General features: G+C 34.9%; 46 protein-coding genes (1 of these 46 running past the window's edge). 24 read left to right on the top strand and 22 right to left on the bottom strand.

Annotated features, from left to right (window positions below):
- From PL77_RS21025 to PL77_RS20965, 13 genes are all read right to left on the bottom strand, one after another.
- Window positions 1-559 carry the 5' portion of a carboxylesterase gene (locus PL77_RS21025; RefSeq protein WP_216595930.1) on the bottom strand. The gene continues 320 nt to the left of window position 1, outside the view, so the window shows 559 of its 879 coding nt (coding positions 1-559); the start codon lies at window positions 557-559; its stop codon lies off the left edge, out of view.
- A 220-nt stretch (window positions 560-779) separates the two neighbouring features.
- Window positions 780-1,025 carry a DUF2798 domain-containing protein gene (locus PL77_RS21020; protein WP_044209875.1) on the bottom strand — a complete coding sequence of 82 codons (246 nt, stop codon included), beginning with the start codon at window positions 1,023-1,025 and terminating at the stop codon, window positions 780-782.
- 9 nt (window positions 1,026-1,034) lie between these two features.
- Window positions 1,035-2,414, bottom strand: a complete 1,380-nt coding sequence (locus PL77_RS21015) for an aldehyde dehydrogenase (protein ID WP_044209873.1) — start codon at window positions 2,412-2,414, stop codon at window positions 1,035-1,037.
- Between the two features lie 52 nt (window positions 2,415-2,466).
- A complete protein-coding gene (locus PL77_RS21010; protein WP_044209871.1) occupies window positions 2,467-3,249 on the bottom strand; it encodes an SDR family oxidoreductase in 783 nt (260 codons plus the stop codon).
- A gap of 658 nt (window positions 3,250-3,907) precedes the next feature.
- Complete coding sequence (locus PL77_RS21005; protein WP_052444607.1) at window positions 3,908-4,468, bottom strand: Crp/Fnr family transcriptional regulator; 561 nt, start codon at window positions 4,466-4,468, stop codon at window positions 3,908-3,910.
- 120 nt (window positions 4,469-4,588) lie between these two features.
- The gene (locus PL77_RS21000) at window positions 4,589-5,044 is read right to left on the bottom strand and encodes a RidA family protein (RefSeq protein WP_044209868.1); all 456 of its coding nucleotides are present in this window, start codon (window positions 5,042-5,044) and stop codon (window positions 4,589-4,591) included.
- A gap of 405 nt (window positions 5,045-5,449) precedes the next feature.
- Entirely contained in the window at window positions 5,450-6,496 is a 1,047-nt protein-coding gene (locus PL77_RS20995; RefSeq protein ID WP_044209865.1) for a DUF4405 domain-containing protein, read from the bottom strand.
- Window positions 6,497-6,679: 183 nt separating this feature from the next.
- The gene (locus PL77_RS20990) at window positions 6,680-7,957 is read right to left on the bottom strand and encodes a S41 family peptidase (protein ID WP_156152465.1); all 1,278 of its coding nucleotides are present in this window, start codon (window positions 7,955-7,957) and stop codon (window positions 6,680-6,682) included.
- Between the two features lie 10 nt (window positions 7,958-7,967).
- Complete coding sequence (locus PL77_RS20985) at window positions 7,968-8,435, bottom strand: hypothetical protein (RefSeq protein WP_044209862.1); 468 nt, start codon at window positions 8,433-8,435, stop codon at window positions 7,968-7,970.
- Between the two features lie 178 nt (window positions 8,436-8,613).
- On the bottom strand, window positions 8,614-9,213 hold the full coding sequence (locus PL77_RS20980; protein WP_044209859.1) for a DUF4303 domain-containing protein: 600 nt from the start codon (window positions 9,211-9,213) through the stop codon (window positions 8,614-8,616).
- 15 nt (window positions 9,214-9,228) lie between these two features.
- Window positions 9,229-9,672 carry an SRPBCC domain-containing protein gene (locus tag PL77_RS20975; RefSeq protein WP_052444610.1) on the bottom strand — a complete coding sequence of 148 codons (444 nt, stop codon included), beginning with the start codon at window positions 9,670-9,672 and terminating at the stop codon, window positions 9,229-9,231.
- Between the two features lie 113 nt (window positions 9,673-9,785).
- Window positions 9,786-10,361, bottom strand: coding sequence for a Crp/Fnr family transcriptional regulator (locus tag PL77_RS20970; protein WP_044209854.1), 576 nt, complete (start codon window positions 10,359-10,361; stop codon window positions 9,786-9,788).
- Between the two features lie 11 nt (window positions 10,362-10,372).
- Window positions 10,373-10,810, bottom strand: coding sequence for a DUF4274 domain-containing protein (locus PL77_RS20965; RefSeq protein ID WP_052444606.1), 438 nt, complete (start codon window positions 10,808-10,810; stop codon window positions 10,373-10,375).
- Between the two features lie 353 nt (window positions 10,811-11,163).
- On the opposite strand from PL77_RS20965, the gene PL77_RS20960 reads away from it, so the two are divergent.
- From PL77_RS20960 to PL77_RS20940, 5 genes are all read left to right on the top strand, one after another.
- The gene (locus PL77_RS20960) at window positions 11,164-13,230 is read left to right on the top strand and encodes a sugar-binding domain-containing protein (RefSeq protein ID WP_156152464.1); all 2,067 of its coding nucleotides are present in this window, start codon (window positions 11,164-11,166) and stop codon (window positions 13,228-13,230) included.
- A gap of 138 nt (window positions 13,231-13,368) precedes the next feature.
- Window positions 13,369-14,655, top strand: coding sequence for a family 43 glycosylhydrolase (locus PL77_RS20955; protein WP_044209851.1), 1,287 nt, complete (start codon window positions 13,369-13,371; stop codon window positions 14,653-14,655).
- A gap of 50 nt (window positions 14,656-14,705) precedes the next feature.
- Window positions 14,706-16,904, top strand: coding sequence for a glycoside hydrolase family 3 C-terminal domain-containing protein (locus PL77_RS20950; RefSeq protein ID WP_082026666.1), 2,199 nt, complete (start codon window positions 14,706-14,708; stop codon window positions 16,902-16,904).
- 149 nt (window positions 16,905-17,053) lie between these two features.
- Window positions 17,054-20,875, top strand: coding sequence for an ATP-binding protein (locus PL77_RS20945; RefSeq protein WP_044209849.1), 3,822 nt, complete (start codon window positions 17,054-17,056; stop codon window positions 20,873-20,875).
- 93 nt (window positions 20,876-20,968) lie between these two features.
- Complete coding sequence (locus PL77_RS20940) at window positions 20,969-21,538, top strand: hypothetical protein (protein WP_044209846.1); 570 nt, start codon at window positions 20,969-20,971, stop codon at window positions 21,536-21,538.
- A 187-nt stretch (window positions 21,539-21,725) separates the two neighbouring features.
- On the opposite strand, the gene PL77_RS20935 is transcribed toward PL77_RS20940, so the two are convergent.
- Window positions 21,726-23,807, bottom strand: coding sequence for a hypothetical protein (locus PL77_RS20935; protein WP_052444604.1), 2,082 nt, complete (start codon window positions 23,805-23,807; stop codon window positions 21,726-21,728).
- Between the two features lie 1,329 nt (window positions 23,808-25,136).
- Here PL77_RS20935 and PL77_RS20930 point away from each other — a divergent pair.
- Window positions 25,137-27,341 (top strand): SulP family inorganic anion transporter, encoded by a 2,205-nt coding sequence (locus tag PL77_RS20930; RefSeq protein WP_063769040.1) that lies wholly within the window; start codon window positions 25,137-25,139, stop codon window positions 27,339-27,341.
- A gap of 82 nt (window positions 27,342-27,423) precedes the next feature.
- On the opposite strand, the gene PL77_RS20925 is transcribed toward PL77_RS20930, so the two are convergent.
- The gene (locus tag PL77_RS20925; protein ID WP_044209917.1) at window positions 27,424-28,149 is read right to left on the bottom strand and encodes an SDR family oxidoreductase; all 726 of its coding nucleotides are present in this window, start codon (window positions 28,147-28,149) and stop codon (window positions 27,424-27,426) included.
- A gap of 201 nt (window positions 28,150-28,350) precedes the next feature.
- Window positions 28,351-29,352: a LacI family DNA-binding transcriptional regulator gene (locus PL77_RS20920; RefSeq protein ID WP_044209844.1), complete on the bottom strand. Its 1,002-nt coding sequence runs from the start codon at window positions 29,350-29,352 to the stop codon at window positions 28,351-28,353.
- A 489-nt stretch (window positions 29,353-29,841) separates the two neighbouring features.
- Here PL77_RS20920 and PL77_RS20915 point away from each other — a divergent pair, with 489 nt between their 5' ends.
- From PL77_RS20915 to PL77_RS20850, 14 genes are all read left to right on the top strand, one after another.
- The gene (locus tag PL77_RS20915) at window positions 29,842-30,687 is read left to right on the top strand and encodes an amidohydrolase (protein WP_044209842.1); all 846 of its coding nucleotides are present in this window, start codon (window positions 29,842-29,844) and stop codon (window positions 30,685-30,687) included.
- 88 nt (window positions 30,688-30,775) lie between these two features.
- Window positions 30,776-31,726, top strand: coding sequence for an aldo/keto reductase (locus tag PL77_RS20910; RefSeq protein ID WP_082026664.1), 951 nt, complete (start codon window positions 30,776-30,778; stop codon window positions 31,724-31,726).
- A gap of 5 nt (window positions 31,727-31,731) precedes the next feature.
- A complete protein-coding gene (locus PL77_RS20905; protein WP_044209836.1) occupies window positions 31,732-32,763 on the top strand; it encodes a zinc-binding alcohol dehydrogenase family protein in 1,032 nt (343 codons plus the stop codon).
- A gap of 94 nt (window positions 32,764-32,857) precedes the next feature.
- On the top strand, window positions 32,858-34,216 hold the full coding sequence (fucP, locus tag PL77_RS20900) for an L-fucose:H+ symporter permease (protein ID WP_082026663.1): 1,359 nt from the start codon (window positions 32,858-32,860) through the stop codon (window positions 34,214-34,216).
- A gap of 9 nt (window positions 34,217-34,225) precedes the next feature.
- Window positions 34,226-34,642: an L-rhamnose mutarotase gene (locus PL77_RS20895; protein WP_044209834.1), complete on the top strand. Its 417-nt coding sequence runs from the start codon at window positions 34,226-34,228 to the stop codon at window positions 34,640-34,642.
- Window positions 34,643-34,644: 2 nt separating this feature from the next.
- Window positions 34,645-35,328 (top strand): bifunctional 4-hydroxy-2-oxoglutarate aldolase/2-dehydro-3-deoxy-phosphogluconate aldolase, encoded by a 684-nt coding sequence (locus PL77_RS20890; protein WP_044209831.1) that lies wholly within the window; start codon window positions 34,645-34,647, stop codon window positions 35,326-35,328.
- Window positions 35,329-35,593: 265 nt separating this feature from the next.
- The gene (locus tag PL77_RS20885) at window positions 35,594-37,243 is read left to right on the top strand and encodes a UxaA family hydrolase (protein ID WP_044209827.1); all 1,650 of its coding nucleotides are present in this window, start codon (window positions 35,594-35,596) and stop codon (window positions 37,241-37,243) included.
- Window positions 37,244-37,499: 256 nt separating this feature from the next.
- Window positions 37,500-38,936: a tagaturonate reductase gene (locus PL77_RS20880; RefSeq protein WP_044209825.1), complete on the top strand. Its 1,437-nt coding sequence runs from the start codon at window positions 37,500-37,502 to the stop codon at window positions 38,934-38,936.
- 93 nt (window positions 38,937-39,029) lie between these two features.
- Complete coding sequence (locus PL77_RS20875) at window positions 39,030-40,037, top strand: sugar kinase (protein WP_044209824.1); 1,008 nt, start codon at window positions 39,030-39,032, stop codon at window positions 40,035-40,037.
- A 368-nt stretch (window positions 40,038-40,405) separates the two neighbouring features.
- A complete protein-coding gene (locus tag PL77_RS20870; protein ID WP_044209821.1) occupies window positions 40,406-41,818 on the top strand; it encodes a sulfatase in 1,413 nt (470 codons plus the stop codon).
- 196 nt (window positions 41,819-42,014) lie between these two features.
- Entirely contained in the window at window positions 42,015-42,449 is a 435-nt protein-coding gene (locus tag PL77_RS20865) for a hypothetical protein (protein ID WP_044209819.1), read from the top strand.
- A gap of 136 nt (window positions 42,450-42,585) precedes the next feature.
- A complete protein-coding gene (locus PL77_RS20860) occupies window positions 42,586-43,068 on the top strand; it encodes a GNAT family N-acetyltransferase (RefSeq protein WP_044209817.1) in 483 nt (160 codons plus the stop codon).
- Window positions 43,069-43,197: 129 nt separating this feature from the next.
- Window positions 43,198-43,482, top strand: coding sequence for a hypothetical protein (locus PL77_RS20855; RefSeq protein WP_044209816.1), 285 nt, complete (start codon window positions 43,198-43,200; stop codon window positions 43,480-43,482).
- A gap of 1,271 nt (window positions 43,483-44,753) precedes the next feature.
- Window positions 44,754-46,007 (top strand): cystathionine gamma-synthase family protein, encoded by a 1,254-nt coding sequence (locus tag PL77_RS20850; RefSeq protein WP_044209814.1) that lies wholly within the window; start codon window positions 44,754-44,756, stop codon window positions 46,005-46,007.
- A gap of 133 nt (window positions 46,008-46,140) precedes the next feature.
- Here PL77_RS20850 and PL77_RS20845 read toward each other — a convergent pair whose 3' ends face one another.
- Together PL77_RS20845 and PL77_RS20840 are read right to left on the bottom strand one after the other, a co-directional pair.
- On the bottom strand, window positions 46,141-46,353 hold the full coding sequence (locus PL77_RS20845; RefSeq protein WP_156152463.1) for a hypothetical protein: 213 nt from the start codon (window positions 46,351-46,353) through the stop codon (window positions 46,141-46,143).
- 123 nt (window positions 46,354-46,476) lie between these two features.
- Complete coding sequence (locus PL77_RS20840) at window positions 46,477-46,776, bottom strand: T9SS type A sorting domain-containing protein (protein ID WP_044209811.1); 300 nt, start codon at window positions 46,774-46,776, stop codon at window positions 46,477-46,479.
- A 498-nt stretch (window positions 46,777-47,274) separates the two neighbouring features.
- Between PL77_RS20840 and PL77_RS20835 the strand changes: the two genes are divergently transcribed.
- Both PL77_RS20835 and PL77_RS20830 read left to right on the top strand, forming a co-directional pair.
- Entirely contained in the window at window positions 47,275-48,165 is an 891-nt protein-coding gene (locus tag PL77_RS20835) for a family 16 glycosylhydrolase (protein WP_044209809.1), read from the top strand.
- 133 nt (window positions 48,166-48,298) lie between these two features.
- On the top strand, window positions 48,299-50,068 hold the full coding sequence (locus PL77_RS20830; protein ID WP_044209913.1) for a DUF5060 domain-containing protein: 1,770 nt from the start codon (window positions 48,299-48,301) through the stop codon (window positions 50,066-50,068).
- An 83-nt stretch (window positions 50,069-50,151) separates the two neighbouring features.
- Here PL77_RS20830 and PL77_RS20825 read toward each other — a convergent pair whose 3' ends face one another.
- The 4 genes from PL77_RS20825 to PL77_RS20815 form a co-directional block, all read right to left on the bottom strand.
- Window positions 50,152-51,693, bottom strand: a complete 1,542-nt coding sequence (locus PL77_RS20825) for an SDR family oxidoreductase (RefSeq protein WP_044209807.1) — start codon at window positions 51,691-51,693, stop codon at window positions 50,152-50,154.
- A 125-nt stretch (window positions 51,694-51,818) separates the two neighbouring features.
- The gene (locus PL77_RS20820) at window positions 51,819-52,412 is read right to left on the bottom strand and encodes a GNAT family N-acetyltransferase (protein WP_044209804.1); all 594 of its coding nucleotides are present in this window, start codon (window positions 52,410-52,412) and stop codon (window positions 51,819-51,821) included.
- 147 nt (window positions 52,413-52,559) lie between these two features.
- Window positions 52,560-52,730: a hypothetical protein gene (locus PL77_RS31855; RefSeq protein ID WP_156152462.1), complete on the bottom strand. Its 171-nt coding sequence runs from the start codon at window positions 52,728-52,730 to the stop codon at window positions 52,560-52,562.
- Window positions 52,731-53,421: 691 nt separating this feature from the next.
- Window positions 53,422-53,856, bottom strand: a complete 435-nt coding sequence (locus tag PL77_RS20815; protein ID WP_044209801.1) for a hypothetical protein — start codon at window positions 53,854-53,856, stop codon at window positions 53,422-53,424.
- A gap of 185 nt (window positions 53,857-54,041) precedes the next feature.
- Here PL77_RS20815 and sbcB point away from each other — a divergent pair, with 185 nt between their 5' ends.
- Together sbcB and PL77_RS20805 are read left to right on the top strand one after the other, a co-directional pair.
- Window positions 54,042-55,505 carry an exodeoxyribonuclease I gene (gene sbcB, locus PL77_RS20810; protein WP_044209797.1) on the top strand — a complete coding sequence of 488 codons (1,464 nt, stop codon included), beginning with the start codon at window positions 54,042-54,044 and terminating at the stop codon, window positions 55,503-55,505.
- On the top strand, window positions 55,505-57,298 hold the full coding sequence (locus PL77_RS20805; RefSeq protein ID WP_044209794.1) for a hypothetical protein: 1,794 nt from the start codon (window positions 55,505-55,507) through the stop codon (window positions 57,296-57,298). Before sbcB ends, PL77_RS20805 begins: the two co-directional genes overlap by 1 nt.
- Window positions 57,299-57,671: the final 373 nt, after the last annotated feature.

Here is a 57,671-nt window from a genome sequence, read left to right as displayed (position 1 = left end):
TGGCATAATGGAACCACTCTTTGTATTCTTGATCAGCAGGATTGAAAACCGTATTTCCTTTCGATCTCGCGATGACCTTATTGTTGGCTTTTAGAAAACTAAGTTTGAACGTTATATTTCCTTTTGGAGGAACACTGCTGATCAAGATTGCGGCTTCCGCTTTACCTGCTTCTACTAATTTTTGAGCGGTTAATCCCCCAAAAGAATGACCGATCAAAATAGGTTTTTCTGGGAGGCTGTCAATTAGCGTTTCCAATTCAGTAATCCAATCTTGGAATTGAACATTTTCAAGTCCTTGTGGAGGGTGCTCTCTTAATGAAGCGGGGTTCCCTTCGTGTTTAGGGTGGGCAGGAGTATAGCAAGTATATCCTTCTTTTTCAAAAAGCGTTTTCCACTGATTCCATGTTTGATTGTTCATAAACAAACCATGAATGAAGACGACAGTTTTCGATTGGAGTTGTTTTGTTTTCATGTCTTTGTCGTTAGAGTGATGCGAAAAAAGAGCTGCACTGTTCATTAAAAGGAGTGCGATAATCAGAATTGTTTTTTGAATTTTCATCTTATTTGGATGTTGATTTATACAAATTTCAGCATGCTCAGCCACTTATTTTTTACCCTATGGTAAAAACGAAAAAGAAGTAAAATGAAACTATATTTTTTAATTATGATAGAAATGTTTGTTCATTATTGGTTGATTCTTAAAGCCTTGAACATAAAAAAGCTGAAGTCGATAAGAACTTCAGCTATTGATAAAACACTATTATTGATGGGTTGATTTATTAATCGAATAAACGGTCAATCACCTTTTGAACCGGTGGAGCTATAAATAAAATAGTAGGGATGACAATGATATAGCCCATTATCCAAGACCGTATCCAAACTTTGAAAAATAAGTCATTAAAACCGATGTTATAGGATACAATCGTCAGAGAAATAATGAAGGTTGTGATGAATCCCATTAGAAAAGCAAATGCAACTTTCTTTCTGATTTTACTCAATGGATTTTCTTGTTTTAAAGTTTGCATATCCAAGAATTAAAGCATTTTAAAAACCTTCATTTTCTTTTCAGAGTAACCATAGTATTTCAAGTTGGTTTCTATGGCTGTAGGCTTATCGAGTACAGCTTTGAAGTGAGAAAAACACTCAAAACTATATTTGCCATGATACCTTCCCATGCCACTTTGGCCAACACCACCAAATGGGAGGTTAGGGTTGGTATTTTGCATTACACAATCGTTGATACACCCTCCTCCAAATGGAATTTCATGTAGGAAACGATCTTTGTTTTCTGCACTGTCAGAGAATAAATAAGCAGCTAGTGGTTTCTCAAAAGTTTTAATGATCTCAAAAGCTTCCTCCATCGTTTCATATTCAATAACGGGAAGAATAGGACCAAAAATCTCGTCTTGCATCACAGGGTCATCCAAATTAACATCGGTCATAATGGTTGGGTAGACCACACGCATATCTCGGTCTACTTTTCCACCATAATAGACTTTATCTGGATCAATCAGTTTGGCTAATCGTTCTAAGTTAGCGTGATTGATGATTTTTACGTAATTAGCTCTTTCTTTAGAGAAGTGGTGTTTTTTGATTTCCTCTACTGCAATTTTTAAAAATTCATTTTTAATATCTTTATGGACTAAAGCATAATCAGCTGTAATACAGAGTTGACCGGAGTTTACAAACTTCGCCCAGATCATTCTTTTTACACTTGTTTTTAAAGCACAATCTTTGGCAAAAATCACTGGGTTTTTACCTCCTAGTTCCAGCGTAACGTTGGTGAGGTGTTCTGCTGCTGCTTTGTGTACAATTTTACCAACTTTTGGACTGCCTGTAAAGAAAATCTTATCATAACGCTGTGCTAAAATGGCAGTAGTTTCAGGAATATCTCCTTCCACTACACAGATGTAAGCGGGGTCAAAATTCTCATTGATGATCTTTGCCATGATTTTGCTTGTTTCAACAGGAAGTTCGCTTGGTTTTACGATAGTTGTATTTCCTGCGGCCATAGAACCTACAAGTGGTGTGAGTGACAAATTATAAGGGAAATTCCATGCTCCAATCACCAAAGTAACACCTAATGGTTCTGGTACTAGATAACTTTTTGCAGGGAAGTTGATCAAATTAGTTGATACTTTACGGTGTTTCACCCATTTCCTTAGGTTTTTAACGGCAATATTAATTTCGTCAATCAAAGGGAAAAACTCTGTTAGTTGATTTTCATATTTAGATTTTCCAAAGTCTTTGAAGATGGCCTCATGCATTTCATCCTCATACTCTAATAATAATTCTTTTAGCTTTAAAAGTTGAGCTATTCTAAATTCTACAGGTCTTGTGGCATTACTTTTAAAATAACTTCTTTGATTGTCAACTAATTCTTTGATTTCGGCTTCAAATGTTGTGATTTCCATGGTGTTTATAAATTGAGATTGAGGAATATGTATAGATTAAAATGGGTGTCGATTAATTAATTTCTTGTTGTTTTCGAACTCTCTCTACAACCATCTTTTTAGGAAGGAGAGGAGTAATTGACAATTGCATTTTCTGCGACCATGGAAGACCAGAGATTACTTCTAATTCTCCTTTGATCATGGCTTCATATCCATCAAAAGCAACATCACTTGCACTGGCAGGTTTTTTATAAATACTAGTTTTGTCCATACCCGAACTTGCTCCAAATCCTGTTTGTGTTGCTCCAGGAAGAAGAGCAGTAGCACTGACGCCTGTTCCCATGAGTTCCCCTGAAATAGAGTTGGTGAATGAAGTCACAAAAGCCTTACTGGCAAAATAAACGGCTTGCATTGGTCCTGGTAAAAGACTAACGGTAGAGGAAACATTAAGTATTTTTCCTGTATTTCTTTCTATAAAATCCGGTAAGAAAAATCGAGTGAGTGATGTGAGGGCTAAGATATTAACCTGAATCATGGCGAGGTCTTTTTCCCATGCCCTTTCATGAAATTTACCTACACCACCAAATCCGGCATTATTGATAAGGTATTCCACTTGTATACCTTGTGCTTTTACCTCTTCATAAATTTCACGTGTTGCATCGGGATGAGTAAGGTTTTTAGCAATGGTGTAAATACGAGTATTATTTTTACCACCTCCCAATTCTTTTTTCAATTGTAAAAGGCCTTCGGTATTGAGATCTACAGCCACTACATCACCACCTCTTGATGTGTGTATTTTAACGAATTCTTTTCCGATTCCTCCTGCTGCTCCTGTGATTAATGCTACTTTTTTCATTGTGATATGTGATTGAGTTTAACGATATCACAAAGGTGGGCCAATGGAGGGAGGAAAAATTTAACCTATGGTAAAAAAGTAAAAGACTACGATTTTTTTAGAGCAGAAAGGAGTTGATTGTCTTCCATCAATTTACTATCTGTATTGCTCCTCGTTCATCATGAAAGAAATATCAAATGTACTGTAAACTAAATTATCGTTAACTTTTAATAGATTTTTCTATAAGCGTTTATAGGGCCTACTTTCAAGCTTCCTTCTTCTTCATTTTTGTCTTAACACAAAAACGAAGCAAAAAAGTCAAGGCTTTGAAGTCAAAAGCTAAATTCCATTCCTCTTGCCTAAATGATTTTAAACTCGCTGCGCTCAAACAGCAAAATCATTTTTAACGGCTCGATACATGAAATTCTTTACGCTTTTCCCTTCAAGGCCGGGGAAAATACTACAAAATGATTGTCTGATTATGGATCAAAAGACAAAGTTTTTTATAATAATCTTCTAAAAAGCAGTTCTGTAGGGCCGTTGCATTGCAACGGCCTCACGAACCACAAATTTCCATTTATGCTTTTTAAAAGGAATTAAATAAATTAACGAAAACTTAGTTCACAATAAAGTCGATAACTATGAAAATAAAACTTACAGTTTAAGTGGTAGAATTATCTTATAGGTTTTTCCGAATTCTACTTAAACTTTGTTGGGTAATCCCGAGAAAGGAAGCAATCTGAGATAATTTAGCTTTTTGAAAAAGTAGAGGATGTTGTTCCATTAGGTTTAAGTATCGTTCTTCAGCAGTTTGGGTGTGAATACTCATTATTCTTCTACTCAAGATCATGGCAAATTCGGCATTCATTTGTCTCATACCTTCACCAAGTTCAGGAACATGCTGAATGAGGGTATTTAATTGAGGAGCACTAATTAAGACCAGTTCAGTATCTTCCATAGCTTCAAAATAAAGGATGTTTCTTTCTCCTTTAACATAGCTAAAAGGGGAAGTGATTATAGCATCATCCGCACAAAACCAATGTGTAATTTGATTTCCTTCTAGATCAAGGTAATATACTCTTACAAACCCTTTAAGAATATAATATTGATGTTTACAAGGCTGTCCTTCTTTCAAAAAGACATCTCCTTTTTTTACTGATTTATTAGTGAGACCTAAGTCAAATTCAAGATTCCATTTGACAAGTTTATTGATGTCTAGATAGGGTTTTGAGCTGAACATTTATTTGGAAGTACCTTATTTGAGCAGAATATTTAAAAATCGAAATATAATTTAAACTTTGATAGTGTACCAAAAAAGCATCCATTTTTTAGATGAAATAATTAAAACGCCTTCATACTTTTATTTCAGAGTGAATGATGCAGTAAGTCCAACACTAAAGTTTCTAGGTAGTTTATCAACACCAAAAATGGCCCTAGAGTGTTCTCCTTTTTGATCAAGAACTTTCACGAAAAGGTCAGAGGCACCATTGACAACAATAGGGGAGTCGTCCCAATCTTCTCCTGATTGAAAATAAGCATCAATATGATTGAGTCCAACCACTTGATCAATCCCTACTTTTTCTTCTATTTGAGCAATTACGTTTAACGCACACATTTCCATGGCTTTGTAGCCTTCTTCTGTAGAAATATCTTCCCCTAACCTACCTTGGTATTGAAAGGCCTCATTCCAAATCGGAAATTGTATAGCAATGTAGGCTATATTTCCTCTAATATTAACGGATTTATAGCTTCCTCCTGGGGTAGAAGCGTTAGGAAGTTCATACCCGAGTTCTAGTAGTTTTTCTTGAAGAGTCATTGAGATAAAGCTTGTTTTGTTGTGAAATAATTTTGAGAAAGTTAATAAAATATTGATCCCAAATCCTAGCTTTTTACTTCATTTATTAGGTGCATTATAAACTACATTATTATAAAGTTTAGGTTTTAGAAATCAAGAGATTTCTGATAATCCGTAAGACACGAATGCCGCTATCACTTAACATTCGCGCCAGTGGAATGACTATGCTTATAGTTTGGTAGTGCTATCCCAGCCTTGAAGGGAAAAGCGTTAAGAATTTTATGTATTGAGCCGTTAATTAAAAATGATTTTGTTGTTTGAGTGCAGCGAGTTTAAAATCATTTAGGCTCAAGGAATGAAATTTAGCTTTTACGTTCAAAGCCTTGTGAAATCTAGTAGAAAGATGGATTGAAAGTAGATATAAACTTAGTTTATATTCTTATCGATACTTAAGATAATTCTATCCGCAATTTCTTTTGCCGTTGTAATGTTAGACATATCAGTATACAATTCACCATTTTTTCCAGAATGATGCCCGTGTCCAATCAACTCCATAATTTTATGGGTTTTTGACTGTAAATCATGAGGTTGAATCTCGGAGGCGAAAATCATAGATGGCTGCCCAACAGCACCAGATCCAGAGTAGATCTTATCATCAGGGAAACGGTCTTTAGAGTAATATTCATTCCAATCAAAAGATTGATTGAATTCAATTATGATTTTAAAGGGAGCGTGTTGCTTTAAACTCGTTTTGGACGAAATGATAAAATTATTTAGAGGTGTGGCTCCTGTAACCCCGTCTAAATCTGGAGCACTATCCAAAGGAATATAAAGACCATCAGAGGCTTTAATCCCCCTTTTATGCGACCAATAAGGAAGTGCTTCAGGTCTTCTAACAGTTGCAGGTGCATAGCCGTCACCAACTTTTTTACCTATTTGAAAAGTACTTGAAGAAATGGATTGGGAAATATATAACGTCTCAATATAATGACCTGAAGTATCTTCTAACCAAATGGCGATCAAAGGATGTCGAAACGATTTTCCTTTCTTAAATTCTACACTTATCTGATGATCACCAATAGTTTTATCAAGGTCAATAATTTCATAATCAAAAGTTTTTTCCTCTTTACCCATTTGTTGGTTTCTAAATGCATTTCCCCAATCATACAAGGTATTAAATGTAGGTATTTGATAGATGATTCCTATGGAAAGAAATAAAACGACCATAAAGATTAGAGGAGCATGAAAAGGCCTGAATTTTGATTTTCCTTTCCCTTTTCCTTTCAGGTAATTTTTTATGGGTACTTTATTGTTGGCAATATGGAAAATCACACTGCCAAGAAAGACAAGCCCAAATACTGTGTGAATGGAAGCTACACTTTTTTGATGTGGTGTAAAATATAGAAACAGTCCAGAAATAGACAAAACGATAACTACAGAAAGTAATACATTCCCTAATATTCTTCTATTCACTTTGATTTTTTGATAAGGGTAGATAAAAATAAAATTGACCTAATGTGTAAAAGTAATCATATAACATAGTACACAAAAAACGAATCTAATAGTTATTATTAGTTATTCATTACTTTTTAAGAGTTTTAAGATTTCTATTTATAAACGTTTATGGAGCATTCTCTATTTAAGCAAATGATATTTTTAATTCATTTTCCTTTGCTGTTTTATATCCTCCAAAATCCATGTTAAATCAAGATCCACTTTATTCTTTAAGGCATCCCATGTAGGTTGTATAGGTACATCAGGAAGGATACCATTGGAAACACTATCTTGAAACTGATAATGTCTTTTCGAATATTGTACCCAAATTTTGGAATGAGGTAATTGAAAGCCATCTGCATCTTGAAAATCATTTGGGTTTGAGCCTGTAGGTTCGCCAACAATTTTAGCGTTGAGTAATTCCTTACATTGGGCTGTATTACTCATTCCAGCAGAGTAAGTAGTTCTGCTTGTCATTGCATAAACGCCGTTTTTCCAATTCACTTGATCCAAAAAAGATAAAGATTTGAGAAGTTCTATACCAATAAAAAAATTACCACCACCATTATCTCTTAAGTCAATGATGATATTTTCAATTCCCTTTTTCATGAGCTCTCGTGATAGGGCAATGGCAAAACGTCTCATCTGTAGCAGTTCAGGATAGCCTGCAAAATAGATGTAAGCAGTATGCAGTTCTTCCATGGGTTGATACCATAAATATGGTGTTCCGATCACCGCTTTATCAAAACTAAAAGGGCGCTTAACGGTCATCGGTGGAGTCATTGATGAGTGGTACTCTGTATTAGGAATGGCATGGAGTGTGACTGTTTTCTTATTATTGTCTTCCAATGAAAACTCAAAACTTGCAGCATCTTCTTGCTTCGTGATGCCTAACCCTTTTAATACTTTGGAGTATTTGAGGTAAGAAACGAACCTTTCGCTTTCAGAATACCAATTATCTGTGCATTGTGCAACCGAAGAAACTTCTTTGATGACTTTTTGTAAAGGGGTATTTTCAATACCTAAGAGTTGAGCACCTATCAATTCAGGGTGTTCTTTTGGAGCTCTAATTACCCTTACTTCATGATCATTAAATACAAAAAACTCTATGGGTAAAGCATCATAAAAGGAGGAGGATTTCCAAATTCCGGTATGACTGTCGTCTAAAGATTTTACAATTTTTGAAAGTCGTAAAAAGATTTCATCATCAGATAGTTTAGTAAGGTCATTGAGTAATGCCTTAACTTGTTTTTGAACACTATCTTTGGAGATACTATGATAAGGATGAATATGTTTTTGTTCTAATGTTGAAATAAGGTTTTCGATATCATTTTTCCATTTTTCAGGAGTCATCTCAGACGTTTCAACAGTTGTTTCTTCACAACTTATCAGACAAAATACAATCAGTAGGATCGAATGGGTGTAGCGTAGCATTTTCATAAACTATTTTTTAAAAGTAGAACGTTATAAGTGCATTGGGTAAATAAACCAATGTGATGGAAAGCAGAATACTTAAAAAAATACCACTTAGTTTGAGTCGTTGAACTTTCAATAAATTTATTGTTGCTACTAGTAACCCAATGACGGCAAGTAGACCTAAAATAAAAATTTGGTAGTCTTCAAGACTCTTGATGATATAGTAATTTTCATTGACATAAATCTCCAATAATGATGTTAGACTAAAAATCAGTAAGAATAGGTTTGTACTTTTAGATTGGAAAAAAGCGGCCAAACCAGCCAAAGAGAGCAAGAAATAAATGCTCCATCGACTGATAAACAATAAGATAGAGTAGTCAATAAAACGTTGGCTGCTTTCAGGTGCTAAAACGGTATTGTAATCTATCAAAGCTAGAACGATGGAAAACAATAGAAGTATTCCACCAAAAAGACTTTGTAGGTGATTCCTTTTGAATTGCATATTTTTTTTAGTGTTAGGTCAGTATTGCTAATCATCGATTTAAAAATAACTTTCGATAACTTCTATGGATCTTAAACCTGCTTGATGTAGCAGTAATCAATAGAAAGAAGAGACTTTAAATGTACTATTGGGGTTTTGAATTTCAAAAAAAAATTATTATATTTTGTATTGCAAATTACTACTCTGGGTAGGCTTTTAAACTTTCTAGTAATTTATTATGCCAATAATCTGAGTTTAATTGACTTGAAACTTCTAATAACATTTTCTGATCTTCCTCTCCAATATCACCAAATTGAACTCCTAAAAAGACATCTTCAGTAAAAGCATCATTTTGAAATACTTTTTCTTTCTTTAATTGAGATAATGTATTAATGATCACTTCAGAAAAGAAGCTTAAAATAAGGTTCCATAATTGATCTTCTTCTAATTCTTCTAAATCTACATCATCTAATTCACCCTCATAGAACACATCATAAATGTTATCGATACATTCATCAACTTGATCAAAAACAGCATAATGCTCGTTGACATATTTCCATTCTGAAGCATAAAGTTCAAAAGTGGTAATGTCAGAATCTGCAGGAAGGTGACCGACTTGTTGACTTAAACTTTCAAGAGTTGAAACGGCTCCCCCCATACTTCTACAACCGGAGTCACAATAGACGGCAACAGCATAGATTTTCTCATCCGAAAGTTGTTGTAATTGTAACTTTAAATATCTTTGAAGTGCATCGTAAAGTAGTTGTTGGAGCTCTTCACTTAATTGTTTGATAGTCATATTTATTCCTTTTGCTTACTGTATTGCTACAGTGTTTAATTTTTCAGAGAGTTCCTTTAATTTTTGATTCATTTCTTTAAAACCTTCCGTTGTCTCTGAGTCTAATTTCTTTTTAAAAAGTCCCACTAACAGGCCATTAAATTTCTCCTCTTGTTTAAAAGTAGATGTTCCATCTTTATTATCAATGATTTCAAAAAGGTGTTCTCCATCAAAAAGTCCTTTGACTATCAGTTTTCCAATCCATCGTATTTCTTTATGCTGCTCAAAGACCAATACTTTAGGTTTGAATGTCATACCACCTGCATTAATTTTTACTTTTTGGCCTTCAATAAAATCACCTTCCACGGATTTTATAAAAGGGTTCCAATTTGCATATTCTGGAAAATTGGAGAGAACTTGCCAAACAGTTTGAGGTGTTGCATTGATGTGAATTGCTGTTTTGATTTCTTTTTGTGCCATACATTTGATAGAAAAAAGTGCCAGAAAAACGATTAAACTTAACTTTTGCATATCGTTGTTTTTGAATGATATACAAATAAAAGTGGTTTTTACAGACCTTCTCTTGACATAAGTCAAGAAATCATTTTTCTTCTCACTCTACTTAGAGTTTCGGGAGTCATGCCCAGCATGGAGGCAATATATTGCAAGGGTACATTCAAAAATATTGAAGGATTAGTGTCTAATAAATGTTTTACTTTTTCTTCTGCAGTCATGGATAGTTGTCCAAAAACTCTATTCTCAAGTGTGATAAAACATTTTGTAATGAATAACTTTTCTAGTTTCCCCCAATCTTCCACATATTGTTCAATAGAGTGAAAATCATCTTTTGTAATGGTGAAGAGTTCACAGTGAGATAAAGCTTGAATGTTCCACCTCGATGGTGTTTGAAACATAAAACTAGAAAGGTCCGCAACGAACATTCCTTGACTGGAGATCCATTGCGTTATTTCTTTATCTCCATTTTCATTGTAAGCAAACATTCTCAGGTAACCCGATTTTACAAAGTGAATTGTGTTTGAATATTGCCCAAGTTTAAGAAGATAATCATTCTTATTGATCTCAGAAAATGTAAATAAATCACTGACCGAAGCCAAGCTTTTTCCACCAATCCCAAAGTATTCTTTTATGTAAGATTCTATCTCTTGCATTTTGAATGAACTCAAATGATCGTTTTTCCATTAAATGGAGTGTAAAGTACAGTAGGAATACCTCTCTTCTTGTATTTAAAAGTAGTGACTTTACTAATTGGAGGTTTAAAGCTGATAGGACCCATTTTATAGAATTGGTTGAGGATACGTTTTTCAATCAATTCACAAAAAGCAACCCACTCTCTGTTTTCTTCATTACGGATATTTTCTTCGGTGTGCAACGCTATTCCGGCAGAAAGCCAATGCAAGTTGAGTGCTATTCCTTGATCACAAAAGGGGTTGTTGGCAATTGCAATAGGGAGTTCATACCCATCGTTCCAGTTGTATAGTGTAGCACTTTCTTGTAGAAAATAAGGATTGGTCGATTTTTGGACCTGAAAAATCCATTCTTTTAAATTAAAGTTTCCTTCAAAAGATTCGAGTAGTGTTTTTTCGTTGTGGTTTAGCATTTTAAAATAGCTTTTGTTTAGGATTTAGACTTACCTCTATTAAGAAATTTATTAAAGTTCTTCTAGTTAGTTTCTCATTGATGAAAAAGAGCGTTAAGACATAACTTTCTTTTAAGTGTCAATCTAATCAATTCTTTGTTTGATTCAAATTACGATGGATTACATCTATTTTAAGTTTCTATGAGCAGGGGGATTTTTATTCGAAAGGTAGGGGTAAAATAAATTAAAAGTGGCGAATTGCCTTCTACGATAAGGATTCGAACATATTTAAAGAAAGATGGTCAAATTCAAAAGTAATTGTGATCAATAATCCATTGATTTGGCCCATTAGTTTACAAAAGCAAAGCACTGAGATGAAATATTTTTTACTACTTATAGGACTTATCCATTTTACATTTGTTCGAGCACAAGTTCCTTCTCTTAAGCATAGGAAACCTATTGCGGTTACGGATTGGAAATTTTCCAAAGGAGTGATTTATAACGCTCAATCCACCGACTTTGATGATGGATTATGGAAAGATGTAAAAGTTCCACATACCTATTCTATGGATGCCATTGAAGATGTGGGTTATTACAGAGGTATGGCTTGGTACAGAAATCAAATGGTCATCCCAAAATCTATGGAAGGAGAACGTGTTTTTATTCGTTTTGAAGGAGTGGGACAAGAGGCTACAGTGTTTGTCAATGGTCAAAAAGTAGGAAAACATGTTGGAGGTTATTCTGCTTTTTGTTTTGAAATTACGAATGCTGTTCAATTGGGGGAAAAGAATACAATAGTGGTGAAGGTGTCCAATGCACCCAACTTTCTTCGTATTCCGGTGGATGACGCTTTGTTTAATCATTATGGAGGTATTTACCGAGCAGTACATATTTTCTCTACTCCATCATGTAATATTGCTCCTACATTCTTTGCTTCTTCTGGAGTGTTTGTCACTTTAAAAGCATTAGAAAGGGATAAAGCAAATTTAGAGGTCCGAACTCATCTTTCTTCAATAAAAAGTACTGATAATACCGTTTTGGATATTAAAGTTTCGGACAAAACAAAGAAGATCGTTTTTCAAAAAGAAGTAATCATTGATAAGCTTTCTTCAGGTGATTCTATTTTGACAACTGAGATTGAAATTAGAAATCCAATTTTATGGAATGCTCGAAAAAATCCACATTTATATACGGTGGAAGTAAATCTAATAAATGACCAACAATCAGATAAGGTAGTTGAAACTTTTGGTGTCAAAACGTTTGAAGTAGATGCAGAAAAAGGAGTAGTATTGAATGGTGCACCGTACCGCATTTATGGTGTAGCCATGCATCAGGAATGGAAAGAAAGAGGGCCAGCACTATTGCCGGAACATCATAAAGTGGATATGGAAATGGTGGAGGAGATTGGAGCAACCGGATTACGTTTGTCTCATTATCAGCATTCAGATATCACCTATCAAAAGGCCGATGAAATGGGCTTGATGGTGTGGACTGAAATTCCTTTTGTACATAATTATAGCGGTCGTGAAGGTCAAAATGCTATCCAACAATTGAAAGAACTTATTTATCAAAACTACAACCATCCAAGTATTTATGCTTGGGGATTATGGAATGAAGTGCGTGCTTGGAAAAGTAAAGATGAACCTCCTGTGCTACTCACCAAAAAACTCAATGAATTGGCCCATCAAATTGATCCCTCAAGGCTAACCGTTTCAGCAAGTGACAGAGGAATGGAATCGAATATGGGAAATCTTACAGACTTGCAGGCTTGGAATAAATACTATGGTTGGTATTATGGAGAATATGCCGATATGGGAAAATGGCTTGATGATGCACGAAAAGATTACCCTCATATTGCATTGGGCATTAGTGAGTATGGAGTGGGCGGTAATATTTATCAACAAGATAGAACAAAATTGGAAAAACCCATCGGTAATTATTTTCCTGAACCTGTACAGACCAATTACCATGAAATCACTTGGAAGATCATCAAAGACCGCCCGTATGTATGGAGTTCTTTTGTATGGAATATGTTTGATTTTTCAGTGGCAGGATGGAACAGAGGGGGTATCAAAAATTTGAATCATAAAGGGTTAGTCACTTTTGATAGAAAGGTAAAAAAAGATGCATTCTATTTTTACAAGGCCAATTGGAGTGATGCTCCTGTTTTACATATTGCGGAAGCAAGAAACAGTCAAAGGACAGAAGCCATTACAACGGTCAAAGTATTTACCAATTTGGAGAAAGTGACTTTAAAGTTGAATGGAAAAGTCATTCAAAAGCAAAAGTTGAAAAGTGATATGCATACTATTGTTTTTGAAAATATCCATCTGCAGAAAGGAGAAAATAAAATTGAAGTCATGAGCGAAAAAGGAAAGGAATCCTTTACGCATAAAGCAGATTGGTTTCTTGTGATGGACGAAAACAACACAGTAAATTAAGATAATACATACCGATTTACTGGGGCTGTCTCAAAACCTTACGATGTTTCAAGTGTTAAGCGACAGCGTCACTTGTGATATAAGAATAAAAAAGGTTTTGCGACGGCCCCCATCTTTTATAAAATAGTAATCATTGAAATGAAAAAAATATTCTACCTAAGTATCATCGCTTTAGGCTTGATGAACTGTGCTCAAAAACAGCAATTCCCAGATGCCGCCTTTCCTTTAAAAGTGGCTGATGTGGCTCCGGACCGACCTATGAGTTCCGCCATGAAACGAGCATTTCAACATTATGAAGCTCCTCGTTTATTGGACAATGAACTCTATACCAATTTTAAATATACGGAGCTAAAAGGCTTTAATTATAACAATGGAGATGGAACCATCAGCCGTAGAGACCCTTCCAAAATCATTTTTGAAAATGGGCAATATTATGTTTGGTATACCCACCGAGAGACGCCTTTACCACCTCAAGGAAAAGGGAATGCCAATGATACTTTACCTTCTACCGATTGGGATTTGGCAGAGATATGGTACGCTACAAGTAAGGATGGTTTTACCTGGGAAGAACAAGGTGTAGCTGTAACGAGGCCTCCAAAGCCACAACCGGGATGGCGTTCAGTGGCAACTGCCGATATTCTGAAATTTAAAGGGAAATACTACCTCTATTATCAAGCTTTTAATGCTCCAAGTGGAACTTATGATGAGGCTAAAGATGCATATGATATCTGTCCCGTTGCGCTATCTGTAGCGGATTCACCTGATGGACCTTGGAAACCTATCAATAAAATCGTTATCCCATTTGGAGAAAGTAATGAATGGGACTGGAGAGTGATTCATGATCCTATGCCTTTGGTACATGACGGAAAAATTTATCTCTATTATAAATCTGGGATGGATCAGAGAGATGCTAATCGTAAACATTGGGATTGTTGGGGTTTGGCAATAGCAGAACATCCTGAAGGTCCTTTTAAGAAACATCCACTCAGTCCGGTGATGAATTCTGGACATGAAACGATGTTATTCCCTTTCAGGGAAGGTGTAGCTGCAATTGTGGGAACCGATGGAATTGAGCACAATACGATTCAGTACGCTGAAGATTGGGTCAATTTTGAAATTGCTTCAGTAACGCAACTATTGCCAACAGCAGGAGGTCTATTTTCTCCTGATGCATTTACAGACAGTAAAAATGCAGATGGGATAACTTGGGGACTGTCTCACTTTATTAATGCTGGAAAGAATTGGAAAAAGCAATACAGCAAATTAGGTCGATTTGATTGTGATTTGAGTCAAAGTGTAAATGATCCAACCATGAAAAGATCCAATGTTTTAATGCCAAATGATCTCTACTTTAGGTATGGCCTTTCTAAAAAACAAAGAGAACGAATTGAAAAAGAAAATAACCAAAGAATTTTAAACCAATAGTCATTCTCTAGCCTAGTATTGAATGAATAGGGGAGAAATAGTTACAGATAATGAAAAGATTAGAAAATATACTTTTGCTTTTACTCACACTTTGTTTTGTGGTGAAAGCAGCCGTAGCACAAGATGTCGATTTGTCTTTTTTCAATAAGAGTTTATCAATTGAGGAACGAGCTGAAATTTTGGTATCTCAAATGACTTTACAAGAAAAAATAAGTCAGTTAACCAACAGTGCTGATGCCATTCCTCGTTTACAGGTTCCCGATTATAATTGGTGGAACGAAGCCTTACATGGAGTGGCCCGAAATGGAGAGGCGACTGTTTTTATGCAAGGCATTGGTTTGGGGGCTACTTTTGATCCTGATCTGGCACGACGAGTCGCTTCTGCAATTTCTACTGAGGCAAGAGCAAAATACACGATCGCTCAAAAGATTGGTAACCATAGTAAGTTTGCGGGGCTTACATTTTGGTCTCCAAATGTCAATATTTTTAGAGACCCACGTTGGGGGCGAGGTCAAGAAACGTTTGGGGAAGATCCTTATCTGATGTCAAGAATTGGCGTCGCTTTTGTCCAAGGAATGCAAGGAGACGACCCTAATTATTTAAAAACAGCTGCTTGTGCTAAACACTTTGCTGTACATTCAGGACCGGAGAGCGTAAGGCTAAGCTTTAAAATCAATCCTTCCAAACAAGATTTATATGAGACCTATTTACCTGCTTTTGAGGCCTTAGTGAAGGAAGCAAAAGTAGAAGGTGTGATGGCTGCTTATAATGGTGTTTATGACAAACCGCTTTGTGCTAGTCCTTTCTTCTTACAAGAAATTTTACGTGACCAATGGAATTTTGATGGCTATATCACTTCTGATTGTGGGGCAGTAAGTGGGGTTGCATTCAAACAAAATTACGTAAAGACAGGAGCTGAAGCAGCTTCAGTGGCTCTCAAAGCTGGAACAAACCTTAATTGTGGTAGAACTTACAGACAGCTGGTCAAAGCTGTAGAAAAAGGGTGGGTAACTGAAGCATTAATTCATGAAAGGACAAAGCAATTGTTCAAGACCCGTTTCCGATTAGGAATGTTTGATGATATCAAAGAAAACCCTTATTTATCGATTGGAAATGATAAAATACATTGTGGGGAACACATTGATTTAGCAAGAGAAGCAGCTCAAAAATCTATTGTACTCTTAAAAAATAAAAATAATGTTCTTCCTTTATCAAAACACGTCAAAGTTCCTTATTTAACAGGGCCTTTTGCTAATTCAGCGGATGTATTAATGGGGAGTTATTATGGTGTGAGTTCAAATTTGGTGACTATTTTGGAAGGAGTGACAAAAGCGTTGGCTCCAGGTACTTCACTCAATTACCGTAGTGGTGTACTCCCTTTTCAAGAGAATATTAATACTCATAATTGGGCTCCGAATGTGGCGAAAGAATCAGATGTGACAATCTGTGTTGTGGGACTTTCTGCAGATAGAGAAGGTGAGGGCTTAGACGCTATTGCTTCTGACCGTAGAGGGGATAGACATGATCTCAAACTTCCGGAAAGTCAGATTCATTATATTCATCAATTGGTGGAAAAGAAAAAGGGGCCTTTAGTGTTAATTATAGCAAGTGGAAGCCCTGTTTCATTAGAGGGGATTGAAGAACATTGTGATGCAATTTTGCAGGTATGGTACCCTGGTGAACAAGGTGGTAATGCTGTAGCAGACATATTATTTGGAGATGTTTCTCCATCAGGTCATTTACCAATCACTTTCCCTAAGAATGTTAACCAACTCCCAGATTATGAAAGTTATTCAATGAAAGGGAGGACGTATAAGTACATGACTGAAGAACCTTTATACCCTTTTGGTTTTGGTCTGACTTATTCTAAAACAACGCTGAGTAATCTTCGTTTAAATTCTGAAAAGTTAAAGAAAAATACACCGTTGGAAGTACAAGTGGCGGTCAGTAATAGTGGAGCATATGACATTGAAGAAGTGGTTCAACTTTACATCAGTCCATCAGATACCACTGGTGGTCTACCGCTTCAAAGCCTCAAAGCATTTGAAAGAGTGGCATTAAAAAAGGGAGAAAAGAAAAACTTAAAATTTACCCTCCATCCTGAATCACTTAAAGTAATTAATACCGAAGGCAAAAAGGTTTGGCGAAAAGGGAAATATAAAATTACAGTAGGTAATGCTTCACCTGGTAATCTCAGTGTTCGATTAGGTGCTGCTACACCACAAGAAAAGGTAATTGAATTGAAATAAGCACACGTTAAAACTCTAGTTGTAAGGCAGACGGAAGTGGTTTATATTTACAAGTAATTGTAAAATGAGATCACAATCATGAAATGAAATCACTGACTAGCCACCTTCTATTTTTTTGTCTACTATTACTTTTTAGCCATACCAATACAATGGCTATTCAATATAAATTACTGACTGTAAATGATGGATTGAGTATAAATGAAGTCACTGACATTCTTCAAGATAGCCAAAGACAATACCTTTGGATCAGTTCTCAAAATGGGTTGAATCGATACGATGGACATGAGATCAAAAGAATTTATTTGCCCAAATCTTTAGCTGATAATTACATTTCTGATATTGAAGAGGATGATCAACAGACTATATGGTTAGCGACCAATAATGGATTAGCAAGATACAATTATATCACATCAACATGGGATACGATTCCGATTGCATTGCATAACGGTACATATCACATGGTACGCTACATTGGAAATAATACACTCTTGACCTTAAAAGGAAAAAATACAATTGTAAAAATCGATATTGGATCTTCTTCGGAAATTAAAACAATACAGAAAAAAGCACCTTTTACAATTCATGCAATTGAGAACGTAGAGCAGCAGACTTTTGTTTCTACAAGTCAGGGGTTATACACTGTTGATTCGAATTTGGAATTCAAACTGTTGACTAAAAAATTTAAAGGATGCCAAGAGATTAGATATATTAAAGAGCAAAAAGAGGTTTGGGTGAATGCAAATGGCGTATGGTTTAGTATTCCGTTATCAAAAGGGCAACTTCAAATTGATCAGGTAAAATCTTCCTTTCAAATATTTAAAACCTCCAAGAAAATTGTACAAGTGTATTTTGCTCATTCTAAGTATTACTTGGTGTATAGAGAAGGTTATGAATCTTTTACTTTAAAAAATGGTCAAGTAATTTCTTCAGGATTTGAATTAGAAAAATTACATTTTCGGAACTTCACTTTTGACAATAAAAATAATATTTGGGGCACAACTTGGCAGTCGGGAGTGGTTATGGTTCCTTCGCATCCACCTCATTTCAAAAGTTATCATAAGTCAGAAAACGCAGATGCACTTCCCTCTAGATTAGTTCGTACTTTTAGCAGTGTCAATGATAGTTTATTGATTATTGGTACAGAAGAAAAAGGGGTCGTTTTATTTGATACAAGACATGAAAAATTCTACAGTCCATCTACAAATCCTACTGCTGATCAGATAGGAACATTTGATGTAAAGGGTAAAATACTACACCGTTTAAAAAAGGATTGGAAAGGTAATATTTGGTGTGGTTACCATGAAGATGGTTTTAATGTAGTGTATGGGAAAGATAAGGAGAAAATAAATGCGACAATCAATGCAGTGATACACCCCAACGAAGAGTTGATTGGTGATGATTTCATACCCCAACCTGACCGAAATAGAGTTTTAATTTTTACGCGATATAGTGTCTACAGCTATAATTATGATGACAATACTCTTCGCAAACTAACTCAAAAAGTCCATTATTTGAATTGTGCGGTGCCTGATCACCAAGGGCGAATTTGGATAGGTAGACATTATGGTTTGGAGGTGTATGACAACGATTTGAATCAAGAAGATCATACCGTTACTTCTATTTTCAAAAACCTTCGATTAAATGTCAATTGCTTTTATGAAGATAGAAATAAAAATATGTGGATTGGAACCTACGGAAATGGCCTTTTCTGTTATTCTCCTTCCGTCAATCAAATGCTATTAATTGAAGCACCTACATACCTCAACCTTCAAATTGTGTATAGCATTACGGAAGATCAAAATGGAATTCTTTGGATGGGTTCTAATAATGGATTATTCAGTTATGACCCATACCAAAAGCAGTTTAAGCGTTACGGGATTTCAGAAGGAATTCAAGGCAATCAGTTTAATTACCGAGCCGTTTACCAGCATAAAGAAAATGATATCTATTTTGGAGGAATTGACGGTTTTACACGTTTTAACCCCAAAAATGTCCCCAAAAGTGAGATTTTACCTGCTCCAATAATCAGTGATGTTATTGTATCCGGTTATCCATTTTTTCTAGATCAAAATCTTGATTTTTATGAGATTCCATATCATAAAAACAGTTTTGATATTCATTTCTTTTGTCCCGATTTAACGACTTCTACTACCTACACTTATAGTTACAAATTACATGGCTTTGACAAGGATTTTCAATATTGTATACCCAACCAGCCAAAGGTACATTTTTCAAATATGCAGGCAGGGGAATATCAGTTAGAAATCAAAGTGAAAAAGCCGAATACAGCATGGAGTGAAAGCACGTTTAGTAGATCTATTATCATCTTGCCCCCTTGGTACCGAAGTACTACCGCGTATGTTTTTTATGTGTTTTTGGTCCTGATTATTTTCATAGGAAGTATTTATATCACAAAGAGACAGGCATTGATCCAGAATTCCTTAAGAATTGCTCAAATTGAAAAAGAAAAAACAGAACAGTTGAGTCAAGCTAAACTTCACTTTTTTAGTGATATTGCCCACGAAATTCGATCTCCTCTAACTTTGATCATCGCACCACTACAAGAAGTGCTTTCTTCACGTACTTTCGACCGTCCTTTGCAAAAGTCTTTAGAACTAATGTACAGGAATGCTAGCCAACTCAAAAACTTGATGGATGAATTGTTATTATTCAGAAAAGCGGAGAATGAGAAGATAACTCTTGAACTATCGGAGTATAATTTTTCATCATTACTACATCATGTAACAACACTTTATCAATCAGAGTTAGATTCAAAAAAAATTCAACTAACCTATTTTTCATCGGAAGAAAAGTACGTTTTTGATTATTCTAAATTGGAGATCGTCATAAGTAATTTAGTGCATAATGCCATCAAATATACTCCCAACGGAGGACAAATTTTAATTGAGACCAATACAGCATTCAATGGGCTAGAATTCAAGGTCTCAGACAACGGCTTAGGGATGAAAGCAGAAAACCTTGACCTGATCTTTGAACATTTTTATCAGGAGCAAAATACTGGAAAGGAAGGTTTTGGAATTGGTCTTTCTTTGTGTAAAAAGATCATAGAGGCACATTCTGGTAGTATTGAGGTAGAGAGTAAAAAAAATAGCGGAACGACGTTCACTGTCAAAATTCCGAGGTTAGAAGTAACGTCAACTGCCGATGTGCCTGTACTAAAGCTTCCACAATTTAAAAATGAAAATAAGAGTACAGTCAAAACCACAATCAAAGGACATCTCTTGATTGTAGAGGATAATGAGGAAATACAGCAATACATTCTTCATATTTTTGAGCAACAGTACAAGGTGAGTTTGGCAAATGATGGCGAAGAAGGTTTTGAAATTGCAAAAAAGAGCTTGCCAGATGTGATTATTACTGATTTTCAGATGCCTAAAATGAATGGAGTAGCTTTATGTAAAAGCATTAAAGAAGAGGTAAAGACTTCACATATACCCGTTATTATCTTATCAGCATTTAGTGAAATCGAAGATCAAATCAACGGCCTTCAGGTAGGGGCAAATGATTACATTGGAAAACCGTTTGATCAATCCGTGCTTTTACGAAAAATTGAGAATTGGATTGATTTTAGAACCAAAACTATCGCTTCTTTTAATAGATCTGCAACACTGGAAACCATTCAATTCGAGAAGACAGATCAACTATTTTTAGAACGCCTCAACCGAGTGATTCAACAAAGAATAGCGGATGATCAACTTGATGTAATAGGACTCTGTACAGCATTAGGAATCGGAAAAACTACTTTAAGTGAAAAACTGAGAAGCATGTTGGACACTTCTCCAGCAGAGTATATCAAGAAAATAAGGTTGAAGGAAGCATACCGATTACTGACGCAAGAACAATATACGGTGAGTGAAGCGGCTTTTGCTGTTGGTTTTAATCCTTCTTATTTTTCTACTGCTTTTAAAAAGCAATATGGAGTGTCTCCCAAAGGCATGTTGAAGCAATAGGCGAGCCATACGTATAAAACCCGTTTTTTGAAGGTTGAATAAATTTCAATTACATTTAAGGCCGCTTAATATAATAAATTACTAAAAGAACAGATGAAACAACTAATTTTTGCTCTTGCTTTAATGATAGTGAGTAACTACTCTTACAGTCAAGAGGAGTTCCTAATTCAAGAAAATCAGGCTGGGATTTTTAAGGTAGGAGAAGAACTTCCTTTGGTGAATGCAAGAGGGCTATTCTACAAAATAGAAGAAAAGTTTGATGTAATCAGTACTCCAGATGGTGACATGAAAGATCCTTACTATTTGTTTAGTACAGATGGAGAGGCATTAGTAAAAATCACTACGGAATATGATGGTACCACGGGAGCCTTTAATGATACAATTGCTGAGATTGTAGTGCTTTCTCCAAAATACAAAACAGCAAAGGGAGTAGGTGTAGGTTCAACGGTAGAGACATTTATTGAAAAATATGCCGATTACAATTTGTGGTATACTTATATCAGCGATATGTATGTTATTGATACAAAGACTTTAAAATCAACACAATTTTTGCTGAATGGTGAAGACTATGTTGAGGAGGTAAATTTTGATAGTGATTATACACCTTTGATGGAATCTAAATTTAAAGCGGGTTCAAAAATTCAAACTATTCGCTTTTTCTAAGATTAAGTTGGTTTATTAATATCGAGTTTCAATCTGTTGTTACTTGATCGGGCCATATTCTTCTGGCTTCGACTATTGTAACTTTAGCCGAAGTCAGAAGGTCTAATTTTTTATTATGTCTAAAAAAAAGAGTAGCCAACAATTTTACTTGTTGACTACCCATAATCATCATCTATAAAAGTGTGTTTTATATCTTTTTCGTAGGAGATGCATTGTAAGACAAGTTAAAGCTTCCTTGTGCTACTCTACCATCACTGAAAGTGACCTTATAACCATATCCTGGAATCATTTCACCTTCTTTAGTAGCTTGCTTAACAGGCCCTAAATTCACAATTACTTCAGTACCTGAAGAGAAGTTTGAACGCTGTAATTTAAAATCGTCGCTGATGTATTCATGATTAGTAAGTTCAGCAAAGAAAGTTTCTCTGTTTACTGGGCTTACCACTTGGTTTGCAATACGAATCATTTCTTTCATTCCATCAAACTCATAAGGAGAGAAGAAAATAGTAGTACCCATACCGAAGAGAATATTTCTTAACGATTTTACTCTAAAATCACCATTAATTGAAATTTGGTTATCAGGGTCCTGAATCTTACCGAAGATCGCAATGGCATCATGATATACTAAATTAAACAAAGGTGCTCTGTGTGAGAATTGTACTAAGTTCGGGTTTGGAAGGTACGTTAATCCTTCAAACATATCGAAGTAAGGAATGAACTGTTGTTGACCGTGTTCCGTACCATTGACTAAGTTTAAAGAATCAATGTATTTGGCAAGGTTAAATAAACCCGTATTGTCTTCATCAGGGAAAGTAGCAAAAGAGATATCAGTGATATCGGCTTCTAATTCTAAAGCCGCAATTTCTTTATGTAAGCTCTTTTGTGCTAAACCTAATTGTTTATTTTGATCAATATTGGCCCATCGGCTACCTGTATTTCTTAATTTTCCTTCTTTATCTCTTGCGAATAAATCTGTATTGAATTCAGGGTCGTTTTCTAAAGTGGCAGAGTAAGCGTGGTACGAAGAGTAGAGGTAACCGTATTTTTTTGTAAGATCAACCGCTTTTTTCAATCCTTTTACACCACCAAGGTTTTCGTTGATAGGCCAGCAATTGGGAACAAAGTTAGAGAATACTCCCCAAGCATGGAAAAATGCATTGTCAACACCTAGTTCATCGTGCGTTGTTTTGATAATGTCTTGAAGCTCTTTAAAAGTAAAAGCCATACCTGGCATTTCCACATAGTGAGGGTATCCACCATAAACACCCATATAAATAGCACCTTGCAATTTATTGACATTCGGATCTCTTTTCGCTTTATCTTTCAACGAAACAAAATATCCATCTTTAATAGCTTCTTTTCTGTAAGCTTTGGCCATATCAACATGATTTCCGTTTGGAATAAACTCATAGCTGATCATCTTACGTTCATTTTCTCTATTGATTTTCCAAACTGGATCTAAGAATGCAATTCTTTTGTAAGGTGACATTACACCTTTGCTATTAAATAAATACTGACCGTTGTTGTTGATATTGTAAAACATATCAGGTCTAGCTGAAACATCAACAATACCTACCACTGCTGTTTTTTCAGTATGCGTTCCCCACCAAGGCATCGTTAACCCAATGCCGTTGTTGAATAAGGGTAACTTTCCGCTTGTCTTTCTGTAGTAAGTTGCATCGTCCCACATACAGAAAGATCCACCGTTCATAGGCGAAATATAAGAAGGGCAAATGACACCTTGTTTTTGAGGGATAACGGCTGCACCTTTGTCAACATCCGTTTCTAAACTAAATGCTCTAGTAGGGTATCTTAATTCAGTGACATTATACTCTCCTTTTTCAACAGACATCACTTCCACTTCCAAAATGCCATCTTTCAATCTTAATTCGGTATTGATCGACACACCTTTTGCTACTTCACCGTTTTCAAAAGCAGGGTTAACAAATGAAAGTTTTACTTTATCATTTCCTATTTGTTCAACGTCTATTTTTTTACTGGATGAGATATTTAAATTTTCTAATTTCCCTTGATTTTTAATAGTCAAAAGACCTGCTGCTTTCACCCATGGATCAGCTTCCCATAAATGATTTGTCGTTTTTTCCAGCACTGTAAATGAACCTGTTTTTTCATCTACCGTTACTTTGATTTTATTATTTTCAATTACTGTTAGAGCAGCATTCTTGATCGGATTGGCATACGTAAAAAATGTTCCTATAGATAAAAAAAGGACCATCAATAGACGTATGAATTTATCATTTCTTTTCATAACTATTGAGTTCTGATTTGGTGATTACAATAGCATTGGTCACTTCAACATGCTTCCATCATAAGCTTACGGGGATAGGGGAAATAATAAACTTATGATGGTAAAGTAAATTTTAGTGAGTGCTTTAATGAATCACACATAGATTAAATTAACTGAAGTAAAATTAGGTGGAGGTTGAAAATACGATGTTGCTCTAGATATTATTTATATTGCTGAGAATACGTTTCTGATTAAAAACAGGTGTTTTGCTATTAAAAGCAACATTTTTTGGACTTATTTCAAAGTGTTAGCAACCATGGGTAACGTTAGGAGAAATTCAGTGTTTTTTATAGAATTGGATGGTTGAATACGCTGTAAACTAAATTTTAGTTAACTAATGTAATTACTTTTATGAAGGTTAAATAGTAGTGTTTTGTGGTTCGCGAGGACGTTGCAATGCAACGTCCCTACAGCACTGCATTCTAGAAGATTATTATAAAACCTTTGTCTTTTGATCTGTAATCAGACCATCATTTAGTAGTATCTTCCTCGGCCTTGAAGGGAAAAGCGTTAAGAATTTTATGGAATGAGCCGTTAAAAATGATTTTCTTGTTCGAGCTTTAGCGAGTTTAAAATCATTTAGGCGAGTGAAATGGAATTTAGCTTTTGACTTCTAAGCCTTGACTTTTTTGCTTCGTTTTTGTGTTAAGACAAAAATGAAGAAGAAGGAAGTTTGAAAGTAGATCCTATAAATGCTTGCAGAAAGGCCGATAAAAAGTTGACGATAATTTAGTTTACAATGTATTGAAACTATTTTAATTGTGATGCAAATATTGATTTACCACGCTTCATGAGGTGTAAATACCACCTATAATTGGCTCCCTAAATTATTTACAGAATTAATCAATTTTAACCTTTTGATAAAAACATATTTCATCTGCAAATATTTTAAATCGAAACCATTGAGCAATCAAATTTTACCTGTAGTGAACTTATTTTTGATGAACTTGGTTCAGATTGTATGTTACCTCTCCAATGAAAAAATCTTAGTAAAACCGATCATTTTAGAGAGAATTTTTTATATGAAGGTTCATTCATTTCAATTATCATAAAAAAATGTTAATTGAAATTTAGTTTATGTGTTGTGTAAATTATTATAAAACTGTGCTTAAGATAACACTGAAATACATTGTTTTAAGTGTTAATATCGACCAGATCATAGGAACCTAATAATGTAATTCATTAATTATTTTAATATGTATCATAAAATCTATTAATAGTATTTATGCTATTAATGTGAAAAGGATTTAAGAATTTTGAGCTCAGTTTTGAAATTATGATTAAGAAATAATGATTAGCAAATCCATCAAGTCCAACTTCATCTCTGGTTTTTTAGTCTTTCTAATTGCACTACCACTTTGTTTGGGTATTGCAAAAGCTAGTGGTTTCCCACCTATTGCGGGTATTTACACGGCTATTATTGGAGGACTAATTGTCACCTTCTTATCGAAAGCACCTTTGGCCATCAAAGGTCCAGCGGCAGGGTTGATTGCCATAGCAATTAATGCAGTTGAAGATTTGGGTGGCGACGATCCAATTTTGGGTTATCAACTTACTTTGGCGGTTATTGTAGTTTCTGGTGTACTTCAGATTCTCATGGGCTTCGCAAAGTTTGGTAAAATGGGAGATATGTTCCCTATCTCAGTGATTAGGGGTATGTTGGCAGCAATCGGTGTGATTATCATAAGTAAGCAGATTCATGTGATAATGGGAGTGGTACCTGAAGCAAAATCTCCTTGGGGATTATTAGCTGAAATACCACATAGTATATTACATCTCAATCCTAAGGTAGCAGTAATTGGTGTTTTAAGTTTGGCCTTACTCTTTGGTCACCCTTACGTTAAAAATGCAACAATAAAGAAATTACCTGCACCTCTACTTATTTTATTAGTAGCTATTCCGTTAGGCTTCGTCTTTAATTTATCAAATGAACATAGTTACAGCGTTGGCTCATTTGACTACGATATAAATCCAACTCAATTTTTAGTAGTACTTCCTGACAGTTTCTTAAGTGGTATTACTTTTCCTGATTTCTCTCAACTTTTAACGTATACATCTTTCAAATATGTATTGATGTTTGCTTTGGTTGGAAGTATAGAATCGGTATTGAGTGCCAAAGCGGTAGATGCCTTAGACCCTAAAGGTAGAGTAACGAACCTAAACAAAGATTTGGTAGCCGTAGGTATCGGTAACACAATCGCAGGTTTGATTGGTGGTTTGCCAATGATCTCAGAAATCGTAAGAAGTTCAGCCAACATCAATGCAGGAGCGAAAGGAAGAATGAGTAATTTCTACCATGGTCTTTTCTTATTCCTTTTTGTTCTTCTTGCAGCAGCGGTGATTAAAACGATCCCGAACGCAGCATTAGCAGCAATGCTTGTTTTCACTGGGTTGAAGTTAGCATCTCCTAAGGAGTTCAAAAAAATCAACAGTATTGGTTTAGACCAATTATTACAGTTCTTGACTACCTTGATTGTTACTTTGTTGACGGACCTTCTCGTAGGTGTTGCAGCAGGTATTGCATTGAAAGTAGCGATTGAACTTGTACAAGGAGTGAAACTGAAAGAAATGTTTGATCTTAAAACTCAGGTTTCTGCTTCAGAAGATGGTTTAGTCATCAAGTTTACTGGTATAGCATCATTTATCAATTACCTTAAGTTTAAGACGCTAATTGATGCTCAACCTAAAAATCAAAAGATTGTACTTGACTTCAGTGAGTCGTACTTTATTGATCATACATTCTTGAATAATATTCACAACATTCAGAATAAGTTTACAAAAGAAGGTGGAGAGTTGATAAAAGTAGGTTTCGAAAACCATCACTTCCAATCACAACATCACTTGGCCTCGCGTAGGTTAGTGACGAATCCATATCATCAGGCTACTCCTCAATATGAATTATCAAAACGTGCGGGTACCATTCAAAATATGGCACTAAGACATGAGCTTGACTTTGAGGCCAACTTAAGCCCCTCTTTTGTGAGACCTTACTTGAGTGCCTTCTCTATCTTGTCAAGATTACGTAGAGCAAAGAACTTTATCTTGGGGACCAGAGAGCATTACAGTTTCATGATTTGTGATATCACCTACGTCAACGTAAGTGATTTCTCAACGGAGAATAGAACGGCGACCATCGCCTTAATTTTCAATATTGCCAAAGGTGGTATTCCAGATTTCTATACTAAAGATAAAGGTGAATTATTTGACCTTGTAAGACAATATGATTTTGATTTTATGCCGAAATCGAATGGTATGCCATTCAACGTCTTTGGTAATAATAAACAATTAGTAGATTCATTCTTCACTCCAGAAGTCACTCATATCATAGCAGAAAACCCTTACAGTATTGAATGTAAGCGTAGAGAGATGCTAGTTCATAAAGAGTGGGAAGTGATTCCTGAAGGGGATGCACTAGAAGAAATGTTATCTTATGTCGATCAATTAGCTTCAGAAGTGGTAAAGAAGAGGTTGGAAGAAGCTCAAAAAGTGAAATAATAATTTAGAATACATTTATATATTGTAAGGGGTTCCAGAACTTTGTTTTGGAATCCCTTTTTTAATGTTTCAATTGATAAAATTAAGTTCTAGTTCTTCCCTTTGGTCGAGCATATAACCCAATGTCATCGATCTTCACTCGATCTGGCATCTTGAAAACGAATGCAACTGTTTCTGCTAGATCTTCTACTTGAAGTACATCATAATTTCTATCTTCTTCTTTTGTAGGAGATGGAGTCTGTATTAAAGCGGGATTAAGGCTATGTACCAAAATACCATGCTCGTATACTTCTTCTTGAAGAGCATCCGCTAATCCCACCACACCAAATTTAGAGGCACAATAAGGCCCCGCTTGAGCGTACCCTCGTTTGGCGGCTTGAGAGGCAATATTCAAAATACAGCCAGATTGTTGTTTGATCATTGTTGGAAGGACTGCTTGCATCATGAAAAACGTACCTTTTAAATTGGTATCAATCACCATATCCCAATCGTCCTCCGTGGTGTCTTGAATCAAACTTCCAACGCCAAGTCCTGCATTGTTGACTAAAAAGTCTATAGCCCCAAATTCCTTTACAGTTTGCTGAGCGACTTCCATACAGTTGGCTTTCTTACGTACATCTAACGAGAGCGCGATCGCTTTACCTTTTCCAAGAGTATTCAGTTCCTGGGCTGTAGGTTCGAGATGTTCTTTACTCCTTGAAGCAAGGATCACATTCACTCCTTCATTGACCAATTGACGAGCAATGGCTTTTCCTACGCCAGTACCACCTCCAGTAATGATAGCTGTTTTACCTTCTAAATTTTTCATTGTCATATTTATCTTTGAATTGAATTAGGTGTATAGTTGTGGACAAAGATAAATGGATTTGGGTGTATTCTTTGTTATTTAGGAAATTATTACAAAACAATGAATTACCTGTAGAATTTGTAATTTGACTATCAAAGGTAGTACGTTCCTCGACTTTGAAAATAAAAGTATTTAGGCTTTGTGATTGTCTTAAAATGGAAATCAACAACTTTCTCTAACAACCAATTCAGTATCAATGACCATATGTTTATGTTCATCTTGTTTCTCATACTCAAATAATAGTTCCAATGCTTTCTTTCCCATCTCAAAAGAAGGCTGTTTGATAGTTGAAAGTTTAGGAGTAGAGTATCTTGAAATAGGTTCGTCCGCATAACCAATAATGGCAATATCTTCAGGTACTTTCAGACCTAATGTAGAAATGGTTTCTAATGCCATAAAAGCAAGGTAATCACTAGAGGCAAATATTGCTGTAGGAGCATTATTGGAAAGTAGTTTTTCTTTTAGGGCATCTTTGGGGTTGTGTTTTAAATTACCGCTGATCACCAAATCTTGATCAAATTTGAGGTTTTTTCTTTTGAAAGCCTCTACGTATCCCATATAACGGTTGAAGGTAGTAGAAATACCCTCATCCCCTTTCATATGAAGAATTTTACGATGTCCTTTATCTAATAAATAATCAACAGCTTTAAAGGCTCCTGAAAAGTCGTCAGTAATAACTACAGAAGTATCAATATCTTCACAAATACGATCTAAGAGTACAATAGGAATTCCTTCATCTCTGATATCATTCAAGTAGGAGTAATCTTCCATGTCTTGAGACAAAGCAATCAAAATTCCATCTACTTTAGCATCCGCCATAGAAAAACAAGCTTTTTTTTCCTGTTCATAATTTCGTCCGGATGTAGTGATCATCATTTGGTAACCTAATGTTCGGGCCACTTCTTCCACACCATGCAACATCATGGAGAAAAAGTTATGATTGAATTCAGGGATGATGACTCCAACCGTTTTTGTCGATTGCTTTTGTAAGTTCCTTGCCACCATATTGGGGCGATAATTATATTTTTTAGCCAGTTCTTCTACTTTCTTTCTTGTTTTTTCGGAAATACGTTCTCCACCATTCAACGCTCTTGAGATGGTTGTTGGAGAAACTCCAAGTTCCTTTGCCAAGTCTTTTATCGTTATACTTCCCTTTGTTTTCATACTATTGTTTCTATATGCAGTTGATCAGATCATTTTTAATGGTTTGTATCGAGCTAAAACTTCAATTGAAAAGTGCTGTTTGTAGTGTCAAAAGTAAATGTAGCTCAAGAACCATTACAAAAACCATTTCATAAAATACTAAAATACGAACAATGTAAAGGTCTGAAATATTAGTTTAAACACTTGCGCAAACGTTAAACTTTTTTTGTGTTAGTGTTGATTATACATTTGTATTGTTGGTGAAAACAATTGGCAAAAAGAGAAGGTAATACAATTGCTTTCTATGAAATGATAGATATAATTTAAAACTAAATCAAGTACTAATTAACAGATGTGGCAAAGAAGAATTGGATAAAAATCTTAGCACAAAATGACTCATCATACCTTGTGTTTTGAGGTAGAAGCAGAACAACTTCTTCCAACTTTACCTTTCATTGGCACTCCTCAATTAAACTTGAATTAGGTAATAGATATTACTCTGATAAACGTATGAAAAAAATTGATGCACACCATCATCTGTGGAAGTATTCTCCAGTAGAACACGCATGGATTGATGACTCGATGTCGGTCTTGAAACAAGACTTTCTTCCTAAAGATTTATGGAAGGAAATGGAAAAAGCGGGCTATAGTGGATGTGTTGCCGTACAAGCAAGTCAGACGGAAAAAGAAACGCAATTTTTATTATCGGAAGCAAGTGTTAATCCTTTTATACTAGGTGTAGTAGGTTGGGTAAATCTTCGTCATAGCAATATTAGAGAAAGATTAAGTTACTTTTCTCAATTCTCTGACTTTAAGGGAGTTCGTCATGTATTGCAAGATGAGGCAGATGATCAATTTATGTTGCAGGAAGATTTCCTGAAAGGGATTGAAGCTTTAGCGGAGTTTAATTTGACATACGATATTCTAATATTCCCTAAACACCTTCCTTATGCATTAGAGTTGGTGAAAAAATTCCCTCAGCAACCTTTTGTAATCGATCATATTGCAAAGCCGGAAATTAAAGAAGGTAATTTCTCTCCATGGAAGGAAGATATAGAAGCTATTGCTAAGCATGATAATGTATACTGTAAACTTTCGGGTATGGTCACTGAAGCGGATTGGCAAAATTGGACAGAGCAAGAGCTTCATCAGTATATCAAAGTGGTGGTCGATGCTTTTGGAGTAGAAAGAGTAATGATAGGTTCAGATTGGCCTGTATGTAAGTTGGCAGGGGAGTACACTACAGTGATGCAAATTGTGGAAAACTATTTCACAAACGAAGAAGATAAGGCTAAGGTGTTGGGAGAGAATGTATCACAGTTTTATAATCTAGTCAACAAGGAAGAGGTCGTTTAATTCAGCCTTTTTCATAAGCCTAACTTAGGTTCAATAAATCAGAAATTGATTCACATCTATACTTTTAATAATAATAAGAGTTTTTGAAATGATAAATACACTAACTAAACCAAATTATCAAGCAGACGCTAACAAGGATAATTATGGATTTTCACACGGATCACGATTAGTTTTAGGTTGCTCTGGACTTGGAGGAGTTTGGGGAGCAGTAGAAGAAGAAGAGTCGGTAAAAGTTATCTTAAGTGCTTTAGAAAATGGTATAAGTACTTTAGATACAGCTCCTTCTTACAACAGATCGGAAGAGTTTGTAGGAAAGGCACTAAAGCAGTGGAACGGTGAACGTCCATTTATCTCAACTAAAATTGGCCGTCTTTTCGCTGAAAAAGCAGACGAGTTCAAGCTAGACTATACAAGAGATACTATGTTGAAAAGCATGGAAAATAGTTTAGAAAAATTGAACGTAGACTATGTAGACGTATTGTTCTTGCACGAACCTCATATGTTACCTTATGATAAGCAAGATGATATTGTAGAAACGCTTTCTTATATCAAGGAGCAAGGAATGGCCAAAAAGATTGGTGTAGGAGGTAATCCCGTAGACGATTTCTATCCTTTCTTTGAGTCGGGCATTTTTGATGTAGTATCCGGCTTTATGAAAATGGATGCTTGTAATATGTCAGCTTTTGAAAAAGACATTCCTTATTTCCAAGAAAACAACATTGCTTATTATGCAGCTTCTGCTTTGCACATGGGACTTTTGGGAGCTCGTTTTGACAAGCTTTGTGAGGAAAGGCCAAACAATGAGTGGATCTCTAATAAGGATGTGGATACAGCAATAGAGATTAAAAAGATTGCAGATGAGAATAATATGGATATAGCGGAGTTGTCATTACGTTATCTGATGTCTGTAAAAGAAGCTTCAAGAGTAGTAGTTGGTTCTAGAAAGATTGCACAGATTGAATCTACTGTTGATTGTTGGAATAAAGGATCTCTATCTGAAGACCTATTTAATCAAATTACAAACTGTATCTATAAGTAAGAAAAATGAAAACGATAATTTTAAATAAACCTGGTGAGTTTGAAGTAAGTGAGATGGAACGTCCACAAGAAACTTTAAACGCAGGAGAAGCTTTAGTAAAAGTACATAGAATTGGTATTTGCGGTACTGACTTACACGCTTACACTGGTAAGCAGCCATTCTTTACTTATCCTAGAATTTTAGGACATGAGTTAGGAGTGGAAGTCATCAAAATCGCCGATGATGTTACAAATGTGGAAGTGGGTGATAAGTGTTCTGTAGAACCTTATTTTAATAAAACGCAAGATCACGCTGTAGAAAGAGGTTTTACAAACTGCGGTGAAAATATTTCAGTATTTGGTGTACATGAAGACGGTGGAATGAGAGAGTATTTCAAAATTCCAGCACAATACCTTCACGTTTCTAAAAAACTAAGTTACGATCAACTAGCTTTAGTGGAGACATTGAGTATTGGATGTCACGCTGTAAATAGAGCAAGAGTAAATGCGGATGATACAGTAGTTGTAATTGGTGCAGGCCCTATCGGAATGGGAGCTTGTCAGTTTGCGATGGCAGCAGGAGCAAAAACAGTTATGATGGACATCAACCAAAGCCGTTTAGACTTCTGCGACAAGCATATCAAAGTAGATGGTACTGTAGAAGTACATCAAGAGGTTGCTGAGACAGAAAAAAGAATTCGTGCTCAGTTTGATGGTAATCTTCCAACAGTAGTAATTGATGCTACAGGTAATAAGCATTCAATGGCCAATACATTACAATTTACAGCGGCTGCAGGTCGTATAGTATTTGTAGGTTTATTCCCAGGCGACTTCTCTTTCCACGATCCTTATTTCCACAAAAAGGAATTAACAATCATGGCAAGTAGAAACTCATTGCCATCTGATTTCGATCAAATCATAGAAATGATCGAAAACAATCAAATCGATACAAATCCTTGGATTACACATAAGGTGTTATTCACAGAAATAGCGGGTCATTTTGATAGCTGGTTAAAGCCAGAAACAGGAGTGATCAAAGCAATGTTAACACTTTCATAGGTGTAAGTAGGGGTAGGCCTGTGTGTCTACCCTTCTACGAAACTCCTCAACATTTCCCTAACTAAAAATACGACGTACACATAATTTACTAACAATGAGCAATATTACAGTTGATGATATCGATTTAAAGAAGAAAGATGAACAAGGAGAGCACCCTGTTCCTTCATCTGACAATCAGAAAGTTATTGAGAAAAAATATTTTATCCCTTTTGTGTTGATTACGAGTTTATTCGCACTATGGGGATTTGCAAATGATATCACCAATCCAATGGTGTCAGCCTTTAAAACGGTCATGGAAATTTCCAATTTTAAAGCATCATTTGTACAGTTTGCCTTTTATGGCGGTTACTTTACGATGGCATTGCCGGCAGCAATTCTTATCAAAAAGTATTCTTACAAGAAAGTGATTTTATTTGGTATGGCATTGTATGCTATTGGAGCACTATTGTTCTATCCAGCAGCACAATTCCAAATGTTTGGTTTCTTCTTAGCCTCATATTATATCCTGACTTTTGGATTGGCATTTTTAGAAACCACAGCCAACCCTTTGATCCTTTCATTAGGTTCAAAGGAGACTTCAACACGAAGATTAAACTTAGCACAGTCATTCAACCCTATCGGGTCTTTGACGGGTATGTTTGTTGCACAGCAGTTTATCCTGTCAAAACTTAACTCAGCAGAGAAAGCAGTGGATGGAAGCTTGGTTTATTCAACCTTGCCTGAAACGGAGAAAGCGATCATTAGAGCACATGATTTAATGGTCATCCGAGATCCTTACGTAATGCTTGGTCTAGTGGTGATTGCAGTAGCAGTAGTGATTGCAGTAACTAAAATTCCGGTAACGAATGAGAAGGATAAAAACTTCAGTTTAGCAGAAACATTAGAGCGCTTGCTTTTCAATGTGACTTATAGAGAAGGTGTTGTAGCTCAGATTTTTTATGTAGGAGCACAGATCATGTGTTGGACTTTCATTATCCAGTATGCAGAAAACATTGGATATACTAAAGCAGAAGCACAGTCTTTTAATATTATCGCCATGGTACTTTTCTTATCTGGCCGATTTATAGCAACCATCTTAATGCGTTTTGTGAAAGCATCAATGTTATTGGCAGTGTTCGCATTGGGAGGAATTGGAATGATGACAGTGACCATTTTTGTAGGAGGAGATATTGGTTTATACGCCTTGATTGGAACTTCTATTTTCATGTCATTAATGTTCCCTACCATTTACGGTATTGCTTTAGAAGGCTTGGATAAAGATGCAGAGTTTGGAGCTGCTGGTTTAGTAATGGCCATTGTAGGTGGAGCATTGATGCCACCATTACAAGGAGCTATTATCGACAGCGGAGAGATCATGGGATTACCAGCCGTAAACGTTTCATTCGGTTTACCATTAATTTGTTTCTGTGTCATTGCAGTGTTTGGCTACAGAAGATTTTTAACGACGAAATAAGCATTGAAGATGCAGTTCAAAAGATATTGTAAAACGCTTTCATTAGCGAACGATCCTTCCTTGATTGAAGATTATAAAAAAGTACATGCTAAAGGACAAGCATGGAAAGAAATCACTGAAGGCATGAAAGAAGTAGGTATTCTTGATATGGAAATTTATCTCCACAAAAATCAGTTATTCATGATTATGGATACGGTGGCAGATTTTGACCATGAGGCAAGAATGAAGGAATTGGCTACGAAACCAAGACAATCGGAATGGGAAACTTTTGTATCCCGTTTTCAAGTAGCCGATGCGGATGCAGATGCAGATAGTAAGTGGGAATTAATGGAACGTATCTATGAGATCGAACAGGAAGAAGACTACGATGCATTGGCAGGGCAAGTGAAAGAAATTTCTAAACTTCAACAAACACAAGAGGCATAATCATGGCAAAGTTCTCAAGAATTGAGGTGGTTTCTAAGATGAAATCCACAGTTATTGTTCCAGTATTTTACAACAGTGATCTAACTACTACATTAGAAGTAATTAGCACGGCTTATAAAGCTGGGATCAGAGTTTTTGAATTTACAAATAGAGGGGAACAAGCAGATCAAATCTTCATTGAATTGATCAAAGTAGTAAGAGCAGAGTTTCCTGATATGGCTGTAGGAATTGGATCTATCGTAGACGAATTTACAGCAGCTATCTTCATTCAAAACGGAGCGGACTTTATCGTTTCACCTTTATTCAACCCTGAAATTGGTAAAATTTGTAACCGAAGAAAAATCGCTTGGTTCCCAGGTTGTACCACAGTTTCAGAAGTTTCTAACGCCCATGAATGTGGAGCTGAGGTGGTGAAAATTTTCCCAGCGAATTCATTTGATGCTAAAGGGTTTATAAAAGGAGTAAAAGCCCCAATGCCTTGGACGGATGTGATGCCAACGGGTGGTGTTTCACCGACCATCGAAGACATTAAAAGCTGGCTGGATGTAGGAGTAAGTTGTGTAGGTATTGGTGACAAGCTATTGGTGAAAGCTGATGCGGGTTACGATTACGAAGCAACCTATGAACGTTTACAAACACTAATGGAGTTTGTAGCAGACTACAAAGAAAGAACAGTAGCAGTATAAAACTAAAATTTGGCAGAGTCTTAAGACTCTGCCAAGAATTATCATAACTGAGAGACACTTTTAAATAAAAAGTATGCCGTGCACCATGACTGAAGTCATGGGCAAGTGATACTGACTCCACCAACACTAAAGTGTTGCCTCCGTTTTCAACTTTCAAGACTTTAGTCTTGATAGGTTGTTTTAACACCTGCCCATAGTTTTAACTATGGTGCAAGAAACATGAGTTTATTCCTCTAGTTAAAAAAATTATTAAGTTTAAAAGACGATGAATAAAGTATTAATGGTTCACCCTACGGACAACGTAATGGTGGCATTGAAAGATTTAGAAGCATCTGAAGAAATAAATTTTGAAGGTCAACACCTTACAACGGTAGGTCCAGTGAAAAGCAAGCACAAATTTGCGTTAAAGGATTTTGCTAAAGGTGATGAAGTATATATGTATGGTGTTTTAGTAGGTAAAGCAACTCAGCCGATTAAAAAAGGTGAAGCAATGACTACTGAAAATGTAAAACATGCTGCTAGTGATGTGGTAGTAAGAGAGCGTAAAACAGATTGGGTAAAGCCAGATGTTTCTGCTTTTGAAAATAGAACCTTTATGGGTTATCACAGAACAGATGGACAAATAGGTACACAAAACATGTGGTTAGTGGTGCCATTAGTATTCTGTGAAAATAGAAATGTTTTAGCAGCCAAAGAGATTTTAGAAGAAAAACTAGGGTATTCAAAAGGTAGAAATTACGATCTGGATATCGATGGTTTATTACAAAAAATAGAAAACGGAGCAGACAGCAATGGATTGATTGATGAAGACATCGTGATTCCATTAGCAGAGCAAAAGAAAAACCGTGCTTTCAAAAATGTAGATGGGATTAAGTTCTTATTACATGATGGCGGTTGTGGTGGTATTCGCCAAGATTCTGATACGCTTTGCCAGCTGTTGGCAGGTTACCTCAACAACCCTAACGTTGCAGGAGCCACATTCTTAAGTTTAGGTTGCCAAAATGCACAGGTAGAAATTTTACAGGATGCCATTAAAAAGGTGAATCCCAAATTCGATAAACCGGTGTATTACGTTGAGCAACAAAAGAGTTCATCCGAAACAGACTTCATTTCTAATATTGTCAAATACACGATGGCAGGGTTGGTAGAGGCCAACAAAGTAGAACGTCAAGAAGCACCAATTTCAGCACTTCGTTTAGGTTTAGAATGCGGTGGTTCAGATGGTTTCTCAGGCATTTCCGCCAATCCTGTAATTGGGTATGTTTCAGACATGTTAGTAGCACTAGGTGCAATACCAATTTTGGCAGAATTTCCTGAATTAAACGGTGTGGAGCAAAGTCTAACCGATCGTTGTGTAGAAGAAAAAGATGCTCAACGTTTTGTAGACCTTATGGCCATCTATAAACACAGAGCAGAGGCTGTAGGATCAGGTTTTGATGCCAACCCTTCTCCAGGTAATATCAAAGATGGTTTGATTACTGATGCCATGAAATCAGCTGGGGCGGCTAAAAAAGGAGGATCCTCTCCAATCGTTGAAGTATTGGATTATACAGAACAAGTGACAAAGAAAGGATTGAACTTGCTTTGCACACCAGGTAATGATGTAGAGTCAACAACTGCATTAGCAGGATCAGGAGCAACTTTGATTACATTTAGTACTGGATTAGGAACACCAACAGGTAATCCGATTACTCCAGTAATCAAAGTGTCATCTAACTCGATTTTAGCGGAGCGTATGAAAGATATCATTGATTTTGATACAGGATCAGTGATTACAGGAGAAGATACAATTGCCACGAAAGCAGCAAAAATGTTAGACTACCTTTTAGAGGTAGCAAGTGGTCAACTTGAAACCAATTCTATGAGAATGCGTCACGATGACTTTATTCCATGGAAGAGAGGAATCTCATTATAAAATATCAACTGTGATACCCCCATATCGCAAGTGTTATGTCGTTGTGCACTTGTGATTGGGTATTGGAGAAGTTACCCGACTTTGAAATCAAACCAATTTCGAAACAAGGAATTTATCATTGCACCAGATTTTTATAAGTTGGGGCGCTTCTCTGATACTTTTTCAATAGCATTTATACGATAACACTAATCATCAGTCGAGTAAAACTTCATTTAAAGTTTACAGTTCGAATTGATTAAAAAAAAGAGCAATAGCCATGAAACTAAATAGAACAACAGCAATAGTAAATCCTCGCCCTATTAAAGTGGTACAATTCGGTGAAGGTAACTTTTTAAGAGCATTTATTGATTGGATGATTCACGAGATGAACGTACAATCTGATTTCGATGCAGGTGTAGCCGTAGTACAACCTATTCCTCAGGGTTTAGGTGAGTTGTTAGCTTCACAAGACGGTTTATATCATTTATTATTAAATGGTATTGAGAAGGGTGAATTGATCAACAAACAAATGTTGGTGGATTGTATTCAAGAAGTGATTAATCCTTATGAGGACTTTGATGCTTACTTAAAATTAGCTGAAGTTGAAACATTACAGTTTGTCTTCTCAAATACTACAGAAGCAGGTATTGTTTATAAAGAGGGAGATCAATTAGAGAACCTTCAAGAGAGTTTTCCTGGTAAATTAACAGCATTTTTATACCGTAGATTTACTCATTTCAAGGGAGCTGAAGACAAAGGTTTAATCATCCTACCTTGTGAATTGATCGATAAAAACGGTGTCAAATTACAAGAAATTATCCTTCAGTATGCGAAGGACTGGAACTTAGGTGATGATTTTGTGACATGGGTAAAAGAAGCATGTACATTCTACAATACATTAGTAGATAGAATTGTACCAGGTTATCCTAAAGATAGAATTGAAGAAATTCAGAAAGACCTTGGTTTTGAAGATCAATTAGTGGTTGAAGGGGAGCAGTTCCATTTATTTGTATTGGAAGGTGATCAGAAAATCAAAGAAGTTTTACCTTTCGAAAAAGCAGGTTTAAATATTGTTGTTACAGACAACCAAGCCCCATATAGAGAGCGTAAGGTAAGAATCTTAAATGGTGCACATACTTTAATGGTACCAGTTGGTTTATTAGCCGGAATTGAAACGGTAAGAGAAAACTTAGAAAACGAAACAGTTTCTAGATTCATTAATACTTGTCTTACAGAAGAAATTATTCCTTCTCTTCCTCCAGCAGATGGATTGGTAGAGTTCAAGGATGATGTATTGGATCGTTTCAGAAACCCATTCATCAAGCATTACTTAAAGAGTATTTCATTAAACTCTTTCCCTAAATTCAAGACAAGAGTTTTACCATCAATTCTTAGCTTTTATAATGAAAAGGGAAGAGTACCTAAGCATTTATTAATGTCATTTGCTGCATTGATTAAGCTTTATGCACCAAGCGATGATTTCCAACCAGTAGATAATGCTGACGTATTGGAATTGTTGAGCAATGTGTGGGCAAAATACGGAGCAAAAGAAATCTCATTAGAAGAAGTGGTACAACAAGTATTGGCTTACAAAACACTTTGGGATCAAGATCTAAACGACATTCCTCAATTACATGAAGGCGTTGCACATTATCTTCAAGCTATTTTGAATGAAGGAGTGACGACTTTATTGGAAAGCGAACTATACGTTTAAAAGTGAATAGTGGTGTGATATGTAGGGATGAGATAAGAGTTAATTGTCGCTTAGCTCATCCCTCATGTGTGTACTACTTTACATTTTAGAATTATGAAAAAACATAAAATCATAACTTTAGGTGAAATCTTAATGCGACTTTCGCCTATTAGACATAAAAGATTTGGTCAGACTACCGAGTATGAAACGTATTACGGTGGAGCTGAACTAAACGTAGCTTCTTCATTGGGGAATTACGGCATGAACGTTAGTATGGTGTCGGTTTTACCTCAACACGATATTGCTGATGATGCATTAATGCACATGCGAAAGTTTGGTATTGATACAGCCAACGTTCTTCGTGCAGAAGGCCGTTTAGGTCTTTATTTTGTCGAGGCCCCTTCTATGCAAAGAGGAGGTAAAGTGATTTACGATAGAGCCGACAGTGTTTTTACACAAGCCGAAGTAGATACTTTTGACTGGGATGCTATTTTCGAAGGAGCTACTTGGTTTCACTGGAGTGGTATTACTCCAGCCGTTTCTGAAAGTGCTGCATTGATTACAGCCAAGGCTTTAGAAGTGGCAGAAGCAAAGGGCTTAAAGGTTTCTATGGATTATAACTATAGAGCAAAGCTTTGGCAATGGGGTAAAAGTCATGAAGAGGTGATGCCTGACTTGATGGAGAAATGCCATGTGATGTCGGGTATTCACCCTGATGTTGATGTTTTAAATGAAGAGGTCACGGATTTGGATTTTGCCCTTTCAGGTAAAGCAATGATGGAAAAATACCCCAATTGTGAAGTAGTAGTGTTCTCATCAAGAGGAGTCAAATCTGCCAATCATCATACATGGGCAGGGGCTTTGTTTGATGGAGAGAAAGTGTATAGAACGAAAAAGTACGAATTAAGTCATATTGTAGATAGAGTAGGAGGGGGAGATGCTTTTATGGCTGGCGTAATTTACGGTCTACATGCTTTTGAAGGAGACTTCCAACAGTGTATAGATTTTGCTACAGCAGCTTCAGCCTTTAAACATGGCATTGATGGTGACTTTAATGCCGTTAAAAAAGAAGAAGTAATGCAAATGATTTCTTCGGCTGACTTTTCTAAAGTAGACAGATAAGATACTCCTCAATAGTACATTATTTATAGGATGTACTATTGGGGAAAATAATAAATATAGCTCTGAAATAATCGGGACAATGATCATGAATATCCGGTTAGATTGGATCAATAAAGTACTTAGGATGTAAAAGGATGGGCAGTGTATGAAGTACTTTAAAGAAATGGAATGAAGTACAAAGTCAAAAATAAATTATAGTTAATTCTAATTTATTTTTTGTGAGTACAACGCTAAAAAACGTATTAATAGTGGTTCTATTGAAAGTTTTTTAAAGGAAGTAATCGCAAAATAATGAATAGAATTAGTATTAGATAATTTTGAATTTGTACTGATAATAAATTAAGTGGCACTTAATCTCAATATTACTTATGTACCGATCTTCTAAACTATTACTTTTTTTTAGCGTTCTCACGCTTCAACTATGGGCAAATGAACCACCTAAAAACAAAAAAACAAATGTAATCATCATTATCTCTGACGATCAAGGTTGGGGTGATGCAGGTTTCAACGGTTCAGATATTCCAACACCCAATCTTGATGCCTTGGCAAAAGAAGGAATTTCTTTTTCTCAAGGATACGCTAGTCATCCCTATTGTAGTCCTAGTAGAGCGGGGTTACTAAGTGGAAGATATCAGCAACGATTTGGACACGAAAATAACATGCCTTATAATAATCCAACAGAAAATGATGGATTACCATTGGATGAAATCATGTTATCTGAACATTTAAAGACACAAGGATACACTACATGTGCAATTGGTAAATGGCACCTGGGTGATCACGAAAAATTTTGGCCTAACAAAAGAGGCTTTGACGACTGGTACGGCTTCTACGGAGGAGGATCAGACTATTGGGGAAAACCTAAAAAAGGTGATCAGATGAGAGGCGTATTAAGAGACGGTAAAATTGTTCCACAAGAAGAACTCACCTACCTAACGGATGACTTTACAAAAGCAGCGACTGAATATATTGAAGGGTACGCTAAGGAAGAAAAACCTTTCTTTATGTATTTAGCATATAATGCTCCTCATGCTCCAATCCAGGCCCCTAAAAAATATTATAAAGATGTCGCTCACATTGAAGACGGAGAAAGAGCAGCGTATGCAGGTTTAGTAGTAGGCATGGATCATGGTATTGGCCAAGTCATTGACAAATTGAAAGAAGAAGGAATCTATGAGAATACATTAATTGTATTTTATAGTGATAATGGAGGGCATACACATGGAGCAAGCAGTTATCCTTATAGAGGACATAAAGGAATGTTGTTTGAAGGAGGAATCCGAGTACCATTTGTGATTTCATGGCCTCAAGGTTTAAAAGGAGGAAAACGCTACGAAGAGTGCATTACAGCTTTAGACATTTTCCCAACGGCATTAGCAGCTACCAATACAGCATTACCAAGTAAAGAATTGGATGGAGTCAACCTTTTACCTTATCTCAAAGGAAAGAAAAAGGGACAACCACATGAGACACTTTATTGGAGATACTCTGATGGAGCAGGATATGCAGTAAGACACGGAAACTACAAATTGGTTTATTCAGGTTACAAGTTAGAAAGCTTCTTATTTGATATGGAAAATGATCCATTAGAACGAAATAATCTAGCGGAAGAAAAACCTGCAATTGTGAAGCAGTTAAAAGAATTATATACCAACTGGACCAAAGGTACAGTAAAAGCAAAGTGGCAAGATCCACACGCAGCAAACGTTTTAAAAGAAGAGAAAAAACGTCAACACTTTATTGATAAAGCGAGTGCTGGAGAAAAGAAAAAAGACATTTAAAATATTTGGACTGAATACGTAATCTTATAATCAATAGCTGAAAATGCTTAACGATAACATTTCGAAATATTTGCGATATATAAGTTAGATTGAAGAGCCGTTACTGTTTATGTAGCGGCTTCTTTTTTATAGAATCTAGATTATATTTTAAAAACAATTTCCAATTTGATGAAGTTAGTTCTATAAAAAAGAAACTATGCTTTTAGAGACAACATTTGGAAAAACAGTTCGCTATCATCAGTCGAGAGGCATTGTAGGAAAAAAGTTTTCATTAATTAAAATTCTCAAGTTAGGAGGCAGTACATCTCCACGTTTTTACATTAGATCAAGTAATTTAAATATTGGTTTTGATATAGAAACACAATCTGAGTTGGATTCGGCAATAATTGAACTCAGAGAGAGGGGAGTTTTAATTCACATCAATGTTAAGGTGCGAAACTTCGAATGGATTATTCCTTATTACCGTTTAGTTTTATATCATACAGATAAGGTTTTAAGTTTACATAGTCAAGGCTTCTTTCTTCAATTTGAACAAAAGAAAACCAGTAGGCAGCATACTGATTTCGTAAAGAAACTCATTGATCAAAAACAGGACTTCAGAAGTGATTTTTCATTTATTGATGACCTCTAAACCCTTATGAGAGAATATTAATCACTTAAAATGGAGTATTAAAATATCTTAACTCTGATTTTTGTTATTTTTCTTCAATGTCATACTTTACTATCTTTGTGTGTTTTTTAAAATTATTACCTAAACGAATATTCAAATGAATTTACTATTAGAGAAGACAGACAAGATTCGTTTAATCCAAGAAGGCAGTAAGCTACCATATGACCTTCTTTTATTAGCAGATGAAACTATCGAAGCGATTGACAAATATATCCATGACTCAGAAATTTACATTTACCAAAGAGAAAGTGAAACCTTAGGTGTTTACGCTTTACAAATGTTCGATGGAGAGTCTATTGAAATTAAAAATATTGCTGTTTCTAAAACATGTCAAGGTGAAGGAATCGGTCAAAGAATGTTGTTGAATGCGATGGAACAGGCCAAGGATAGAGGCTTTAAATACATTTTAATTGGTACTTCAAATGCTGCTTTTAGACAATTATATATTTACCAAAAAGTAGGTTTTGAAATCTATGAGGTTAAAAAAGATTTTTATACAAAAAATTACAGTCAGCAGTTGGTCGAAAACGGTTTGCCACTCAATCATATGCTTGTTTTAAGAAAGCAATTAAATGATTAATTTAAAAAAATTATTAGAAAAGGGTTCTTGCTTAACAGAAAGTAAGAACCCTTTTTTATTTCAGTATACAATTCTTGGTAATAAGTTTCGTTATCTTTGTGAATGATAAATTTTTGTTGAAAAAATTATATGAGACTAATAACAATAATCTTCTTACTGTTAGCTACTTCAGCTTCGTATGCACAAATAGGTATTGGTGATACGGTAACAGTAGCAAAATCAAAATATAAGTACGTAGTGACATATATTTCTGTAACGACCCACAATAAAATTGCTTATGAATTACTCAATCTTAAGAATGATAAAATGAGATGGGTGCTTGATGAGGAATTGGAGTATCAACGTAAGCATACATTTAAAAACAGGGTGTATCGTAGAGGTGAAGAAGACGAATTTGAGAGTTTTATTCAATAATCATTTGGCTTAATAACTCATTTTAAGGTCATTCTTGTACTGTTTAACAAAGGTTTACTAGATATCGCTCTCTTTCTTCTCATTGCTACTCCAACTTACCTAATTCCCCAAAAGTAAAACGCTTCAATATTAACTATTGCTATAAATCAAGGTCACTATTTCCGTTCAAAATATTTTATAAAAAAAAGAGAAATAAAAAAAGGACTCCAGCAAAACTGTGTCCTTTTCATTCTATAAACTAAACTAACAAACAAACTTCCAACTAAATATTTTTAATCAACTTTTCGAGTTGATATTGTGTTCTTTATTGATACTTCAAATAAATACTATTTAAACTTGTTAACCAAAATTAAGAATCATAAATCATCACATTATTAGAATAGTGATATTATTAAATTTAAATTTTTATAAAAAGCGTTATTAATACGCTATTATCATATGAAATTGCACTAAAAAAAATTCCCCAATCTGTTTTAAACAGAGAGGGGACTCATTATTAATTGGGGGATACCAATGGCACCCCTATTGGAATACACTACAAATTTATACTGATTGTTTGATGTCAATATAAATAAAGGTTGTATTTTTTTGAAGACAATCATTTCTTCCATAAATCCAACTTCACTTTATAAATCTCCAAAAACCTTACTAAAACAAGTTACTATTTTTTGTGATTTTATCTTCTTTTTGTTCAAAAGAAACATGTAAATAACATTACACAATACTCTTTATATTTTTAATTTTATCATAAATTTTTGTTTTTAACTGACTATAATTCACTCAAAATAGCACTTCGCCAACTTTATTCGCATTTCAATTTATTTTTATTGTAAAAGTGACATTTTATATTGCTTTATTTATTATATAATACTTATTATAAATGATATGTTAAATTTATCTAGTATTTAAAAGTTGGTTATTGCACAATGTTATGAGATTTGTTTATTTTATAACGATTAGTGTGTGTTGTACTCGTTGAGTTGAACTTAATTTGAAATACATGATTTTTATTATTTTTTTTTAAGTTGTTGCTATATAAGGGTAGGTAAACTGTTATTTATACATATCTAATAGTGTGATAATTCCCTGAAAAGGATCTACTAAAATCACTTTCCTTATAAAAGTACATTAGTTTTCCCTTAAAAGAATATGTTTTATGTTTATTGTTAAACTAAAATATTAGATTGTTTTTGATGATTTTATCTATAATTCTGTTTTTTTAATTATTTTGCTTCAGAAGCACACATAAACATAACTTATTATTCTAGACTATGCCACACAAGTATCATCCGGAGTCATTAATGATGACACATGGATATAAACCAGAATTGTCAGAGGGAGCTGTAAAAACTCCTATTTTTCAAACTTCCACTTTTGTTTTTAAAACAGCCGAAGAAGGGAAAGCATTTTTTGAAATTGCATATGGTTTAAGGGAAAAAGGACAAGATGAGAATCTTGGGTTAATCTATAGTAGAATCAACAATCCAAACTTAGAAATTTTGGAGGACAGACTTTGTCTTTGGGACCAAGCAGATGATTGTGCTGTTTTTGAAAGTGGTATGAGCGCCATCAGTTCTGTCTTATTGGAGTTTTTAAAGCCTGGTGATTTACTTTTATATAGTGCACCCACCTACGGTGGAACAGATCATTTTATTCATGATTTATTAAAAAAAATTGGTGTTCATAGCATTGCTTTCAGGCCAGAACACTCTAAAAGAGATCTTTTGGAGTTGATTGACGCGTCTGGCCTGGCAGATCGGTTATCATTGATTTATGTTGAAACACCAGCAAACCCAACAAATGATTTATTTGATATATCACTTTGTGCTGAGATAGCAAATCTATACAATAGTAAATTTGAGGAGAAAAAAGTATTCGTAGCTGTTGATAACACTTATATGGGACCACTTTGGTCACAACCACTTACTTTGGGAGCTGACATAGTGATGTATTCTGCTACAAAGTACATTGGAGGTCATAGTGACCTGATCGCTGGTGCAGTTTTGGGTAATCATGAAGTAATGCAGAGGGTAAAAACGCTAAGAACTTTTCTTGGAAATATGGTTTCACCACATACTGCTTGGTTGATGCTACGTTCTTTGGAAACGTTGAAGTTAAGGATGGAAGCACAATTGAAAAATGCCGAGAAAGTAGCAAGCTATTTATTGAAGCATCCAAAGGTTGATAAAGTACATTATTTAGGTTGTATTCCTCAAGACTCTAAAGCCTATGAGTTATTTAAAAAACAATACTCGGCAGCAGGGGCTATGGTCTCTTTTGATATCAAAGGAGGTGAGAAAGAAGCATTCAAGTTTTTAAATCAACTGAAGTTAATGAAGCTTGCAGTGAGTTTGGGTAGTACCGAAAGTTTGGCTCAACATCCTGCAAGTATGACGCATATTGGAATTGCTGAAGAAGATAAGAATGCTTTTGGTATTTTGCCTAGTTTAATTCGATTGTCTATCGGAGTTGAAAATGCAGAAGATATCATTTGGGATATAGAACAGGCATTAGAAGTTGTATAAGTTAAAATAATAAAATGTGTCTATGTACTAACATCAAAATGATAGTCCACAGACACATTTTTTGTGTTGATTGGTTTGATTGTTCACAAGCTTATCAACCTTATATTTTTAATCTATCGCCCTCCACTGAAAATTATTCTAAATCTTCCTTGCGAGAAATATCTGACTTTTTTGAAGGTAGACTTTCTAAGTCACTGTTATTTTCCTTTTTGTTTTTACGCTCTTCTTTTCTTTCTTTGAAAAGTTCTATGGTAGTTTTCCCTTCTTTTTCAGCTAACGTTTTTTGTATATTCAATCCTTGAGCTTTCACATTGAAGCCTAATAATAAAAGGAATATAATTGACATTGAAATCTTCATAGTTACTAAAATTAAGTTTATTTGTTAGAGTTACTCAAATATAATTTAATAACATTTGTAAAACTTAATTTTTAAGAAAAGAACACTTTTTTGTATTTTATTAATGTGATTTTAGACGTTTTCAAACTTTGGATAAACTAAAATTTTAGACTTTAATTCACCTTTATCATATTTCAAGACCATTTGATAAACACCTTTTCCCCATTTATTAAAGTAGATTTTGCTGGGGCCTTTGTAATCTTTTTTTAATAAAATTTCACCGTCGTCCTTCATTATTTCAATACTGTAATTCGATGATTTTTTTGGAGTAGATACAGTAACATGATCATATACAAGGGTAGGATAAATCTTCCATTCCTTTTCTGACGAAACAGTTTTTTTTATATAGTTGAGAGCTTTGGTAAAGAGCATTGGATGATTTCTGTTTATTTACGATTTGCAATAAAGCCTTAAATAAAATGAAAATAAAAGATTCCTAACATTTTTTTGTTTTGAACTAAGAGGAATTGATTATTTACTTTGAATAGTACAATGTGGGTAGTTGTAACTTTTTGTCACTTTATAAACTCGCGTAATAAAATATGCTTGACGTTGATGTTTGCCAATGATAATTTTATGGACAATAAAATAGTTGAAATTAATTTTGAAATACTTTTTTGTAATGTCGGAATATGATAGAAAATACTTATTTAATCATTTTGCGGAGGTACTGGTGAAACTTGATAAGTAGGAGCAATTCACTCTTAAAAAGGTGAGATTATTTGCCCCAATTGATAGAGATAATTGAAAAATTAAAGTTTAGGAAAAATTACCCCCTCAACTAGCTGTAGTTTTTCGCTAATATTAGTACAAAAGCCCTGTAACTTGCTTGAGTGATGAAAGAATAAATTACTTAAAACTTTTGTATGTATGAGAACTAAATTTTTTTTATTAGGTATAACAGTATTATACTTTTCAATTGGTCTACTTCAAGCGCAAGATCTTACTATTCCACCTAAGAATTATGTTGATACGGTAGATGTCAAATTAGTTGTGAAACGTTCGAATGATAAACATCCACTCTCTGACCAAAATAATGAAGGGGAATGGAAATTACTGAAAAAATATTCAGACGAGTTCGAGAAATCAAAAATCAATGAAAAATTATGGCATCCCAATAATCCTAAATGGAAGGGGAGAAAACCAACCTACTTTCATGGATCAAATGTAACGTTACAAGATGGTGAAGCTATATTTGAGATAAATAAACATGACAAGGACCAATTACCTGATGGTTATACGCACAGTGCAGGTTTTATAAAAAGTAAAAATAAATTTTTGTATGGCTATTTTGAAGCAGAGATGAAATTGATGGATGCACCTTGGGTTTCTGGCTTTTGGATGACCAATGTCAGCAAAGATTGGTGGACAGAAATCGATATTTGTGAAAACGCTCCTGGATTATCGTATAACAGAAATGATCTAAACTCTAATATTCATGTTTTTAGAGCTCCTGAAGATCAGGGTAATGTAAAGAAACATTTCTCAAGAACTAAAAAGTACTATATTCCTTTTGAATTACAAAAAGACTATCATGTATGGGGTTTAGAATGGACTAAAGAGTACATTAGATTCTATATCGATGGTGTTTTATTTAGAGAAGCTAAAAACACACATTGGCATCAGCCACTTGAAGTGAATTTTAATAACGAATCTAATAAATGGTTTGGAGCACTTCCTGATGATAACCGATTAGATGGAGAATTTCACGTGAAATATTTCAGAGTTTGGGAAAAGAAGGAAATCTCCAACGGAAAGTAAGACAGCAAATGTAAACGGGTATTTCTGGTCTTTTTTTATCTTGTTGTCATCAGTACATACTGAGTTGAAGAGTAAAAAAGGAGAGTTGCTCGTTTACAATTGTACTATTACTTCACAAATAAATTTCTATGAAATGAAACGACTGCTAATTTTTTTAATCACATTAATGTGTTTTCAACAACTGAAAGCACAACAAATCAATGGAGAACTCAAAGTATGGCATACTGTAACCCTTACATTTGATGGACCAGAAACTTACGAACAAGCTCCTGAAAACCCTTTTTTAGACTACAGACTTGATGTAACATTTACCAATGGTACTGAAAAATTTGTCATTCCAGGCTTTTATGCTGCTGATGGAAATGCAGCGGAGACAAGTGCAGATAAAGGTAATAAATGGAGTGTACGCTTTGCACCAAACAAAACAGGTAAATGGTCTTATCAAGTGTCTTTTGTGAAAGGCAAAAACATCGCAATCGCTGATAATATCTCAAATGGAGAAAAGCTTTCTCCTGATGGTATCGTTGGTACTTTTGATGTTGTACCCACCGATAAAACAGGGTTGGACTTAAGGGGAAAAGGTAGACTAAAACCAACAAATACGCATTATTTACAGTTTGAAGGTACTAAAGAATATTTTATCAAAGGAGGGGCAAACAGCCCTGAAGACCTTTTAGGGTACCATGAATTTGACGGTACTCCTAAAAAACATAAGTTCGAAAAACATATACCTGAATGGAAGGAGGGAGATCTGACTTGGCAAAATGGTAAAGGAAAAGGGATTGTCGGAGGAATGAATTATTTATCTTCAACAGGTATCAATACCGTTTATTTCCTTACGATGAATGTAATGGGAGATGGAAAAAATGTCTGGCCTTGGACAGAAGAACACGAACGCTACCGTTTTGATGTCAGTAAGTTGGAACAATGGGAACTTCTTTTTTCTCATATGGATAAAGTAGGGCTAGTCAAGCATGTAATCACACAAGAGACCGAAAATGAAAACCTCTTGGATATTGGATATACAGGAATTCAAAGAAAACTATATTACAGAGAGTTGGTAGCGAGGTTTGCCCATCACCCTGGAATAGTTTGGAATATGGGTGAAGAAAATGGGATCACTACTTGGTCTCCAGTAGGGCAAACTACTAAAATGAGGATTGCCATGATAGAATATATGAAAGCTTTGGAACCTTATGGAAATATGGTCGCTATTCACACTTTGCCAAATCAAAAAGATCATGAAAATACTGTAAAGCCATTATTGGGTAACCAAGCATTGGATGGTATATCATTCCAAATTCATAATCTTCACCATACTTACGAAACAACATTGCATTGGAGAGATGCTTCTGAAGAGGCAGGTAAAAAATGGGTGATATGGTTAGATGAAATTGGTCCTGCTAAAAAAGGAGTACTTCCTGATGATTATCCAAGTCAACAAGATACTGTTAGGAAAGATGTAATATGGGCTAACCTTATGGCTGGAGGTGCTGGCATAGAACATTATTTTGGTTATAAATATCCTAATAATGATCTTAATTGTGAGGATTGGCATACAAGAGATCGTATTTGGAAGATGACTTTTTATGCAACAGATTTCTTCCAGAAATATCTGCCTTTTACTGAAATGAAGGCAAATAATGATCTTTCAGATGTAAAAGAGGGATATACTTTTGCAAAAAAAGGAGATACTTATTGCATTTATTTGAAAGAAGGAGGACAGCCCACTTTAGATTTAAAAGGGTACACAGGCAAGTTTAGTGTTCATTGGTATAACCCTAGAGAAGGAGGTGCTTTGATGAAAACAAAAGTAAAGGTCGTAAATGCCGGTAGTAAAGTCGTTTTAGGGCCTTCACCAACTTTTGATGAGGATTGGGTAGTTTTAGTACGTAAACTTTAATACTACTCTTTTTTTAAGAAAAACAGCCTTTCAAAATCACCAAGACTTGAAAGGCTGTTTTCATATATTGATTCCTCCAATGATTACCAATCGATAGGGAAATAATCTTTTAAGAATTTTCCAGACCAATGCTTACCAGTATTGATTCCATCAATCAAAGGATCCAATACTCTTGCAGCGCCATCTACAATATCTAACGGAGGTTGGAAGTCATGTTCTTCTTGTTTCTTAGCAGAAATATGAGCAGGATCCTCATCCGTTACCCAACCTGTATCTACGGCATTCATATAAATACCATCTTTTGCTAAAGTACTAGCAGACGTGTGCGTCAACATGTTCAATGCAGCCTTTGCCATATTGGTATGAGGGTGTCTGTCTTCTTTATGGAAACGGTGGAATTTACCTTCCATCGCAGAAACATTGATGATATGTTTTTTACCAGTATAATCTTTCTGCATCACCTTCGCTAATCTATTGCATAGCACAAATGGAGCAATAGAGTTCACCAATTGAACCTCTACCATTTCAGGTGTTTCAATCTCCCCAATTCTCAACCTCCAACTGTTGGTCTTACGCAGGTCCACTTGTTGTAAATCTACATCCAATTTACCTTCAGGGAATACCTCTTTCGTCTGAATAGAGTTGTCAAAGCTGTAAGGAATCTGGGAAAGTTTCGCCGAAGCTCTAATTCCAATACCGGCCTCAGTTGTACTCCATTTTACAGGAAGTCTTCTATTTTTTGCACTTGAACTACTGTCAGATAACTCTAATAATTGTTCAACACAGTATTGATGCTCTGATAGTAAGTGTTGTGTATTTTTATCTAATAAAGCAAAAGGTTTCTCCTCGTCTTCCATCATGTGTGCATAGAAGCCAGAAGGACGCCTTACCGTTTGAGCAGCATTATTGATCAAAATATCCAGACGTCCATATTTCTGTTCAATATAATTACAGAAAATTTCAACACTAGGAATATGTCTTAAATCTAAGCCATGGATCTTCAAACGATCTTTCCAAACATGGTAATCTTCCTCTTTAGAAAAACGCTTTGCAGAATCAACAGGGAAACGTGTAGTAGCAACTACTGTAGCACCTGAACGAAGAAGAATCAATGTAATATGATAACCGATTTTCAAACGAGAACCTGTCACTACAGCAATCTGTCCAGTAAGGTCAGCCGTCTGAAATCTTTTAGCATAGTTGAAATCACCACATTCAGGGCAGATCTGATCATAAAAATGATGCAGTTTTGTATATTCCTTCTTGCAGACATAGCAATTTCTGTAAGACTCTAACTCAGGCATATCTGTAGGCAGATCCTGTTCTTCTAGAATCTTAGGAGCAATGAAAATATGATTTTCTCTAGCACTTCTAATTCCAGTTAACTTTCGAGCATGTTTGTCTTTTTCCTGCTGCTTACGTTTTGCAGCTTTCTTTTTATCTTTTCTTCTCTTTTCAAACTCCTCTCTACTAGGACGTGTCAACTGTCCAGCAGCTTTCATCAAAGCAACACGCTTTTCTTCTGGTAATTCAAATAGAATAGAAGTATCCTCAAGAATATCTTCTAAAATAGAAGTACACTTTTCGATTTCTTCAAAACTTAATTTTTTCTTCTCTTCCTCCATAATGCTTTCACTTCTAAAAAAATACCGCCAAATATAAGGATTTCCACTAAATATCTTGATTCAATTAAAGTCTGCTTGGAAAAGAAATTCTAAATTTTAATGAACAGGGAGATAACTTCATACATTTATTGATTCAGTCGATGAGATAATGCTGTCTTGACAACATTCCATTCTGAATTCAGAATAGAAAAAACAACTGTGTCTCGTAAGTTTCCGACTTTATCGATAGTATGATTTCTTAAAATACCATCTTGTTTTGCACCTAAGTTAGCGATTGCTTTTCTTGATTTATGATTATGAAAATGAGTCCTAAATTCTACTGCAACACAATTCAATTTTTCAAAGGCATATTGAAGTAATAATAATTTACATTCTGTATTTACAGCAGTCCTTTGAAATGATTTAGCATACCATGTAGAGCCAATTTCAACTCTTTTTACTTTGGAGTTGGCATTTAAAAACCGAGTGGAACCTATGATTTTTTGAGTTTTATTATGTAGAACCACAAAAGGTAGACTACTGTCTTTTTCATATTGTTGAAATGCAGTTTCGATATAAATATCTATTTCTTTTTCTGAGGGCACACTCGTGTACCAAAGTTCCCATAATTTTCCATCTTTTGCTGCTTCTACTAGACTATCACGATGTTTCAATGAAAGAGGAAGGAGCGTGACCGTATCACCTTGAAGTGTTGTCTCATTTAACCATTTAGTTTCCATTTGTTCTTTAATTTAGTTGAAAATGGAAATTAAAGAATAATACATTAAAAACGAGAAAATTTAGCTTGGTATCTTAGTTAGATATTAAATAATACAAGGTTTGTTGATGCTCAACTTTCCCGTTTTTCAATTGAATAAAGACATCAATTAAACTTTACTTAGGAAGTTTAATTGTTGAATACTTGATGCAATATGTCCTGACCTAACCAGCATTGTTTTCGCTTTCTTTAAGATGGTTTTTACTGTGTCTGTAGGTCTGCAAATTACGGCTAGTATCCCTTCTTTTTGGGCTACGGTGTATTTTACTTTAGCAATCATGATAGGTGTTGTTTAGGATAGTGGATGATTAAAGAATTCAAATTTTGAATCCCTAATTTGATAAATGGTCAGAAAGTGTAAAATTCTGAGTGTATTTTCGGTTATTATATCCTTAATATAAGAAATATGACGCACTATAACGATGATATAAATTTCTATATATAGCTATCAAAATTATTTCAATTTATGTCTAAAATAGTTATTTAGAGTAGTTTATAGTGGTATTGAGTGACATTTTCTTACAGTTGAGGTTTTCACTTAGAATGGGGAAAAGATTTAGCTAAATTGCAGAAGGATAATGAAAGGAGAATATAGCTTAAACTATATTTATTAAAAGTAATTAAGCATAATTTTTTAGTTATTAATAGGATACTAGAATAATATCACTTCTTTTTAGAGTGTTTAAATGACTTTAAAAAGGGTTCTAAAATGTAGAAGTTAAACATGCAAGCAGTTATTCTATTAATCGTGGTTTATACCACATATGCCAATTCAATTTTTTAAACTTTAAGTGCTAAATAAAATAGTGGGGGAAGAAAGGGGTAAAACTTCTCATACATTTTGAGTAGTACTTGCAAGAAAGGCTGGAGTTTACTTCAGCCATTTTTTTTACAAAAAAAAGACTGTTTATAGTGAAACAGTCTTTTTTTGTGCGAAAACAAGATTTTCATAGGTGTCTTTTAAAGCTTGACTATTGAATCAAATCTGATTCAATTAGATTACGGATATAATCCGATACTTTCATGCTTTTCTTCTTGGCTTGTTCTTCCAGTGCAGCGTATTCATCTTCTGACATTCTGAAAGTAACAATCTTGTTAGAACCTCCCGTTTTTCGAGGTTTTCTTCCACGATGTTGGATAGCAATGCGATATTCTTCAAGAAAATCTCTTGTTGATAATGCATAAGGTTTAACCCCGTCAACGTAAATCATTGAACCTTCCTCAGAGCCTTTCCATGAAGCTTTTCTTTTCGATGTGAAACTTTGGAAGAAAGCCTTCCTCGTTTCAAAACTTTTCGTTTCACTGGCAGGCACGTCTTTCATAAACTCTTTCATGGATTTATTAGACTCTTTGGCCTGTTTATCGACTTCTTCAAAAGGTTTTTTGTAGTAAATGTACTTTGCCATATGAGATATATTCGTATTACGTTATATACAAATAGATGATTTCTTTTTGTAATTCCAACTATTCAGTAAAAAATTCTGTGAATACAGAAAAAAAAGTTTAATATTCATATCTTCACCTTAAATTATTTCAATAATTATATTCTTTTTATAGCTTCGTAACACACAATAATCGAACGAACATCAATATGAATACAACTTCATTTTTCTTTTATGATTATGAGACTTTTGGTAAAGATCCCAAAAAAGATAAAATAGCCCAATTTGCTGGAATTAGAACTGATTTATCTTTTAACCCAATAGGTGATCCAATTGTTTTATATTGTAAACCTTCAAAAGACTTCTTACCTGATCCAGAAGCTTGTTTAGTAACAGGGATTACTCCTCAAATTGCTGAAGCTCAAGGGGTGAGTGAGTTTGAATTTATGGGTAGGATTAAAAATGAATTAGGACTGAAAGGAACATGTCATATTGGTTATAATAACATTCGATTTGATGATGAGTTTTCTCGTTTTGGCTTTTATAAAAACTTTATTGACCCCTATTCACATGAGTGGGCAGACCAAAATTCCAGGCTGGATTTATTAGATATAATTCGCATGACCTATGCATTACGTCCCGATGGAATTCAGTGGCCTACAAGTGAAGACGGTTCTGTCAATTTAAAGCTTGAAAATTTATCAAAAGTCAATGGAATAGAGCATGAAAATGCACATGATGCTTTAGCTGATGTCTGGGCGACTATACATATGGCAAAATTGGTAGAAAAGGTAAATCCTAAATTATTCAATTATGCCTTCAAGTTAAGAGATAAGAAAGTGACTCAAAAGCTGGTGGAAGATAGTATGCAAACTGTGTCTCCCCTTCTTTTTGTTACACCATTTGTTCCCTTAGTCAACGGGCACCTATCATTCTTTGTGCCTCTTTCAAAAGATTTAAAAAACAATAATGCCTACAATGGTATCGATATTTTAACTTCACCTTTATCATTGAAAGGGTTGTCGGCTGATGAAATTAGAGAGAGGTTGTATGAAAAAGCAAAAGATGATAATAAAATCGAGGATCGACCTGGAATAAGACAAGTAGTTATCAATAAATCATCGATGTTTGTCACTCCTAAGACGTTATCTCCACAACGTGCGAAAGCTTTAGATATTGATTTGGAAAAAGTGAAAAAACATCAATTAGAATTAGAAGAGTTGATTAAAGAGGATCCCTCTTTTGTGCGAAAAGTAAATGAAGTTTACAATACACCTTATCCAATAAATGAAGATGTTGACGGACAACTTTATGAAGGGTTTATTGATGGAAATGATAAACGACTTGGGAATCGAGTGACAGCAATGGGTAAAACAGATCCTAAGAATTTAAGTTTAGAATATTTTCCATTTAGAGATGACCGTCTAAAGGAAATGTTATTCCGATATAAAGGAAGGAATTTCTATGATGCACTTTCACCTGACGAGTTGAAGGTTTTTAAATCCTATTGTAGGGCAAAAGTGATGGACGGTATTGGTGGTGGTACCCCATTAAATGAATACGTTGAAAGGGTTTCTGATATGATCAATTCATCAGAAAGTAACGTTGACAAAGGAATTCTGACATCTCTTCTGAAATATGCAGAACTATTAGAAAAAGAATTAAACAAATAATGAAATATTTTTTCCTTAGTTTATTTATAGTATTACTCTTTTCACAAGGAAAAGTAAACGCACAAGTTTTTAAGTTTGAAAAACCTGGACAATCTGAGAAAATTACAACTAAGCTACTCCCAAATGGAAATAAAAACCAAAGGTGGAAGCAAGTTATTTTTAAAGATTCAAAGCCGTCAAAATCCAACAGCTTAATTACAGATGCTTTAATGGTTGATTTTGGAACTATTGATGAGCAGTCAAAAGAGATTAACCTTTTTTGTACAGGTGGTTTTTCAGAAGCTGAAATTGAAATCTTTTATGTAGGAGATACAGACTTTTTCTCCATAGATATTGATACTGTTCATAACGTTTGGCAAAAATACCATGAAACGAAGTTTACCAAAAAGCCGCTAAAAGATCTTAAAGTTAAAATACGTGCCAAGAATATTGAAAAGGGACAGCATAAGGCTTTTGTTGCTTTTAGAATAGATAAGCAACTTTATCGTGTAGCATTAAAGTCAAAAACACAAAATACAATACTTAATGACAGAGATGATATTAATCTTAATTTAGGTTTGGTAGAGGCTGATTCAACTGGCTTTACAGATTTTAGTTTTACCTCATTAGGGGAGTTGCCTTTAGAGGTAGAATATACAGGAGATTCATCCTCGTTTGTTTTTATTCTAGAAGGAGATACAATTCTACCAAATGTAAAACAAACTATTGTGCCGTCATCAGATAGTTTAGTTTTGACATTTGCTCCTGTTGCTACAATATTGGGAGATAAATACGGAGAGCTTATATTGAAGAATAATTATGTGGAACAACATGTTTTTATCACAAGTAGAGTAGCAAAAATCAGAGGTGATGTTTTTTGGAATGATACCACTACGGTACTTTCAGAAAATATAGCTTTTTCTAAAGAAAGATTATATTCTCCACTTGATACAATATGGTTAGAGGCTTCCTTTTATAATGATAGTGATTATGATACTTTATTTAGAGTAGATTCATTAATTGGTTTTCAACTTCCACCTTTTCTTAAGTACGAATGGAATGCCACGCATTTACAGCCTAGAACTTCAGGAGCAATTCAAATTCCTTTAACTTTAGTGAAGTCTCACGACTTATCGAAAGACTTAAAAGGAAATATTGAGGTGATCGTAAGAGAGGATTCTTCTACAACTTCTCATGAATTTGTGTATAAGCCTTTGGAAAAGCTGATCCAGGAAGTAGAAGAGAATATTCCTACAAAGCTACAATTCACTTCTCATAAAGATACCTTTGAAATAAGAGTCCCATTTTTAAATACGGGCAAAAATGCAGTTTATCCTTCGCCTCAAACTTTTATTAAAGAGTTACAATTACCCAAAGGAATTCAAATGTATTATGGAACTCCAAGAGTAAGGCCATGGAGTAAAGGGTATGTCTCTATTTATTTGACTCCTTATGATTCTATTAATTTCCATAAAACGAAAGTGGATACACTTTCATTAGATATATATGGATTGAGTACATCAACAAGCATAGAGTTGATACAAGAACCATGGAAGGAGATATTGAAAGATTATCTAATGGAAATTGTGCTTGGGGTAGTTTTAATTATTTTGATTGTACTAGGAATATTATCACCAAGAATTATTCAACTTCTAAAGTCTAAATATAATTCATATAAAGATGAAATGGCTTTAAAACATAAGAAAGAGTTGTATCAAGAGATGGAAGATCTTATGAAAGAATCTTCCTTAGAGAATGTTTCTTTTAAAGAAGGCTTGGCCATTTTGAAAAAGGAACTGAATAATGAAGACTAGAAATAGGTTAGATCATTCTATTGAAGAATAATTGAAATATAGTTTTAATGAAACCACTTTTAAGATTTTTGAAAAAACCTTGAAAGTGGTTTTCTTTTTATGTTGTTGTATTTTAGGTACTTAACTTAGAAATAAAATTACAATTCTATGAACTTAACGTGCGTTTAGAAATTACCTTGAAATAAAGTTTGGAATACTAAATCTTAATACTACCTTTGCATCCGTCTTCAGAAGGAAGGTAGAGTAATACATGTTGTGTGAGTAGCATTTTCGAATGCTTAATTTATTCATTTTGAGTAAATTAAATAGTATTGAAATTAATTTTTAAATTAATTAGAAATACTATTGCAAATTAAAATTCTCTTCTTACCTT

This window comes from Flammeovirga sp. OC4, assembly GCF_000812565.1.
In the GTDB taxonomy this organism is placed as follows: Bacteria; Bacteroidota; Bacteroidia; order Cytophagales; family Flammeovirgaceae; genus Flammeovirga.
The sequence above is the reverse complement of the archived record's forward strand: the minus strand, read 5'-3'. Positions and strand labels throughout refer to the sequence as shown.

Excerpts from the sequence above, each read along its gene's own strand:
- PL77_RS20870 (WP_044209821.1), top strand. The coding sequence starts at position 40,406 with ATGTACCGATCTTCTAAACTATTACTTTTTTTTAGCGTTCTCACGCTT.
- PL77_RS20855 (WP_044209816.1), top strand. The coding sequence starts at position 43,198 with ATGAGACTAATAACAATAATCTTCTTACTGTTAGCTACTTCAGCTTCG.
- PL77_RS20805 (WP_044209794.1), top strand. The coding sequence starts at position 55,505 with ATGAAATATTTTTTCCTTAGTTTATTTATAGTATTACTCTTTTCACAA.
- PL77_RS20845 (WP_156152463.1), bottom strand. The coding sequence starts at position 46,353 with ATGTCAATTATATTCCTTTTATTATTAGGCTTCAATGTGAAAGCTCAA.
- PL77_RS20985 (WP_044209862.1), bottom strand. The coding sequence starts at position 8,435 with ATGCAATTCAAAAGGAATCACCTACAAAGTCTTTTTGGTGGAATACTT.
- PL77_RS20850 (WP_044209814.1), top strand. The coding sequence starts at position 44,754 with ATGCCACACAAGTATCATCCGGAGTCATTAATGATGACACATGGATAT.
- PL77_RS20960 (WP_156152464.1), top strand. The coding sequence starts at position 11,164 with ATGAAATATTTTTTACTACTTATAGGACTTATCCATTTTACATTTGTT.
- PL77_RS21005 (WP_052444607.1), bottom strand. The coding sequence starts at position 4,468 with ATGTTCAGCTCAAAACCCTATCTAGACATCAATAAACTTGTCAAATGG.
- PL77_RS20965 (WP_052444606.1), bottom strand. The coding sequence starts at position 10,810 with ATGCTAAACCACAACGAAAAAACACTACTCGAATCTTTTGAAGGAAAC.
- PL77_RS20930 (WP_063769040.1), top strand. The coding sequence starts at position 25,137 with ATGATTAGCAAATCCATCAAGTCCAACTTCATCTCTGGTTTTTTAGTC.
- PL77_RS21000 (WP_044209868.1), bottom strand. The coding sequence starts at position 5,044 with ATGACTCTTCAAGAAAAACTACTAGAACTCGGGTATGAACTTCCTAAC.
- PL77_RS20975 (WP_052444610.1), bottom strand. The coding sequence starts at position 9,672 with ATGGCACAAAAAGAAATCAAAACAGCAATTCACATCAATGCAACACCT.
- PL77_RS20830 (WP_044209913.1), top strand. The coding sequence starts at position 48,299 with ATGAAACGACTGCTAATTTTTTTAATCACATTAATGTGTTTTCAACAA.
- PL77_RS20910 (WP_082026664.1), top strand. The coding sequence starts at position 30,776 with ATGATAAATACACTAACTAAACCAAATTATCAAGCAGACGCTAACAAG.
- PL77_RS20970 (WP_044209854.1), bottom strand. The coding sequence starts at position 10,361 with ATGCAAGAGATAGAATCTTACATAAAAGAATACTTTGGGATTGGTGGA.
- PL77_RS20935 (WP_052444604.1), bottom strand. The coding sequence starts at position 23,807 with ATGAAAAGAAATGATAAATTCATACGTCTATTGATGGTCCTTTTTTTA.
- PL77_RS20950 (WP_082026666.1), top strand. The coding sequence starts at position 14,706 with ATGAAAAGATTAGAAAATATACTTTTGCTTTTACTCACACTTTGTTTT.
- PL77_RS20840 (WP_044209811.1), bottom strand. The coding sequence starts at position 46,776 with ATGCTCTTTACCAAAGCTCTCAACTATATAAAAAAAACTGTTTCGTCA.
- PL77_RS20980 (WP_044209859.1), bottom strand. The coding sequence starts at position 9,213 with ATGACTATCAAACAATTAAGTGAAGAGCTCCAACAACTACTTTACGAT.
- PL77_RS20815 (WP_044209801.1), bottom strand. The coding sequence starts at position 53,856 with ATGGCAAAGTACATTTACTACAAAAAACCTTTTGAAGAAGTCGATAAA.
- PL77_RS20895 (WP_044209834.1), top strand. The coding sequence starts at position 34,226 with ATGCAGTTCAAAAGATATTGTAAAACGCTTTCATTAGCGAACGATCCT.
- PL77_RS21010 (WP_044209871.1), bottom strand. The coding sequence starts at position 3,249 with ATGAAAAAAGTAGCATTAATCACAGGAGCAGCAGGAGGAATCGGAAAA.
- PL77_RS31855 (WP_156152462.1), bottom strand. The coding sequence starts at position 52,730 with ATGATTGCTAAAGTAAAATACACCGTAGCCCAAAAAGAAGGGATACTA.
- PL77_RS21015 (WP_044209873.1), bottom strand. The coding sequence starts at position 2,414 with ATGGAAATCACAACATTTGAAGCCGAAATCAAAGAATTAGTTGACAAT.
- PL77_RS20860 (WP_044209817.1), top strand. The coding sequence starts at position 42,586 with ATGAATTTACTATTAGAGAAGACAGACAAGATTCGTTTAATCCAAGAA.
- PL77_RS21020 (WP_044209875.1), bottom strand. The coding sequence starts at position 1,025 with ATGCAAACTTTAAAACAAGAAAATCCATTGAGTAAAATCAGAAAGAAA.
- sbcB (WP_044209797.1), top strand. The coding sequence starts at position 54,042 with ATGAATACAACTTCATTTTTCTTTTATGATTATGAGACTTTTGGTAAA.
- PL77_RS20925 (WP_044209917.1), bottom strand. The coding sequence starts at position 28,149 with ATGAAAAATTTAGAAGGTAAAACAGCTATCATTACTGGAGGTGGTACT.
- PL77_RS20865 (WP_044209819.1), top strand. The coding sequence starts at position 42,015 with ATGCTTTTAGAGACAACATTTGGAAAAACAGTTCGCTATCATCAGTCG.
- PL77_RS20905 (WP_044209836.1), top strand. The coding sequence starts at position 31,732 with ATGAAAACGATAATTTTAAATAAACCTGGTGAGTTTGAAGTAAGTGAG.
- PL77_RS20915 (WP_044209842.1), top strand. The coding sequence starts at position 29,842 with ATGAAAAAAATTGATGCACACCATCATCTGTGGAAGTATTCTCCAGTA.
- PL77_RS20820 (WP_044209804.1), bottom strand. The coding sequence starts at position 52,412 with ATGGAAACTAAATGGTTAAATGAGACAACACTTCAAGGTGATACGGTC.
- PL77_RS20940 (WP_044209846.1), top strand. The coding sequence starts at position 20,969 with ATGAAACAACTAATTTTTGCTCTTGCTTTAATGATAGTGAGTAACTAC.
- PL77_RS20835 (WP_044209809.1), top strand. The coding sequence starts at position 47,275 with ATGAGAACTAAATTTTTTTTATTAGGTATAACAGTATTATACTTTTCA.
- PL77_RS20945 (WP_044209849.1), top strand. The coding sequence starts at position 17,054 with ATGGCTATTCAATATAAATTACTGACTGTAAATGATGGATTGAGTATA.
- PL77_RS20990 (WP_156152465.1), bottom strand. The coding sequence starts at position 7,957 with ATGAAAATGCTACGCTACACCCATTCGATCCTACTGATTGTATTTTGT.
- PL77_RS20955 (WP_044209851.1), top strand. The coding sequence starts at position 13,369 with ATGAAAAAAATATTCTACCTAAGTATCATCGCTTTAGGCTTGATGAAC.
- PL77_RS20890 (WP_044209831.1), top strand. The coding sequence starts at position 34,645 with ATGGCAAAGTTCTCAAGAATTGAGGTGGTTTCTAAGATGAAATCCACA.
- PL77_RS20920 (WP_044209844.1), bottom strand. The coding sequence starts at position 29,352 with ATGAAAACAAAGGGAAGTATAACGATAAAAGACTTGGCAAAGGAACTT.
- PL77_RS20880 (WP_044209825.1), top strand. The coding sequence starts at position 37,500 with ATGAAACTAAATAGAACAACAGCAATAGTAAATCCTCGCCCTATTAAA.
- PL77_RS20885 (WP_044209827.1), top strand. The coding sequence starts at position 35,594 with ATGAATAAAGTATTAATGGTTCACCCTACGGACAACGTAATGGTGGCA.
- PL77_RS20825 (WP_044209807.1), bottom strand. The coding sequence starts at position 51,693 with ATGGAGGAAGAGAAGAAAAAATTAAGTTTTGAAGAAATCGAAAAGTGT.
- PL77_RS20875 (WP_044209824.1), top strand. The coding sequence starts at position 39,030 with ATGAAAAAACATAAAATCATAACTTTAGGTGAAATCTTAATGCGACTT.
- fucP (WP_082026663.1), top strand. The coding sequence starts at position 32,858 with ATGAGCAATATTACAGTTGATGATATCGATTTAAAGAAGAAAGATGAA.